Origin of the sequence: Streptomyces sp. Edi2 (assembly GCF_040253635.1) — a bacterium.
Lineage (GTDB): Bacteria > Actinomycetota > Actinomycetes > Streptomycetales > Streptomycetaceae > Streptomyces.
Window position 1 is genome coordinate 7,446,704 of the sequence record NZ_JBEJGX010000003.1, and the last position, 56,639, is coordinate 7,503,342.

General features: G+C 70.8%; 54 protein-coding genes and 2 pseudogenes (2 of these 56 running past the window's edge). 33 read left to right on the plus strand and 23 right to left on the minus strand.

The window, feature by feature from the left end:
• A protein-coding gene (locus ABR737_RS35955; protein WP_350255295.1) for an XdhC family protein crosses the window boundary here: on the plus strand, positions 1-269 show its 3' end. It extends 1,072 nt beyond the left edge of the window; only the last 269 of its 1,341 coding nucleotides appear in the window; the start codon falls outside the window, past its left edge; the stop codon is at positions 267-269.
• Positions 270-480: 211 nt separating this feature from the next.
• Complete coding sequence (locus ABR737_RS35960) at positions 481-1,743, plus strand: GNAT family N-acetyltransferase (protein WP_350255296.1); 1,263 nt, start codon at positions 481-483, stop codon at positions 1,741-1,743.
• A 98-nt stretch (positions 1,744-1,841) separates the two neighbouring features.
• Here the strand turns inward: ABR737_RS35960 and ABR737_RS35965 are convergent, their stop codons facing one another.
• Positions 1,842-2,444, minus strand: coding sequence for a GNAT family N-acetyltransferase (locus ABR737_RS35965; protein WP_350255298.1), 603 nt, complete (start codon positions 2,442-2,444; stop codon positions 1,842-1,844).
• Positions 2,445-2,657: 213 nt separating this feature from the next.
• On the opposite strand from ABR737_RS35965, the gene ABR737_RS35970 reads away from it, so the two are divergent.
• Together ABR737_RS35970 and dmpI are read left to right on the plus strand one after the other, a co-directional pair.
• Positions 2,658-3,587, plus strand: a complete 930-nt coding sequence (locus ABR737_RS35970) for a LysR family transcriptional regulator (protein ID WP_350255299.1) — start codon at positions 2,658-2,660, stop codon at positions 3,585-3,587.
• 151 nt (positions 3,588-3,738) lie between these two features.
• Entirely contained in the window at positions 3,739-3,942 is a 204-nt protein-coding gene (gene dmpI, locus ABR737_RS35975; RefSeq protein ID WP_350257056.1) for a 4-oxalocrotonate tautomerase DmpI, read from the plus strand.
• A 193-nt stretch (positions 3,943-4,135) separates the two neighbouring features.
• Here the strand turns inward: dmpI and ABR737_RS35980 are convergent, their stop codons facing one another.
• Positions 4,136-4,984 (minus strand): helix-turn-helix transcriptional regulator, encoded by an 849-nt coding sequence (locus ABR737_RS35980; RefSeq protein ID WP_350255301.1) that lies wholly within the window; start codon positions 4,982-4,984, stop codon positions 4,136-4,138.
• A gap of 267 nt (positions 4,985-5,251) precedes the next feature.
• On the opposite strand from ABR737_RS35980, the gene ABR737_RS35985 reads away from it, so the two are divergent.
• Both ABR737_RS35985 and ABR737_RS35990 read left to right on the plus strand, forming a co-directional pair.
• Positions 5,252-6,793 (plus strand): AMP-binding protein, encoded by a 1,542-nt coding sequence (locus ABR737_RS35985; protein WP_350255302.1) that lies wholly within the window; start codon positions 5,252-5,254, stop codon positions 6,791-6,793.
• Between the two features lie 188 nt (positions 6,794-6,981).
• Positions 6,982-8,622: an AMP-binding protein gene (locus ABR737_RS35990; protein ID WP_350255304.1), complete on the plus strand. Its 1,641-nt coding sequence runs from the start codon at positions 6,982-6,984 to the stop codon at positions 8,620-8,622.
• A gap of 330 nt (positions 8,623-8,952) precedes the next feature.
• Here ABR737_RS35990 and ABR737_RS35995 read toward each other — a convergent pair whose 3' ends face one another.
• The 6 genes from ABR737_RS35995 to ABR737_RS36020 form a co-directional block, all read right to left on the minus strand.
• Positions 8,953-9,333: an MmcQ/YjbR family DNA-binding protein gene (locus ABR737_RS35995; RefSeq protein ID WP_350255306.1), complete on the minus strand. Its 381-nt coding sequence runs from the start codon at positions 9,331-9,333 to the stop codon at positions 8,953-8,955.
• A gap of 35 nt (positions 9,334-9,368) precedes the next feature.
• Positions 9,369-9,914 (minus strand): GNAT family N-acetyltransferase, encoded by a 546-nt coding sequence (locus ABR737_RS36000; RefSeq protein WP_350255308.1) that lies wholly within the window; start codon positions 9,912-9,914, stop codon positions 9,369-9,371.
• Positions 9,915-9,980: 66 nt separating this feature from the next.
• Complete coding sequence (locus ABR737_RS36005) at positions 9,981-10,730, minus strand: hypothetical protein (protein ID WP_350255309.1); 750 nt, start codon at positions 10,728-10,730, stop codon at positions 9,981-9,983.
• Between the two features lie 500 nt (positions 10,731-11,230).
• Positions 11,231-12,688 (minus strand): catalase, encoded by a 1,458-nt coding sequence (locus ABR737_RS36010; protein WP_350257057.1) that lies wholly within the window; start codon positions 12,686-12,688, stop codon positions 11,231-11,233.
• 287 nt (positions 12,689-12,975) lie between these two features.
• Positions 12,976-13,872, minus strand: coding sequence for a 2-hydroxy-3-oxopropionate reductase (locus ABR737_RS36015; protein WP_350255310.1), 897 nt, complete (start codon positions 13,870-13,872; stop codon positions 12,976-12,978).
• A gap of 40 nt (positions 13,873-13,912) precedes the next feature.
• A complete protein-coding gene (locus ABR737_RS36020; RefSeq protein ID WP_350255312.1) occupies positions 13,913-14,755 on the minus strand; it encodes a TIM barrel protein in 843 nt (280 codons plus the stop codon).
• 137 nt (positions 14,756-14,892) lie between these two features.
• Between ABR737_RS36020 and ABR737_RS36025 the strand changes: the two genes are divergently transcribed.
• From ABR737_RS36025 to ABR737_RS36060, 8 genes and pseudogenes are all read left to right on the plus strand, one after another.
• A complete protein-coding gene (locus ABR737_RS36025; RefSeq protein ID WP_350255313.1) occupies positions 14,893-15,162 on the plus strand; it encodes a YkoF family thiamine-binding protein in 270 nt (89 codons plus the stop codon).
• Positions 15,159-15,557: a helix-turn-helix domain-containing protein gene (locus tag ABR737_RS36030; RefSeq protein WP_350255315.1), complete on the plus strand. Its 399-nt coding sequence runs from the start codon at positions 15,159-15,161 to the stop codon at positions 15,555-15,557. Before ABR737_RS36025 ends, ABR737_RS36030 begins: the two co-directional genes overlap by 4 nt.
• 200 nt (positions 15,558-15,757) lie before the next feature.
• Complete coding sequence (gene uraD, locus ABR737_RS36035) at positions 15,758-16,309, plus strand: 2-oxo-4-hydroxy-4-carboxy-5-ureidoimidazoline decarboxylase (RefSeq protein WP_350255316.1); 552 nt, start codon at positions 15,758-15,760, stop codon at positions 16,307-16,309.
• Positions 16,306-16,731 (plus strand): hydroxyisourate hydrolase, encoded by a 426-nt coding sequence (gene uraH, locus ABR737_RS36040; protein ID WP_350255317.1) that lies wholly within the window; start codon positions 16,306-16,308, stop codon positions 16,729-16,731. The genes uraD and uraH overlap by 4 nt, the downstream gene beginning before the upstream one ends.
• 7 nt (positions 16,732-16,738) lie before the next feature.
• Positions 16,739-17,710: a factor-independent urate hydroxylase gene (gene pucL / locus ABR737_RS36045; RefSeq protein WP_350255319.1), complete on the plus strand. Its 972-nt coding sequence runs from the start codon at positions 16,739-16,741 to the stop codon at positions 17,708-17,710.
• Between the two features lie 191 nt (positions 17,711-17,901).
• Positions 17,902-18,234: pseudogene (locus ABR737_RS36050) on the plus strand (solute carrier family 23 protein); the annotation flags it as partial.
• Between the two features lie 42 nt (positions 18,235-18,276).
• Positions 18,277-19,677, plus strand: a complete 1,401-nt coding sequence (locus ABR737_RS36055) for an 8-oxoguanine deaminase (protein ID WP_350255320.1) — start codon at positions 18,277-18,279, stop codon at positions 19,675-19,677.
• Between the two features lie 321 nt (positions 19,678-19,998).
• A complete protein-coding gene (locus ABR737_RS36060; protein WP_350257058.1) occupies positions 19,999-21,423 on the plus strand; it encodes a nucleobase:cation symporter-2 family protein in 1,425 nt (474 codons plus the stop codon).
• A gap of 188 nt (positions 21,424-21,611) precedes the next feature.
• Here ABR737_RS36060 and ABR737_RS36065 read toward each other — a convergent pair whose 3' ends face one another.
• The 4 genes from ABR737_RS36065 to ABR737_RS36080 form a co-directional block, all read right to left on the minus strand.
• Positions 21,612-22,166, minus strand: coding sequence for a TetR/AcrR family transcriptional regulator (locus ABR737_RS36065; protein WP_350255321.1), 555 nt, complete (start codon positions 22,164-22,166; stop codon positions 21,612-21,614).
• 257 nt (positions 22,167-22,423) lie between these two features.
• Positions 22,424-24,052 carry a malate synthase A gene (gene aceB / locus ABR737_RS36070; RefSeq protein WP_350255322.1) on the minus strand — a complete coding sequence of 543 codons (1,629 nt, stop codon included), beginning with the start codon at positions 24,050-24,052 and terminating at the stop codon, positions 22,424-22,426.
• Between the two features lie 309 nt (positions 24,053-24,361).
• Positions 24,362-24,940, minus strand: a complete 579-nt coding sequence (locus ABR737_RS36075) for a nucleotidyltransferase family protein (protein WP_350257059.1) — start codon at positions 24,938-24,940, stop codon at positions 24,362-24,364.
• 184 nt (positions 24,941-25,124) lie between these two features.
• On the minus strand, positions 25,125-25,352 hold the full coding sequence (locus tag ABR737_RS36080; protein ID WP_350255324.1) for a hypothetical protein: 228 nt from the start codon (positions 25,350-25,352) through the stop codon (positions 25,125-25,127).
• 298 nt (positions 25,353-25,650) lie between these two features.
• Here ABR737_RS36080 and ABR737_RS36085 point away from each other — a divergent pair, with 298 nt between their 5' ends.
• Positions 25,651-26,007 carry a DUF5955 family protein gene (locus tag ABR737_RS36085; protein WP_350255325.1) on the plus strand — a complete coding sequence of 119 codons (357 nt, stop codon included), beginning with the start codon at positions 25,651-25,653 and terminating at the stop codon, positions 26,005-26,007.
• 125 nt (positions 26,008-26,132) lie between these two features.
• Here the strand turns inward: ABR737_RS36085 and ABR737_RS36090 are convergent, their stop codons facing one another.
• On the minus strand, positions 26,133-26,936 hold the full coding sequence (locus ABR737_RS36090; protein ID WP_350255327.1) for an IclR family transcriptional regulator: 804 nt from the start codon (positions 26,934-26,936) through the stop codon (positions 26,133-26,135).
• A gap of 278 nt (positions 26,937-27,214) precedes the next feature.
• Here ABR737_RS36090 and ABR737_RS36095 point away from each other — a divergent pair, with 278 nt between their 5' ends.
• From ABR737_RS36095 to allB, 3 genes are all read left to right on the plus strand, one after another.
• Complete coding sequence (locus tag ABR737_RS36095) at positions 27,215-28,009, plus strand: aspartate/glutamate racemase family protein (RefSeq protein ID WP_350255329.1); 795 nt, start codon at positions 27,215-27,217, stop codon at positions 28,007-28,009.
• A 57-nt stretch (positions 28,010-28,066) separates the two neighbouring features.
• Positions 28,067-29,530 (plus strand): NCS1 family nucleobase:cation symporter-1, encoded by a 1,464-nt coding sequence (locus tag ABR737_RS36100; protein ID WP_350255330.1) that lies wholly within the window; start codon positions 28,067-28,069, stop codon positions 29,528-29,530.
• A gap of 254 nt (positions 29,531-29,784) precedes the next feature.
• Positions 29,785-31,128: an allantoinase AllB gene (allB, locus tag ABR737_RS36105; protein WP_350255331.1), complete on the plus strand. Its 1,344-nt coding sequence runs from the start codon at positions 29,785-29,787 to the stop codon at positions 31,126-31,128.
• A gap of 113 nt (positions 31,129-31,241) precedes the next feature.
• Here the strand turns inward: allB and ABR737_RS36110 are convergent, their stop codons facing one another.
• From ABR737_RS36110 to ABR737_RS36135, 6 genes and pseudogenes are all read right to left on the minus strand, one after another.
• The gene (locus tag ABR737_RS36110) at positions 31,242-31,922 is read right to left on the minus strand and encodes a thiaminase II/PqqC family protein (RefSeq protein ID WP_350255333.1); all 681 of its coding nucleotides are present in this window, start codon (positions 31,920-31,922) and stop codon (positions 31,242-31,244) included.
• 125 nt (positions 31,923-32,047) lie between these two features.
• A complete protein-coding gene (locus ABR737_RS36115) occupies positions 32,048-34,735 on the minus strand; it encodes a glycoside hydrolase family 84 protein (RefSeq protein WP_350255335.1) in 2,688 nt (895 codons plus the stop codon).
• A gap of 318 nt (positions 34,736-35,053) precedes the next feature.
• Positions 35,054-35,581, minus strand: a complete 528-nt coding sequence (locus ABR737_RS36120; RefSeq protein WP_350255337.1) for an MmyB family transcriptional regulator — start codon at positions 35,579-35,581, stop codon at positions 35,054-35,056.
• A 122-nt stretch (positions 35,582-35,703) separates the two neighbouring features.
• A pseudogene (locus tag ABR737_RS36125) lies at positions 35,704-35,760 on the minus strand (hypothetical protein); the annotation flags it as partial.
• Positions 35,761-36,147: 387 nt separating this feature from the next.
• A complete protein-coding gene (locus ABR737_RS36130) occupies positions 36,148-36,891 on the minus strand; it encodes a hypothetical protein (RefSeq protein ID WP_350255338.1) in 744 nt (247 codons plus the stop codon).
• A 361-nt stretch (positions 36,892-37,252) separates the two neighbouring features.
• A complete protein-coding gene (locus ABR737_RS36135; RefSeq protein ID WP_350255340.1) occupies positions 37,253-37,969 on the minus strand; it encodes an SDR family oxidoreductase in 717 nt (238 codons plus the stop codon).
• Positions 37,970-38,100: 131 nt separating this feature from the next.
• Between ABR737_RS36135 and ABR737_RS36140 the strand changes: the two genes are divergently transcribed.
• Positions 38,101-38,916 carry a helix-turn-helix transcriptional regulator gene (locus ABR737_RS36140; protein WP_350255342.1) on the plus strand — a complete coding sequence of 272 codons (816 nt, stop codon included), beginning with the start codon at positions 38,101-38,103 and terminating at the stop codon, positions 38,914-38,916.
• A gap of 162 nt (positions 38,917-39,078) precedes the next feature.
• On the opposite strand, the gene ABR737_RS36145 is transcribed toward ABR737_RS36140, so the two are convergent.
• Together ABR737_RS36145 and ABR737_RS36150 are read right to left on the minus strand one after the other, a co-directional pair.
• Positions 39,079-39,306, minus strand: coding sequence for a DUF6126 family protein (locus tag ABR737_RS36145; RefSeq protein WP_350255343.1), 228 nt, complete (start codon positions 39,304-39,306; stop codon positions 39,079-39,081).
• 37 nt (positions 39,307-39,343) lie between these two features.
• The gene (locus ABR737_RS36150) at positions 39,344-39,970 is read right to left on the minus strand and encodes a helix-turn-helix domain-containing protein (protein WP_350255344.1); all 627 of its coding nucleotides are present in this window, start codon (positions 39,968-39,970) and stop codon (positions 39,344-39,346) included.
• A 335-nt stretch (positions 39,971-40,305) separates the two neighbouring features.
• Between ABR737_RS36150 and ABR737_RS36155 the strand changes: the two genes are divergently transcribed.
• The 5 genes from ABR737_RS36155 (at position 40,306) to ABR737_RS36175 (ending at position 45,617) form a co-directional block, all read left to right on the plus strand.
• Positions 40,306-41,721: an amino acid permease gene (locus tag ABR737_RS36155; protein WP_350255346.1), complete on the plus strand. Its 1,416-nt coding sequence runs from the start codon at positions 40,306-40,308 to the stop codon at positions 41,719-41,721.
• Positions 41,722-42,137: 416 nt separating this feature from the next.
• A complete protein-coding gene (locus ABR737_RS36160) occupies positions 42,138-42,587 on the plus strand; it encodes a ribonuclease domain-containing protein (RefSeq protein WP_350255347.1) in 450 nt (149 codons plus the stop codon).
• Between the two features lie 597 nt (positions 42,588-43,184).
• Entirely contained in the window at positions 43,185-43,853 is a 669-nt protein-coding gene (locus ABR737_RS36165; protein ID WP_350255349.1) for a bifunctional 4-hydroxy-2-oxoglutarate aldolase/2-dehydro-3-deoxy-phosphogluconate aldolase, read from the plus strand.
• A gap of 369 nt (positions 43,854-44,222) precedes the next feature.
• Positions 44,223-45,050, plus strand: coding sequence for a transporter substrate-binding domain-containing protein (locus tag ABR737_RS36170; RefSeq protein ID WP_350255351.1), 828 nt, complete (start codon positions 44,223-44,225; stop codon positions 45,048-45,050).
• 111 nt (positions 45,051-45,161) lie between these two features.
• Complete coding sequence (locus tag ABR737_RS36175; protein ID WP_350255352.1) at positions 45,162-45,617, plus strand: PaaI family thioesterase; 456 nt, start codon at positions 45,162-45,164, stop codon at positions 45,615-45,617.
• A 12-nt stretch (positions 45,618-45,629) separates the two neighbouring features.
• Here ABR737_RS36175 and ABR737_RS36180 read toward each other — a convergent pair whose 3' ends face one another.
• Positions 45,630-46,040 (minus strand): VOC family protein, encoded by a 411-nt coding sequence (locus ABR737_RS36180; RefSeq protein WP_350255353.1) that lies wholly within the window; start codon positions 46,038-46,040, stop codon positions 45,630-45,632.
• Positions 46,041-46,220: 180 nt separating this feature from the next.
• Here ABR737_RS36180 and ABR737_RS36185 point away from each other — a divergent pair, with 180 nt between their 5' ends.
• From ABR737_RS36185 to argS, 8 genes are all read left to right on the plus strand, one after another.
• Complete coding sequence (locus ABR737_RS36185; RefSeq protein ID WP_350255355.1) at positions 46,221-46,994, plus strand: GntR family transcriptional regulator; 774 nt, start codon at positions 46,221-46,223, stop codon at positions 46,992-46,994.
• A 421-nt stretch (positions 46,995-47,415) separates the two neighbouring features.
• Positions 47,416-48,438 (plus strand): sugar ABC transporter substrate-binding protein, encoded by a 1,023-nt coding sequence (locus tag ABR737_RS36190; protein ID WP_350255357.1) that lies wholly within the window; start codon positions 47,416-47,418, stop codon positions 48,436-48,438.
• 209 nt (positions 48,439-48,647) lie between these two features.
• The gene (locus ABR737_RS36195; protein ID WP_502964433.1) at positions 48,648-49,661 is read left to right on the plus strand and encodes a sugar ABC transporter substrate-binding protein; all 1,014 of its coding nucleotides are present in this window, start codon (positions 48,648-48,650) and stop codon (positions 49,659-49,661) included.
• Entirely contained in the window at positions 49,658-50,731 is a 1,074-nt protein-coding gene (locus ABR737_RS36200) for an ABC transporter permease (RefSeq protein ID WP_350255359.1), read from the plus strand. Before ABR737_RS36195 ends, ABR737_RS36200 begins: the two co-directional genes overlap by 4 nt.
• Entirely contained in the window at positions 50,728-51,537 is an 810-nt protein-coding gene (locus tag ABR737_RS36205; protein ID WP_350255360.1) for an ATP-binding cassette domain-containing protein, read from the plus strand. The genes ABR737_RS36200 and ABR737_RS36205 overlap by 4 nt, the downstream gene beginning before the upstream one ends.
• Before the next feature lie 228 nt (positions 51,538-51,765).
• Positions 51,766-52,887: an ROK family glucokinase gene (locus ABR737_RS36210; protein WP_350255362.1), complete on the plus strand. Its 1,122-nt coding sequence runs from the start codon at positions 51,766-51,768 to the stop codon at positions 52,885-52,887.
• Positions 52,884-53,456 carry a hypothetical protein gene (locus tag ABR737_RS36215; RefSeq protein WP_350255364.1) on the plus strand — a complete coding sequence of 191 codons (573 nt, stop codon included), beginning with the start codon at positions 52,884-52,886 and terminating at the stop codon, positions 53,454-53,456. The genes ABR737_RS36210 and ABR737_RS36215 overlap by 4 nt, the downstream gene beginning before the upstream one ends.
• 96 nt (positions 53,457-53,552) lie before the next feature.
• Positions 53,553-55,214: an arginine--tRNA ligase gene (argS, locus tag ABR737_RS36220; protein WP_350255365.1), complete on the plus strand. Its 1,662-nt coding sequence runs from the start codon at positions 53,553-53,555 to the stop codon at positions 55,212-55,214.
• 93 nt (positions 55,215-55,307) lie between these two features.
• On the opposite strand, the gene ABR737_RS36225 is transcribed toward argS, so the two are convergent.
• Entirely contained in the window at positions 55,308-56,210 is a 903-nt protein-coding gene (locus ABR737_RS36225; RefSeq protein WP_350255367.1) for a GNAT family N-acetyltransferase, read from the minus strand.
• A 394-nt stretch (positions 56,211-56,604) separates the two neighbouring features.
• Between ABR737_RS36225 and ABR737_RS36230 the strand changes: the two genes are divergently transcribed.
• Positions 56,605-56,639, plus strand: partial view of a D-alanyl-D-alanine carboxypeptidase family protein gene (locus ABR737_RS36230; RefSeq protein WP_350255369.1) — the 5' portion only. 1,021 nt of this gene lie beyond the right edge of the window; 35 of the gene's 1,056 nt are visible here — the first part of the coding sequence; its start codon is at positions 56,605-56,607; its stop codon lies off the right edge, out of view.

Sequence of the window (56,639 nt, forward strand, 5' to 3'; positions counted from 1 at the left end):
ACGTCGGCGCGATGGGCTCCCGCCGCACCCACCTGGACCGCCTGCAGCGGCTGCGCGACACCGGCCTGACCGAACTCGAACTCAACCGGCTGCGCTCGCCCATAGGCCTCGACCTCGGCGCCCGCACCCCCGAGGAGACCGCGCTGTCCATCGCCGCCGAGATCGTCGCCAACCGCCGCGGCGGCACCGGCGCACCGCTGACCGGCGCGCACACCCCCATCCACCACGACACGGCCCGTCCGGTGGGGCGGATCGGGTCGGTGGCCTGAGGGCGTGGGGCCCGACGGCCGGCGGAGGGCGCCGTCACGGGTGGCGCCCTCCGGTGGTGAGGTGGGGCCGTGAAGGGCCCGCTGCCTCAGCCGCTGGACGTGACGTGCTGTCGCCGCTGGACGTGACGCGCTGCCGCCGCAAGACGTGACGCGTGCCGCCGCGGCACATAACCGGATGACGCTCCCGGCGCACCGCGTTAGCGTCCCCCGGGTGACCACCGACGCCGCCGCCCACGCCACCACGGACATCCGGGACCTCGCCGAAGCCGATCTCGACCCGGCCCTGGACCTGTGCTACTCCGTCTTCCACCTGAAGCCCGGTGACCGGACCCGGAACTTCCACCGGGATCTGCTGCGGGACGGCCTCCGGTTCGGCGCGTACGACGGCGGACAACTGGCCGGTCTGGCCGGGGCCCATCGCCGCACCCTCTCCGTTCCGGGCGGTCAACTCCCCTGTGCGGCAGTGGACTTCGTCTCCGTACTCCCTACGCACCGGCGCCGCGGCATCCTCACCTCGATGATGGACGCGCTCTGGAGCCGCTGCGCCGCCGACGGGCGGCCGGTGGCCTGCCTGTGGCCGTCCGAGAGTGCCATCTACGGCCGCTACGGCTTCGGCGCCGCCACCGAGGTGTACGGCATCGAGATCGACACGTCCCGCCCGCTGGCGCTGCGCCTCGCCCCGGACAGCCGCCCGCTGCGGCTGATCGACCCCGCCGAGGCGCCCGCGCTGCTCGCCCCGCGCTACGACGCGACCCTGCCGCAGCGGGCCGGCCGCTTCACCCGCGACCGGAGCTGGTGGCGCAACGGAGCGCTGGACCTCGACGGCGCCGGTATGGACGCCGGTCAGGAAGGGTTCGGAGCGGCGCGCGTCGTGGTGCTCGGCGCCCCCGGCGAGGAGCCCGGCGGCTATGCGGTCTACCGCACCCGCGCCTCGGGCGAGGGCCGCTCCGGCGCGGTCCGTGTCGGCGAACTCGAAGCGGAATCCGGACCGGCCGCCGCCGCCCTGTGGTCCTACCTCGTCTCGATCGACCTCACCACGACCATGGAGGTCCAGGGACGTCCCGCCGACGACCCGCTCCTGTACCTGGCAGCCGACCGCGACCAGGTCCGCGTCACCGGTCAGGAAAGCAGCCTGTGGCTCCGGCTGGTGGACGTCCGCGCCGCGCTGACCGCCCGCTCCTGGGCGGCCCCCGTCGACCTCGTCGTCGACCTGCGGGACACCGCCCTGCCGGCCAACGCGGGCCGCTTCCGGCTGACCGCCGGGCCCGGCGGCGGCGCCACCTGGGAACCCGCCACGGAGGCGCCCGATATCTCCCTGGACGTACGGGAGTTGGGGTCCTGCTACCTCGGGGGCACCCCGCTGCGGCACTTCGTTCACGCCGGACTGGCCACCGAGCACACCCCGGGTGCGGTCCGCCGCCTGGACGCCGCCCTGGAGACCGAGTGGCTGCCCTTCACCGGCGAGAATCACTGAGCGACGGGCACACGGGCGGGGGCCGGGCACGCCGACCGCGCCCGGCCCGGGGCTGCCCGCGCGCCCGCCCTCAGCTGGTACCCCTCAGCCGATACCCCTCAGTACGCGCACTCGCTCCGTGCCCTCAGTCCGTGCCCTGAGCCCGTGCCTTCGGCCCGCCGCGTCCGCAGCGCGGCCATCACGAACACGTCGTGCCACGCGCCGTCCCAGAACAGCGCCTCCCGCATCCGGCCCTCCACCTCGAAGCCGCACTTCTCGTACGCCCGCCGGGCCCGTGGGTTGTAGTCGTAGACCTCCAGCTGGACGCGGTGCAGGCCCACCCGGTCGAAGGCGTAGTCCAGCAGCAGCCGGATCGCCTCGCTGCCGATGCCGCGGCCGGTGGCGCCCGCGACCAGGGCGATCCGGAAGCTGCCCCGGGCGTTCGGCGCATCGATGTCGTTCAGCGCGAGTTCGCCCAGGAAGGCGCCCGATTCCCGGTCCTCCACGGCGAGGTCCAGCCGGTCCGTACAGCCGGCCCGGCCGGCGCACCACGCCTCCATCTCCTTCAGCGTGAAGTCGTGGTGGGTGCCGGTCAGCCGACGGGTCTCCGGGTCGACGGCGGAGGCGTGAAAGCCGGCCGCATGGCGCATCGACAGCGGCGTGAGACGGATCCGGTCGCCCGTGAGCACCGGTTTCTCGGAGAGTGCGGTGGCGTCGATCATGGAGGGATGATGTCCGGGACGCGGGCCGGCCGGCAACGGAAAATTGATCGGCAACGGAACGGACCGGCAACGGAGCGGACCGGCAGTGGAACGGGGGGCGGCAGTGGAACGGTCGGCACTGGAATGGGCCGGTAACGGAACTGATCCCCGGGGGAGTGCCGGAACGGGGCGGATGCGGCCGGGCTTGGGGAGCGGGCCGGAAAGGGGGGAGGCGTGGAGCTGCGGCAGGTGCGGTACTTCGTCATGGTCGCGCAGGAGCTGCATTTCGGGCGGGCAGCGGAGAAGCTGCACATCGTGCAGTCGGCGGTGAGCCAGCAGATCAGGAGGCTGGAGCGGGAGTTGCAGACCGAGCTGTTCGACCGGTCGGCGCGCCAGGTGCGGCTGACCGCCGTCGGCGAGCGGTTCCTTCCGGAGGCGCGGGCCCTGCTCGCCGCCGAGCAGCGCGCCCGTGCCGTCGTCGCCGAGCTGACCGCCGGTCGCGCCGCCACCCTGCGGGTGGGAACGAGTACCGGCCTGGGCGCCCATCTGGACCGCGTACTGGAGACGCTGGCAGGGCTGGCCCCGGAGATCCGGGTGGAGCTGGTGGCCGCGCCGGCCCGGGAACGGCTCGGCCGGGTGGCGTCCGGCGCACTGGACGCCGCTTTCCTCCGCGGTGAGCCGGAGGAGCACGGGCGGGACGGCCTGCGCTTCGTGCCGCTGTGGCAGGACCCGCTGGTGGCGGTCGTCCCGGCCCGTCACCCGCTGGCCGCCTCACCGGGCACCGTCGCGCTCGCCGCGCTCGCGTCCGTCCCGCTGGTGCTGACCGCGCGCCGCAACAACCGAGCCCTGGTCGATCTGGTCGTCGACGTCTGCCACGGCGCCGGCTTCACCCCGGCCCCGGGGCCCGTCTACGGCTCGCTGGACGACACCCTGACCGCGATCGGCGCCGCCGGTGCGAGCGACGGGCTGTGGACCGTCGTCTACGCCTCGCACGCCGCCCGGCTGAGCACCCCCAGGGTCGCCTTCCTGCCGTTCCGCACCCCGGGCATGGAGCTCACCACCTCGCTCGCGGTGCGCCGTACCGACCCGCCCGCCGGGCTGGCGCAGCTGCTGCGGGCCTGCGCGGTGACGGACGGCGGCGCGGGGTCCGATCGCGATCGGTGATCGCTGGGTGCGCGGTCCGCTTCTTGGTCGCACGGCCCGTTCGCGATGGACTGAGGGCACGCCGGTCAACCACCGCAAACCCGCGGAGAACCCGGGAGCCCGGCCGCGGGACACGGGGGAGTCCCCTGCGTTTCTGCCTCTCAACAGCCTCATCCGACACAGGAGTTCCGTCATGCCGATCGTCACCGTCCAGCAGGGTCCGCGCAGCGTCGAGCTGAAGCGGGAGCTGGTCCGCCAGATCACCGACGCGTTCGTGGACGCGTACCGGATCCCCGCCGAGACCGTGCAGGTCTGGATCCAGGAAGTCCCCACCGACAGCTGGGGCGCGGCGGGGACGCTGACCGCCGACAAGTAGCCGCGGAGTTCCCGACGAGCACCTGACGTGCAGCGGGCAGGCCTTCACGGGGGAGGGCCGGCCTGTGCCCCGTACGGAGCCGCCCCACGCCTCGTACGGGAGCGCCCGGCCCCTTAGGGGAGTGCCCGGCCCTTACGGGAGGTACCCCGCCCCTTACGGCCCCTACGGGAGCGCCTGCCCCCCTACGGGCCCCCTACGGAAGCGCCCCCGCCCGCCGCGCCGCGATCACCGCCTGCAGCCGGGTGTGCGCGCCCAACTTCCGCATACCGGACCGGAGATAGCTCTTGACCGTCTCCGGGCGCAGCCCCAGCCGCTCCGCCACCACCACATTCGTCGCCCCCGACGCCACGCAGGCCAGCACGTCCACCTCGCGCGGCGAGAGCGCCGGGCCCGCACCCTCGTCCGCCTCGGGCCGCTGTGACGAGGCCTTCGCGAGCCGGCCGCACGCCGCCAGCATCTCCTGCCGCAGCAGCGGATCGGCGATGCGCTGCGCCAGCGCCCGCAGCTCACCGTGCGCCTCCCGTACCTCCTCCCGCATCGCCGGATCGGCGGCGGTCGGCTGCCGGGCCAGCGACAGCAGCCGCGCCGCCTCGTCCTGCAGCACCAGCGCCTGCTCCAGCTCCCGCGCCGCCTCCACGGCCGCCGACAGCGGCCGGTCGCCCAGCCGGACCGGGCGGCGCAGTGCCCCGTACAGCACCCCGCGCACCCGGCGCCGGACGATCACCGGCACCGCGAGCACCGACCGCAGCCCCTCCGCGGCCACCGCCGCGTCGTACTCATGGCTGATCACCGCCGAGACGCTGTAATCGGTCACCGCGAACGGCCGGGACAGCGCCACGGCCTTCCCGCCCAGCCCGTTGCCCTGCAGGATGTCCAGGCCGCGCAGCACCGAGGTCTCCGTACCGGCCAGCTCATTGATGCGATAGCGCCCCGTGCCGGCCAGCAGTCCGCCGAACGCCACCGGCAGCCCGCTCGCCCGCCGCAGCCGCGACAGCGCCGCCCGTACGTCCACCGCATCGCCCGCCACCGACTCGAGCTGCACGCCGATACCTCCGCTTCCCCCCGTTCGGGGGTGGTGAGACCTGCGCCACTGATTACACGATGGCAGGGAGCCGTGCGGCAATGAGGAGGCGTCCGAATCAGGAGGCATTACCTTTCCCTTGCAGCTGACTGCTTGACATCGCCGTCGCGGAGTCTGCTGCTCAGCGTGCCGTTGCCGCGGCACAACGACTGTCGCCGGGCGACAGCCGACCCCGCTTTCCCCTTCCAGGCGTGTTTGTACCGGATCCCTCCGAACACAGGAGAAAACATGCGGACACCGATGACGATCGCGGATTTCCTTGACCGCGCGGACCTGGGCTTCCGCGAGAGCCCGGGCGTGGTCGACGAACCGCAGCAGCCCGCCCCGCCGGTACCCGTATCGACGTACGGGCGGTTCGCCGAACGGGTCCGTGCCTGGCAGGCGGGCCTGGATGCCCTCGGGATCGGTGAGGGCGAGCGGGTGGCGGTGGTCAGCCACAACTCCACCCGCCTGCTGGAGCTGCTGTTCGCGGTGCCGATGAGCGGCCGCATCTGTGTCCCGGTGAACTTCCGCCTCACGCGTGAAGAGGTCGACTACGTCGTCCGGCAGAGCGGGGCCTCGGTCGTGCTCATCGACCCGGAGCTGGAGGAGGCACTGGCCGGCCTCGACGCTCCGCACCGCTTCGTGCTGGGCGAGCAGACCGAGTCCGAACTGATGCGGTTCGGCGTGGACCCGCGCCCGTGGTCGCACCCGGACGAGGACGCCACCGCGACGATCAACTACACGTCGGGCACCACCGCCCGCCCCAAGGGCGTGCAGCTCACCCACCGCAATATCTGGGTCAACGGCCTGACCTTCGCCCTGCACACCCGCGTGTGGGAGCGCGACGTCTATATGCACACGCTGCCGATGTTCCACTGCAACGGCTGGGGGATGCCGTATGTGATGGCCGGACTCGGCGTCAAACAAGTGGTGCTGCGCAAGGTCGACGGCACGGAGATCCTGCGGCGGGTCGAGGAGCACGGCGTCACCCTCATGTGCGGTGCGCCCGCTGTGTGGAATGCCGTCCTCAACGCTGCCGCAACCTGGCCCGGCGAGATCCCGGGGCGCGACCGCGTACGCGTGGTCTGCGCGGGGGCGCCGCCGCCGAGCGCGACGATCGCGCGCATGGGCGAGGAACTGGGCTGGGAGTTCACCCAGATCTACGGCCTCACCGAGACGTCGCCACTCCTGACCTTCAACCGGACCCGGCCCGGCGACGCGGACCTTCCCGCCGCGGAGCGGGCCCGCAAGCTGTCCCGTGCGGGTCTGCCCGCGCTCGGGGTCAAGCTGAAGATCTCCGACTCCGGCGAGGTCCTGGCCCGCTCGAATACCGTGCTCGACGGGTACTGGGACAAGCCGGAGGAGACGTCGGCGGCGCTTGCGGACGACTGGTTCCGCACCGGCGACGGCGGCACCCTGGACCCCGCCGACGGCCACCTCACCATCTCCGACCGGAAGAAGGACGTCATCATCACCGGCGGCGAGAACGTGTCGTCGATCGAGGTGGAGGACACGATCTTCAGCCACCCGGCGGTCGCCGAGGTCGCCGTGATCGGCGTGCCGCACGAGAAGTGGGGCGAGACGATCAAGGCCCTGGTGGTCCTCGCCGAAGGCGCGACGGCCGACGAGTCCGACATCATCGCCCACTGCAAGCGCCACTTGGCCGGCTACAAGGCCCCGACCTCCGTCGAATTCCGCGACGCGATCCCCCGCACGGCCACCGGCAAAATCCAGAAGTTCAAGCTCCGCCGCCCGTACTGGTCAGGTCTCGACCGGGGGGTCAACTGACAACCGTCCCCGGACACGGAGCCGGACGCGAGACCGGCCACGAGACCGGACACGACGCTTCCGCCCCATGTGGCCCGGGGACGGGCCGCGGGAGCCCACCGCGCAGAGCGACGGAAGTGCCTCGTGCCGCGAGGAGAACCACCGATGAGCCGGCCGCACCGTGCCGACGACCGCAAGGAGAACCACCGATGAGTGAGCCGCACCAGGAACTGTCGTATGCCAGCGGGGTCGCCGAGCAGCCGCTGCTCGGGCACACCATCGGGGCCGATCTGGCCCGCACCATCGCCCGGTTCGGCGGCCGTGAGGCGCTGGTCGAGGTGGCGAGCGGCCGCCGGTGGTCCTACACCGAACTGGGCCGCGCGGTTGACGAGGTGGCGCTCGGCCTGCTGGCCAAAGGCGTCGGCAAGGGCGACCGGGTCGGTATCTGGGCGCCGAACTGCGCCGAATGGGTCCTCGTCCAGTACGCCACCGCGCGGATCGGCGCCGTCCTCGTCAACGTCAACCCCGCCTACCGGGTCCACGAGTTGGCGTATGTGCTGCGACAGGCCGGCATCTCGCTCCTGGTCTCGGCGACCCACCACAAGACCAGCGACTACCGCGGGATGATCGAGGAGGTGCGCGCCGGGAGCCCGGCGCTGCGCGAGGTGGTCTACATCGGCGACCCCACCTGGGACGGGCTGCTGGCCGCAGGCGCCACCGTCGGCCGCACCCGGCTCACCGAGTGCGAGAAGACCCTCGCCGCCGACGACCCGGTCAACATCCAGTACACCTCGGGCACCACCGGCTTCCCCAAGGGCGCCACCCTGTCCCACCACAACATCCTCAACAACGGTTACTGGGTCGGCGAGACCGTCGCCTACACCGAACAGGACCGGGTGTGTCTGCCGGTCCCCTTCTACCACTGCTTCGGCATGGTCATGGGCAACCTCGGTGCCACCTCGCACGGCGCCTGCATCGTCATCCCGGGCCCCGCCTTCGACGCCGCCACCACCCTCCAGGCCGTCCAGGACGAGCGCTGCACCTCCCTCTACGGCGTCCCCACCATGTTCATCGCCGAGCTCAACCACCCCGACTTCGCCGGCTACGACCTCACCTCGCTCCGTACGGGCATCATGGCGGGCTCGCCGTGCCCCGAGGAGGTGATGAAGCGGGTGGTCGCCGAGATGCACATGACCGAGGTCTCCATCTGCTACGGCATGACCGAGACCTCCCCGGTCTCCACCCAGACCCGCCGCGACGACGACCTCGCACACCGCACCGCGACCGTCGGCCGGGTGCTGCCGCACATCGAGGTGAAGGTCGTCGACCCGGCGAGCGGCGTGACCGTGCCCCGCGGCGCCCCCGGCGAACTGTGCACCCGCGGCTACAGCGTGATGCTCGGCTACTGGGAGGAGCCCGAGCGGACCGCCGAGGTCATCGACGCCGCCCGGTGGATGCACACCGGCGACCTCGCGGTAATGAACGACGACGGTTACGTCCGGATCGTCGGCCGCATCAAGGACATGATCATCCGAGGCGGTGAGAACGTCTACCCGCGCGAGATCGAGGAGTTCCTTTACACCCACCCCAAGATCGCCGATGTCCAGGTCGTCGGCGTCCCCGACGCGAAGTACGGCGAGGAGATCGCCGCCTGCGTCATCCTCCGCGACCCCGAAGACCCGCTCACCCGGGACGAGTTGGCCCACTACTGCCACTCCCGCCTCGCCCACTACAAGGTGCCGCGCCACCTCCACATCCTCGACGCCTTCCCGATGACCGTCAGCGGCAAGGTCCGCAAGATCGAACTGCGCGAGCGGCTGGCGGAGGAGCTGGGGCGCGTCTCGCCATGACCCGCGCGCCGGGCGGCCGGCGGGGCACGGCGACGCGCGTCGTGCCCCGCCGGGCAGGCGGGTGAGGTGCGGATACCGGCAGGTTCGGATATTCCTCTGTGCGGAATAGCGACTCAGGGCGGCGCCTCGTGCGTAGGCCGCAGGTCCCGGCACCGGGGTCGGTGACCAGCTGCTTGGCCGTGGCCGCGTGCGGGCCTCGGGGGTGACCGCAGTGCTTGCAGGGCTTGGCAGTTGAGCGGTTGCAGCAGCTGCCGCAGGCGCTGCCCGCCTGGGGCGTTGAGGACCGGCCCAGCCGTGCCGCCATACGCGGCGACGCAGCCGGGCGGCCGTTCAGGCCCGCCGCTCACCCGGCCAGTCGAGCAGCAGGCGCTGAGCGCGGGGGAGCGAAGCGACCACGAGGTCGTAGGAGTCCTCGATCATGTCGAGGACCAGCCGGTCGGGCAGGGCGCCGTTCAGGGAAACGGTGTTCCAGTGCCGCTTGTTGAGGTGATAGCCGGGCACCACCTCGGGATGCGCCGCACGCAACCGCTCCGCCAGCTCGGGCTCGCACTTGACGCTCACCGTGAGCGGCGCATCCGTCAGCGTCGTGAGCGCGAAGATCTTTCCGCCGACCTTGAAGGTGGACACGTCCGGGTGCCGCGGAAAGGGGAACTCCTCCACCGCGCCATTGAAGTCCAGACAGACGGCCCGCAGAGTATTCGCGTCGATCATTCCGTCATTGTGCAGGCGAGCCGCGGCATACCGGTTCACGCCCCGCTGCCCGCCCCGCCGGCCTCCCGCCTCATGCACACCCGCGGCCAGCGGTCGAGTCCCAGTGTGGCCTCGTGGGCGCGGATTGCCCGCAGTCCCGGGGTGAGTTCGGCATCGGTGAGGGTCCGGAATCCGAGGCGGGAGTAGTACGGCGCGTTCCAGGGCACCTCGGCGAAGGTGGTCAGGGTGAGCGGGGCCGAGCTGCCCTCGCGCTCCGCCCGGTCGATCAGTGCCCGGCCGATGCGGCGGTGGGCGTGCTGCGGGTGGACCGATACCTGCTCGATGTGGGTGCAGCCATCGACCGGTTTCCAGAGCAGAAAGCCGAGTGCCTGTCCGGCGCCGCCGGTGGCCGCCGCCCCGTCCGGTTCCTCGTACGCCGCCAGTACCAGGCCCGCGCGCAGCAACTCCGTCAGCTGGGCGAGGGAGGGTGGCTCTGCGTCCGCGACCGTCGCCATGCCGAGTCCGCGGAATGGCGTGCCGGCCGCGCTCTCGATGCTGCGCAGGGTGGGTAGCTCGGCGAGGGAGGGGGCTTGGATGCGCACGGTGTCAGTGTCGCCGGTCCGGGCGGGGGTGGCGAACGGATTTCGGTGGCCCGTCCGCCGTGGGCATCACCGGCCCGTCGCGCCGTACTTGATCAGTTCGTCGGCGGGGTCGTTGACCGGCTGCGGGGTGCCGGTGAGGTCCATGACGAACAGCGGGATGTGCAGGCCGTCGGCGCGGGAGCGGGCGTCGCGGGCGTAGCCGGCGAGGGAGAAGAAGACCGCGATGGCCGAGGCGTTGAGGCCGTTGAGCCAGACGCACTCGATCTCGCGCAGCTGGGTGGCGCGGGTGGTCGGGTCGACCTGGGCGACCACACCCGTACCGCGGAGGTCCACACCGGAGGCGGTGCGCTCCTGGGTCCGGGCGACATCGGCGTAGCCCAGCCACTTCAGATACTGCTCGGCGGCGGTGACACAGTCGCGGGCCGTACGGATCGTGACCGGGCGGAACGCGGGCCGCAGGGCGGGGCGCGGCGTCCCGGGAGCGGGGGCGGGAGCCGGTGCGCGCCTGGGGACGGGCGGGCCGAACGAGGGGAAGTTGGGCGGTGGTTGGACCGGAGCGGGGGCGACCGGGACCCGTACGACCGTGCCGCAGGCGCAGCCGGACTCCGGCGCCGGCCACTCGTCCTGCCGTCCGCAGACCTCGCAGCGCACCTCCACCCAGGAGGCCTGCCACGTGCGGTGCAGTATCTCGACGGGCACCCCGCCGCGCAGCACGGGCAGGGTCAGCGGGGCACCGCACGCGCACGGGAAGGTGGGCGGGGTGAAGGCGTTCTCGCGGCGGCACGTGGGGCACGGCACCGGCACGCTGTCGGCCATGGTCGGCTCCTGGCAGGTCGGGCGGCAGACAGGTCGGATCTGCTGCTGCTCCCATGGTCTCTCCAAAACCCGGCGCAGGGGGGCGATTTGCGAGGAGAGCCGCAGGTGGGGGTGAGCCACGGGGGAGCCACGGGCGCACGGGGGGAGCGCATCGCGGCGCGCAGGGGCCGTCCGGCAGGGCGGGCGCCACGCAGACAGGGCCCGGAATCCGTGACGTACGGATTCCGGGCCCGCTGTGGTTCCCGTCCGACGGCGCGAGGATCGGGCGCGACAGGACATCGTGCCGCCGGACGGAGTCTGTGGGGTGGCGGAGGAGTGAAGAGGCGAGGTGGAGCAGGCGGGCTCCGCGGTGGGGGAGAGGTCCGCCCCTTCTGCCGGGCGGGCGCGGCCACCGCACTGGTTCTCCCCGTGTACCGCGGAGCTCGCGCTGCCGTTCCGTACCGGCCGGCCACCCCTCAAACGGGCCGGCCGGGACGGATGCGCGAGGAGACGGCCTCCCGTCAGTCCTCGCGCAGCTCGCGGACCCTGGCCTCGACGCGCGCGCCGTAATCCGGGTCGGCGGCGTGGAAGTGAGCGAGGTTCTTCTCGATCACGTCGTCGCGGCTGACCTGGGAGAGGCCGCCGGCGATGTTGTCGATCAGACGGGTCTTCTCGTCCTTCGACATGAGGCGGTAGAGCTCACCGGCCTGGAAGAAGTCGTCGTCCTTGGTGTGCGCCGGGGCCTCGTGGGTGCCGGTGTGGCCGGAGACGGCGAGCGGGGCGGAGAGTGCCTGGTCCGTCTGGACGGGGCCGCCGTAGGAGTTCGGCTCGTAGTTCTTGGCGTGCCGGTCGTAGCGGTGGGTGGCCATCAGGCCGTCCCGGCCGTAGTTGTGGGCCTCGGTCGCCTTGGGGGCGTTCACCGGCAGCTGGGTGTGGTTGACGCCCAGACGGTAGCGGTGCGCGTCGGCGTAGGCGAAGAGCCGCCCCTGGAGCATCTTGTCCGGGGACGGGCCGATGCCGGGCACGAAGTTGTTCGGGGAGAAGGCCGACTGCTCGACCTCGGCGAAGACGTTGTCGGGGTTGCGGTCCAGGACCAGGCGGCCCACCCGCTGCAGTGGGTAGTCGCGGTGCGGCCACACCTTCGTCAGGTCGAACGGGTTGAAGCGGTAGTCCGCCGCCTCGGCCGCCGGCATGATCTGCACGTACAGCGTCCAGGAGGGGTAGACGCCCCGCTCGATGGACTGCAGCAGATCGGTCTGGTGGCTGTTCGGGTCCTTGCCGGACAGCTCGGCGCCCTGCTCGGCGTCCAGGCAGCGGATGCCCTGGTTGGTCTTGAAGTGGTACTTGACGAAGAAGGCCTCGCCCTCGGTGTTCGTCCACTGGTAGGTGTGCGAGCCGTAGCCGTTCATATGGCGGTAGGAGGCCGGGATGCCGCGGTCGCCCATCAGCCAGGTGACCTGGTGGGTCGCCTCGGGGGAGTGCGCCCAGAAGTCCCAGACGTTGTCCGGCTCCTGCTTGCCCGTGAAGGGGTCGCGCTTCTGGGAGTGGATGAAGTCGGGGAACTTGATCGGGTCCTTGATGAAGAACACCGGGGTGTTGTTGCCGACGAGGTCGTAATTGCCCTCTTCGGTATAGAACTTCAGGGCGAAGCCACGCGGGTCACGGGCCGCGTCCGGGCCGCCGAGGCTGTCGGCGACGGTCGAGAAGCGGATGAAGGTCTCGGTGCGCTTGCCGACGGCGTTGAGGAAGTCCGCGCGGGTGAAGCCCGTGACGTCGTCGGTCACCTCGAAGTAGCCGTACGCGCCGGAGCCACGGGCATGCACGACGCGCTCCGGGATGCGCTCGCGGTTGAAGCGGGCGAGCTTCTCCAGCAGGTGCTGGTCCTGGAGGACGATCGGGCCGCCGGCGCCTGCGGTGGCGGAGTTCTGGTTGTCGGCGACGGGGGCGCCAGCCTCCGTAGTGAGAAAGCGCGCCGTCAGCGTGGGCTTCGACATGGTGACCTTCCGTACGAGAGCGCGGAAGTTGGCTTCCGCGTGTCGGAGCGTAAGAAGCGCTACGACCAAACGTCAACAGTTTGTTGAAACAAGCTGAGAGGTGTCCGGGGGTGTTCCGGGCGGCGGTCACGCCTGGGCGCGACAGGACAAGTGTCGGCGCGGCCGCCGCCCGGAAGCCGGAGGGGACTTGCTGAAGGTCCCGTGGGAGGGGGCCGGAACGAGGCCCCCTGGGCGCACTCGTGCACGGGGCCCGGGTCCGTGCCGCCAAGGGCTCAGTGCGTGGTGGCGTGCCCGGAGAGCCGTTCGACGCCGCGGAGGAGGGCGGAGTGGTCGAGGCCGCCGTCGCCCTGGGCGCGCAGCGAGGCGACGAGGGAGGCGACGAGGGTGCCGACGGGCAGGGCGGCGCCGACCGTGCGGGCGGCGTCGGTGACGATGCCCATGTCCTTGTGGTGGAGGTCGATGCGGAAGCCGGGGCGGAAGTCGCGGTCCTTGAAGTTGTCCTTCTTGCGGGCCAGGACGGTGGAGCCGGCCAGGCCGCCGCCCAGGACGTCGAGGGCCGCGGTGAGGTCGACGCCGGACTTCTCGAGGAAGACGACGGCTTCGGCGCAGGCCTGGATGTTGATGGCGACGATCAGCTGGTTGGCGGCCTTGACGGTCTGGCCGGCGCCGTGGGGTCCGCAGTGGACGATGGTCTTGCCGAGGGCTTCGAACAGGGGACGGGCGGCGTCGAAGTCGGCCCGGTCGCCGCCGGTCATGATGGACAGGACGGCTTCGACGGCGCCCGCCTCGCCGCCCGAGACGGGGGCGTCCAGCACGCGGATGCCCTTGTCGGCGGCGGCGTGTGCCAGGTCGATGGAGGTCTGCGGGGTGATCGAGGACATGTCGATCAGCAGGGCGCCGCGCCGGGCGTTTTCCAGGATGCCGTCGGGGCCGTAGGCGATGGCTTCGACCTGGGGGGAGGCCGGGACCATGGTGATGATGACGTCGGCGTCGGTGACGGCTTCGGCCAGGGAGGCGGCGGCGGTGCCGCCGGCCGCCGCGAGGCGCTGGAGCTTGTCGGCTTCAAGCGTGTAGCCGGTGACCTGGTAGCCGGCCTTGATCAGGTTTTCGGCCATGGGGGAGCCCATGATGCCGAGACCGATCCACGCGATCTTGGGCAGGTTGCTCATCGGGGTGCCTCTTTCACGGTTTTCGCAGTGCGGGAAGTCGTCAGGGGCGGGCCGCGCGCAGCGGGGCGGGGAGCCAGGCGAAGGCGCTCGCGCTCGGTCCGTCGCCGGGCTTGTACTCCAGGCCGGTCCAGCCCTGGTAGCCGGCCTTCTCGAGGCGGCCGAGCAGGGCGGTGAAGTCGAGGTCGCCGGTGCCGGGGGCACCGCGGCCGGGGTTGTCGGCGATCTGTACGTGGGCGGTCCTGTCGGTGTAGCGGTCGATGACCTCGTCCAGGTCCTCGCCGTTCATCGACAGGTGGTAGAGGTCCATCAGGAAGCGGGTGTTGTCCAGCCCGGTGGCCGCGTTCACCGCGTCCACCACCTCGATGGCCTTCGGTGCGCTGACGATCGGGCAGTTCGGCGACTCCGGTGCGTTCAGGGCCTCGATCAGCACCGTCCCGCCCACCTCCGCGACCGCCCGCGCGGTGAACGCCAGGTTCTCCAGCGCCAGCGCGTCCTGTTCCGCCGCGGAGACCCCCGGGACCCGGTTGCCGTACAGGGCGTTGAAGGCCGTGCAGCCCAGCGAGCGGCCGAACTCCACCGCCACCGGCACGTTCGCCCGGAACTTCTCCGACTCCTCGCCCGGGACCGACAGGGCTCCGCGGTCCGGGCCCGGCAGCTGCCCGGCGTAGAAGTTCAGCCCCACCAGCCGCGTCCCCGCATCCGTCAGCGCGGTGCGCAGCGCCGCCAGCTCCGCCTGCTCGGGCACCGGGGCGTCCACCCACGGCCACCACAGCTCCACCGCCGTGAAGCCCGCTGCCCGCGCGGCCGCCGGCCGCTCCAGCAAGGGAAGCTCGGTGAACAGGATCGACAGATTGACGTTGAAGCGCGTGTCCGTGAAACCCATCAGGCCCGGCGCTCCCTTCCGGATAGTGGAACTGTTTTTCTGCTTATTGGAAGACTGCCTGGCGGGTTCAAAGGCTGTCAAGGGGGCTCCGGGGCAATTTCTGGTGGCCGGGCGCCACCGCGCGTAGGTTGAGCGGCGTGCGATTGAGAGTGGAGTTCACGACGGAACCGTTCGACCTGGACGAGGCGCCGGCGCATGCGGTGGTGGCGCGGGACGTCGTCACGGGCGCCGAGCTGGACGCCGTCGATGTCGGCCCCTTCGGCAATACGGCGGAGGGCGACGCCGACCAGGTGCTCGGCGCCGTGGCCGATCTGCTGCGGGAGTCGCTGCAGGCGGGCGCCACCCGGGTCTCCCTGCAGGTCAATGTGATCCGGGACGCCGGGCAGGGTGCGGGGGAGGCGACGTGACGGAGCCCGCCGACCACCCGTTCGTCCAGGCGGTCAAGCCGCTGGTTGACGCGATGGGCGGACAGATGATCGCGCCGGACCAGGCGCAGGGTGACGATGTCGTGCTGACCTGGGAGGGGCGGGAACGGGTGGCCGTACGGCTCCCGCATCTGTCGGACTCGCTCGACCACATCCTCGCCGAGCTCCAGCGCCGGCACGGCATGCCGCTCGCGGAGCTGGACCGTAAGACCAAGCAGTCGGTGGTGCGGATCCTGGAGTCCCGCGGGGCCTTCTCGGTCCGGCACGGCGTCGAGACGGTCGCCGGCGCCCTCGGGGTCAGTCGGTTCACCGTGTACAACTACCTCAATCGCGAGAATGCGGCGAAGGACGGGAGCGCGCAGGTGGAAGGCTCGTAGGCGGCCCGGGGCGGCCCGGGGCGGCCCGCGGTGGCCCGGGGCGGCGCCGGACGGCTCCCCGGGGAAGCGGCTGCCCCCGTCACCCGGCCGGTGGCTCGGCGTCGCCGACTTTTCAACAAAGTGTTGACGTGTCGTTGCCGGGGGTCTTAGCTGTTTCCAGCCAAGCAGAGCTGTCCAGCACCAGGCCACGGAGGCTTCCCGTGTCTTCGCGTTCACCACGCTCGACGGGGGACACCCGCGAGCCCACGCCGGGGCTCACCCGGTTCAACACCGCCGACGACGGTACGGCCCTGGCCGCACTGCACGAGGTATGTGCCAGCCGGGCATGGGGGAGCAAGCTCCTTGCGCAGCGTCCCTACGCCACCGCCGATGCCCTGTACGCCGCGAGCGACGCCGCCATGGCCGAGCTGAGCGACGGGGACCTGGCCGAGGCGATGGCCGGGCACCCGCCGATCGGCCGGCCGAAGCCGGGCGACCCCACCTCGCGCCGCGAGCAGAGCGGGATGGCCGGCGCCTCCGACGCGCTCAAGGCCGACATGCTCGAACTCAACCTGGCCTACCAGGAGAAGTTCGGGCACGTCTTCCTGATCTGCGCCTCCGGCCGGACCGGGGAGCAGATGCGGGACGCCGTTCGTCACCGGATCGACAACACGCCGGAACAGGAACGCGAGATCGTTCGTGCGGAACTCGGCAAGATCAACCGCATCCGCCTGACCCGTATCGCCGAGCACGCAGAAGGAGACGCAGCATGAGCAGCGAGACGGCTGCCCGGACGTCGGTGTCCACGCACATCCTGGACACCAGCGTGGGCCGCCCCGCGGAGGGCGTCGCCCTCACGCTCGCGGTGCGCTCCGGCCGCGACGGCGCCTGGACCGCCCACGGCGCGTCCACGACCGATGCGGACGGACGCTGCAAGGACCTGCCGGCCCTGCCGGAAGGCACCACCCATGTGCGCCTCGACTTCGCCGTCGAGGAGTACTTCGTCTCTCCCCAGCACCGCGCACACCACAAGGCAACCCAGCAAGCCGAGGAACAGCAGGACGCCCCCCGCGTAAGGGACAGCGGAGCTTTCTTCCCGGAGGTGGCGATCACCTTTGCCGTCACGCCGGGCGAGCACTATCACGTACCGCTGCTGCTCAACCCGTTCGGCTACTCCGTATACCGAGGGAGCTAGCACCGACATGACTGCCCAATCCCGCCCGGCCCGCGCTGCCGATTCCCGCCCGGCCCGCCCGGTGATTCTCGGCCAGAACCAGTACGGCAAAGCGGAGAACCGCGTCGTCAAGATCACCCGCGACGGCGACACGCACCACATCAAGGACCTGAACGTCTCGGTCGCGCTCTCCGGCGACCTGGAAGAGGTCCACCTCTCCGGCTCCAACGCCCACTGCCTGCCCACCGACACGACCAGGAACACCGTGTACGCCTTCGCCAAGGAGCACGGGATCGAGTCGGCCGAGCAGTTCGGCATCCACCTGGCCCGGCACTTCGTCACCAGCCAGGAGCCGATCCACCGGGCCCGCATCCGGATCGAGGAGTACGCCTGGGAGCGGATCGCCCCCTCCGACGCCAACTCCCGCTTCATCGGCGCCGACGAGGTCCAGCACTCCTTCGTCCGCAAGGGCCAGGAGACCCGCCTGACCGAGATCACCTACGACGGTGAGCGGTGGCAGGTCATCTCCGGCCTGAAGGACCTGGTCGTGATGAACTCCACCAACTCGGAGTTCTGGGGCTACATCAAGGACAAGTACACGACCCTCAAGGAGGCCTACGACCGCATCCTGGCCACCGAGGTGTCCGGCCGCTGGCGGTTCAACTGGACCGACGACGAGCAGCGGATGCCGAACTGGGAGCGTTCGTACGAGCAGGTCAAGAAGCACATGCTGCAGGCGTTCGCGGAGACCTACAGCCTCTCGCTCCAGCAGACGCTGTACCAAATGGGAGCGCGTGTGATCAACAACCGTTCGGAGGTCGACGAGATCCGCTTCTCGCTCCCGAACAAGCACCACTTCCTGGTGGATCTCGAGCCGTTCGGGCTCAAGAACGACAACGAGGTGTACTACGCGGCCGACCGCCCGTACGGCCTGATCGAAGCCACAGTTCTGCGCGACGGTGTCGAGCCCGAGATCCCGGTGGATCTGACGAACCTCTGAGCTGCTCCGACGCAACGCCGTGCCGCGCGTGCCCCTCCCCGCCCCGCAGCGGGGAGGGGCACGCGGAACCCGAGGGGAACGACCCATGGCACAGCACACGCACACCCCGCACCACCTGGCGCCACCGGTCCACCCGGTGGACGAGAAGCCGGCTGCCAAGCGGCTCGTCCCGGCCGCGCTCCAGCACATGGCCGATGCCGGTCCTCGGCGGCGCGGGCATCGTGCTGTTCGGGTCGATCGCGGTCAGCGGCATCCGTACGCTCGCCGAGGCCGGTCTCGACGAGAGCTCGCACATCGTCCTGGTGGCCGTCTCGCTCGGCTCCGGCCTCGTCCCGCTCGCCGCACCGGCCTTCTACGACGACTTTCCGGCCTGGGCACAGACCGTGCTCGGCTCGGGGATCAGCGCCGGCGCCCTGGTCGCGGTGCTGCTCAACCTGTTCTTCCCTCACCTCGGCACCCGGAGCACCCCACGGGCAGCGGCACTGTCAGCCGCCTCGCCCGGCTCCGGCACTCAAATCCCGTAGGGCCATGCCGTGCCCACCGCCGGAATCGAAAGTAGGAGCACCATGGCTGCCTCGGCATCCCCTGACGGCGCGATCGAGCGTCTCGTCATCGAGAACTGCGCCATCGCGACGGTCGACGCCCACGACACCGAGTACGCCACCGGTCATGTCGTCGTCGCCGGGAACACCATCGAGTCGGTCGGCGCGGGCAAGGCCCCCGAGGACCTGGCACATGTCGTCCGCCGGATCGACGGCACCGGGCACCTGGTCACCCCCGGCCTGATCAACACTCACCACCACTTCTACCAGTGGATCACCCGGGGCCTGGCCACCGACCACAACCTGTTCAACTGGCTGGTCGCGCTCTACCCGACCTGGGCCCGCATCGACGCCCCGATGCTCGCCGCGGCCACTCAGGGCTCCCTGGGCATGATGGTCAAGGGCGGCGTCACCACCGCCTCCGACCACCACTACGTCTTCCCGCAGGGATCCGGCGACCTCGTCGCCGCGGAACTCGCGGCCGCCGCCGAGATCGGCGCCCGGATCACCCTCGCCCGCGGCTCCATGGACCGCAGCGAGAAGGACGGCGGGCTGCCCCCGGACTTCGCCGTCGAGACCACCGAGGGCGCCCTGCTGGCGACCGAGGAGGCCATCGACACCCACCACGACGCCTCCTTCGGCTCGATGGTGCAGATCGCCGCCGCGCCCTGCTCGCCGTTCTCCGTCTCCACCGAACTCATGCGACAGGGCGCCGAGTTGGCCCGCCGTAAGGGCGTACGCATGCACACCCACGGCTCGGAGACCGTGGAGGAGGAGAAGTTCTGCCACGAGCTGTTCGGCATGGGCCCGACCGACTACTTCGAGTCGACCGGCTGGCTCGGCGACGACGTGTGGATGGCGCACTGCGTCCACATGAACGACTCCGACATCGCCGCCTTCGCCCGCACCGGCACCGGCGTGGCCCACTGCCCCTCCTCCAACGCCCGTCTCGCGGCCGGGATCGCGCGCGTCCCCGACATGCTCGCGGCCGGCGTCCCGGTCGGCCTCGGCGTCGACGGCACCGCCTCCAACGAGTCCGGCGAGCTCCACACCGAGCTGCGCAACGCCCTGCTGATCAACCGCCTCGGCGCCCACCGGGAGGCCGCGCTGAACGCCCGCAAGGCGCTGCGGCTGGGCACCTACGGCGGCGCCCAGGTCCTCGGCCGGACCGCCGAAATCGGTTCGCTGGAGGCCGGCAAGCTCGCCGACCTGGTGCTGTGGAAGCTGGACGGCCTCGGCCACTCCTCCATCGCCGACCCGGTCACCGCTCTGGTCTTCGGCCCGGCCGCACCGGTCACCCTCTCCCTCGTCGGCGGCCGGCCGGTCGTCGAGGAAAACCACCTCAGCAACGTCGACGAGGACGCCATCGCCCGCACCGCGCGGGCCGAGGCACAGCGTCTGGCCCGGATCGCCGCCGAGGGCTGACCCCTCGGCGCGGCCGCGGCCGACGCCACCTCTGAACTCGGCCGGGAGGGACGGCTCCCGGCCGGGCTTGTGGATCCGAGCGGGGTCCACAAGCGCCGGACCCGGGGGTACGGGAACTTCTCGTACCCCCGGGCCGGTCGGCTCCCACCCCCGGGCCGGCCGGCCCCACCGCCTTCCGTGCGCGCCACGAGCGCGGAGTCTCGCAGCACCGCCCACCAGGCAACTGCTTGCACCACGCACCACATGGCAAGCCCTCCGTGACAGCCTCGCCTCGCCGGGCCCCGGCGACGCAGAAAACGAAGGAGGCCCGCAGTGGCCGCAATGACCGAGCAGAAGCCGGAGGAGGACCGGAAGCATCCGGTCGACCGGACCCTCCCGCCCTTCAAGATGTTCACCAGCGGCCTCCAGCACGTGGCCGCGATGTACGCGGGAGTGGTGGCCCCGCCGATGATCGTGGGGCCGGCCTGCGGGCTGAGCGCCACCGAGACCGCGTTCCTGATGGGTGCCAGCCTCTTCACCGCGGGCATCGCGACGCTGCTGCAGACGCTCGGCTTCTGGAAGGTCGGCGCCAAGCTGCCCTTCGTCAACGGCGTCTCGTTCGCCGGCGTCACCCCGATGGTCGCCATCGGCAAGGCGCACAGCCCCGGCGACGCACTGCCGATCATCTTCGGCGCGGTGATCGTCGCCGGTGTGCTGGGATTCGTCCTCGCCCCCTACTTCTCCAAGCTCGTACGGTTCTTCCCGCCGGTGGTCACCGGCACCGTCATCACCCTGATCGGTGTCTCACTGCTGCCGGTGGCCTTCAACTGGTCCCAGGGCGGCAACGACCGGGCCCCGGACTACGGTTCACTGAAGAACATCGGCATGGCCGCGCTGACCTTCCTGATCGTGCTGGTGCTGCGCCGGGTGCTGCGCGGCTTCCTCCAGCAGATCGCGATCCTGCTCGGCCTGATCGCCGGCACCCTGATCGCGATACCCGTCGGCATCACCCACTTCTCCGCGCTCTCCCAGGCGTCCCTGATCGGCTTCCCGACGCCCTTCCACTTCGGCGCCCCGCAGTTCGACCTCGCCGCGATCGTCTCCATGTGCATCGTGATGCTGGTCTGTATGACCGAGTCGACGGCCGACATGCTCGCCCTCGGCAGGATCGTCGACCGCCCGGCGGACGAGCGCACCATCGAGGGCGGACTGCGCGCCGACACCCTCGGCACGGCCCTCAGCCCGCTGTTCAACGGCTTCGCCAACAGCGCCTTCGCACAGAACATCGGCCTGGTCGCGATGACCAAGGTGCGCAGCCGCTTCGTCGTGGCCACCAGCGGTCTGATCCTGATCGTGCTGGGTCTGTGCCCGGTGGCCGCCTCGGTGATCTCGCTGGTCCCGCCGCCGGTCCTCGGCGGCGCCGGCATCGTGCTCTTCGGCTCGGTGGCCGCCAGCGGCATCCAGACCCTGGCCTCCGCCGCCATGGAGAAGGGCGACAACGCCCTGATCGTCGCCGCGGCCGTCGGCATCGGCCTGATCCCGATCGCCGCCCCGGACTTCTACCACAGCCTCCCCAAGGACCTGCTGGTCATCCTGGACTCCGGCATCAGCACCGGCTGCCTGGTCGCCATCGTCCTCAACCTCGCCTTCAACCACTTCGGGCGGAAGACGGCGGACGGGGATGGGGATGCCGAGGGGGAGGCTCCGGGGGACACCGAGGCGGCTGCGGCGGCCGCCGGAGAGCCGGTGGCGGCGACCGCCCACTGACGCCGGGACAGCGCAACGGCCCGCAGGGAGCGGCAACGCCGACTCTCCTTGGGGGCCGTTGGACGTTCCGGGGACGGCGGCTGCGGTGGCCGTTCCAGTGGCGAGCGGGGCGCGGCACCGCGAGGTGACGCGGACGGCGGTCCGCTGCCCGTTCTGTCCCCTCTGACTCCTCCGGCTCCTCTGGCTCCTCAGTCCAGCAGTCCGCCCAGCAGCTCGCGGATGCCCGGACCCGGGTCGAAGTCCCCGTCCGGGAAGGAGAGTTGGCGGAAGGCGACGCCGTCCATGTAGTCGCAGAGGATCGCGCAGTGGCGCCGCGGCGCCGGCGAGCCGATGCGCCGCAGCCACTCCGCTCCCCAGCCGACGACGGTCTCACGGCTGCGGGTGAGTGCCGGGCGGATCTCGGGGCGGGTCCAGGATTCCAGGTAGAGCGCGAAGCGGGCGGCGGTCCTGGTCCGCTCGGGGCCGGTCGCGTACCGCAGGAACCGGGTGACGGTGTCCGCGAGTTCACCGGCGTCGGCCGGGTCGGCCGCCGTGGTGAAGGCCTCCCAGTCGCGGTGCTCCAGGGCCTGGACGTGGTCGACGATGCCGTCGATCAGGGCCGTCCGGTTGCGGAAGTAGTTGGAGGTGGTGCCCGACGGGACCCCTGCCGCGGCATCCACGGCCTGGTAGGTCAGCCCCCGCGCTCCCGCGCTGCCCAGGACCTGGATGCCCGCGTCCAGCACCTGCTCCCGCCGTCGTGCCACCCTGAGCGCCTTCCGTGCCGCATTGCTTCCTACTACGTGTGTAGCTACTACGTTTGTAGTGCCGATCCACTATAAGCGCAGTTCCGCCGGCCCCCGGCGCACTCGCCGCGCCACCCGATCGCCGAGGCGGCCTTCCTGGCCGGGTACGCCGCGATCTACCGGGCCGGGGGCGCCCCGGAACGGCGCGGGGCCGGTACATACCGCGGTGCGGTACGTACCGGCCCCTCGGGCGCTGGGAACCCCCTACGGCGAAGGCCTCAGCCCAGCAGTTCGTACGCGGGCAGCGTCAGGAACTCCGTGTAGTTCTCGTCCAGGGCGACCCGGAGCAGCAGGTCGTGGGCCTGCTGCCACCTGCCGGAGGTGAAGGCGTCCTCGCCGACCTCGGCGCGGATGGCGGCCAGTTGCTCCGCGGCGACCGTGCGCACCAGCTCCGCGGTGGCCTTCTCGCCGTTCTCGAAGACGACCCCCGCGTTGACCCACTGCCAGATCTGGGAGCGGGAGATCTCGGCGGTGGCGGCGTCCTCCATCAGGCCGAAGATCGCGACGGCGCCCAGACCGCCCAGCCAGGCCTCGATGTAGCGGGTGCCGACCTGGACCGCGTCGATCAGGCCCTGGTAGGTGGGCTTGGCGTCCAGGGAGTCGATCGCGATCAGATCGGCGGCCTTGACGTCGACGTCCTCGCGCAGGCGGTCCTTCTGGTGCGGCTTGTCGCCGAGGACCGCGTCGAAGGAGGCGCGGGCGACCGGGACCAGGTCGGGGTGGGCGACCCAGGAGCCGTCGAAGCCGTCGCCGGCCTCCCGGTCCTTGTCGTTCTTGACCTTGGCGAGGGCCTTCTCGTTGGCCTCGGGGTCGCGGCGGTTGGGGATGAAGGCCGCCATGCCGCCGATCGCGTGCGCCCCGCGCTTGTGGCAGGTGCGGACGAGGAGTTCGGTGTAGGCCCGCATGAACGGGGCGGTCATCGTGACCGCGTTGCGGTCCGGGAGGACGAACTTGGCACCGCCGTCACGGAAGTTCTTGACGATGGAGAAGAGGTAGTCCCAGCGGCCGGCGTTCAGCCCGGAGGCGTGGTCGCGCAGCTCGTAAAGGATCTCCTCCATCTCGTACGCGGCCGTGATGGTCTCGATCAGGACCGTGGCGCGCACGGTGCCCTGGGGGATGCCGACATAGTCCTGCGCGAAGACGAAGATCTCGTTCCAGAGGCGGGCCTCCAGGTGCGACTCGGTCTTCGGCAGGTAGAAGTACGGGCCCTTGCCCAGGTCCAGCAGGCGCTGGGCGTTGTGGAAGAAGTAGAGGCCGAAGTCGACCAGCGCACCGGGGACCGGCCGGCCCTCGAACTGGAGGTGGCGCTCGTCCAGGTGCCACCCGCGCGGGCGCATCACGACGGTGGCCAGCTCCTCGGCCGGACCCAGGGCGTACGACTTTCCGGAGGTGGCGTCGGTGAAGTCGATCCGGCGCTCGTAGGCGTCGATCAGGTTGAGCTGACCGGAGATGACGTTTTCCCAGGTCGGTGCGGAGGCGTCCTCGAAGTCGGCGAGCCAGACCCTGGCACCCGAGTTGAGCGCGTTGATCGTCATCTTGCGGTCGGTGGGGCCGGTGATCTCCACCCGGCGGTCGTTGAGCGCGGCGGGCGCCCCGGCCACCTTCCAGCTGTCGTCCGCGCGGATCTCCGCGGTCTGGGGGAGGAAGTCCAGCGTGCTGGTCCGGGCGATCTCCGCACGGCGCTCGGCCCGGCGGGCGAGCAGTTCGTCGCGGCGCGGGGTGAACCGGCGGTGCAGCTCGGCGACGAAGGTGAGCGCGGCGTCGGAAAGGACCTCGCCCTGCCGTTCGGGGGCGTGAGCGGGGTCGACGTCGACGATGGCCAGCGGGGACGGCGCTGGTGCGGACATGAGTGTCACTCCATTCAGCGGCGGTGCCTGGCGGCCTCCCGGAACACCGGGCGGCACGGGGTGCCGCGGGCTCCGGGATACGGTCGCGGGCGCCGTCAGGGTTCAGGGCGCTTCTGACCAGTGGAGACTAGTTTCCTTATCGCGGAACTTCAATGGTTTGTTGATGTCGAGATTCTCCGAGTCGACACAAGCGGTGATCGAATGACCCCCGGTGCCATGCCGATCACTCTCCATGACTCCCGCCCGTGCCTCTACTCCCTTGCGCGGCAGGGGAGTTGGCGAGGGGTGTGTGCGGCCGCCGTGGGCCGGTCACCGCAGGCGGTGGAGATCGTCCGGCGTGTCGATGTCGTACGGCTCGGCGATGTCGGAGCACTCGACAAGGGTGAGCGCGTCCGCATGCTCCTGGAGGTAGGCGCGCGCACCGCGGTCGCCCGTCGCGGTGGCGGCGATGTCCGGCCAGCGGTCGGCGCCGAAGAGGACTGGATGCCCCCGGCGGCCGTCGTACGCCGCGGAGGCGAGCGAGGTGCCGCCCTCGTACGCCGCTATCACCCGCGCCACCGCGGCGGCGCCGATGCCCGGCTGGTCCACCAGTGACACCACCACCGCATCCGCTCCCGAACCGGCCAGCGCGGCGAGGCCCACCCGGAGCGAGGAGCCCATACCCTGGGCCCAGTCCGGGTTCTCCGAGATGCCGTACGCCGAGAGATCGGCCCGTTCGCGCACGGAACCGGCGGCCGCCCCCAGCACGATGTGCACGGGGTCGCAGCCGCCGTCCCGCAGCGCCCGTGCGGCGTGCTCGACCAGGGGTCGTCCCCGGTGATCGAGCAGCGCCTTGGGTCGTCCTCCCAGGCGCCGCCCGCCGCCCGCGGCGAGCAGCAGGCCGGCCACCGTCCCCTCGGGCCGCCCGGTGTTCCGCGGCCGCTCATCGGCGTCGGGCCGGGCGTGTGGTGACTGGCCTTGCGGTTCTCCCGGCTGTCCGGGTGTCGTCGGCGTCATGGGGACTGCTTACCTCATGGAGGGCGCTTGCCTCATGGTGTCCGGCCTCCCGGCCCGGCAGGGCGGTGCAACGGATTCAGGCCGCGTCACCGGAGGCTCGCGGACGGGGGATGCCCGGCCGCAACCGGTCGCGCAGGTGGGGCATGCGTTCCTCCGCGCGCCGGCGCTCGACGACGTAACGGTGTATGTGTTCCAGCGTGATCTCCGATGCATCGGAGAGGCCGTACGCGCGGCAGATGAGTTGCACGACGCTGACGCCGCGGTGGTGGTTCGAGCCGGTGTCGGGGCCGGAATTGGACTCCATGGCGTTCTCCGATCCAGTGATATGCCGGATATTTCCTTGAAAGGGAGAATGCTCCATCTCGCTGCGGCATACGCTTCAGACCGTGCGCACCCACACCAAAGGGTGGCAAGGTGAACAAATGCGCTGATGCGTCATCAGGTCGATGCGGGGTAAGGCATGGCGCGGCCGTACCGGACCGTCTCCGGCCGTACCGGACCGTCCGCCGGCGCCTCCCGGCCGTTCCGGTCCGCCGCCGGTGATCCGGTTTTTTCGCTCTCCGTATGGCGCGATGAGCGCAGAGTGGCGTTAACTGTCCGGCATGACGGAACGGGCAACGGCCTTGGAGGGCCCCGTCGTTGTGGAGCAGCTGCAGAGGGACGGGCGGGCGGCCGGGGTCGAGAGCGACCCGAGGGTCCAGGAACTACGCGGGGCGGTGGCCCGGCTGCGTCGGCAACTGGCAGTACTTCCGGGCGAGTTACCGGATCGGGTGGCAGCCGATGACGAGCTTGCCGCGCTGGACGCGATGGTGAGTCATGGGCTGCCGGAGGTGCCCCGGCTGCGCCGTTCGCTCCTGCTGATCGCCGGGGCTGTCGGCTCGGTGAGTGCGCTGTCACCCGCGCTCACGGAGGTGCGTGCGGGGATCGACCGCTTCGGCGATCTGCCGCGCACCCGGTAGCCGCATACCCGGCGACCGTGTACCCGGTGGCGGCGCGCCCGGTGGCCTGCGAAGGGCCGTCCTGCGAAGGGCCGTCCTGCGAAGGCCCGCCCCTGCGAGGCTCGCCCTGCGAGGGTCCGCCGCGCCTACGCCGGCGTCTGATTCGCCAGCGCCACCGACAGCTGTGCCGCGACGTCCTGCAGCACCGGGACGATCTTGTCCGTCGAGGCCTCGGTCACCCGTCCGGTCGGGCCGGAGATGGAGATCGCCGCCGAGGTGGGGGAGTCGGGCACCGGTACCGCGAGGCAGCGGACGCCGATCTCCTGCTCGTTGTCGTCGACCGCATAGCCCAGGCGGCGGACGTCGGCGAGTGCTTCCAGGAAGCGTTCCGGGTCGGTGATGGTCTTCTCGGTGGCGGCCGGCATGCCCGTACGGCCGAGCAGGGCGCGGACCTCCTCCGGGGAGTGGTGGGCCAGCAGGGCCTTGCCGACGCCGGTGGAGTGCGGCAGCACCCGCCGGCCGACCTCGGTGAACATCCGTACCGCGTGCCGCGAGGGCACCTGGGCGACATAGACGATCTCGTCGCCGTCGAGCAGCGCCATGTTGGCGGTCTCGCCGGTCTCCTCGACCAGGCGGGCCAGGAACGGGCGGGCCCAGGTGCCCAGCAGCCGCGAGGAGCTTTCGCCGAGCCGGATCAGGCGCGGGCCGAGTGCGTAGCGGCGGTTGGGCTGCTGCCGGACGTAGCCGCAGGAGACGAGCGTGCGCATCAGGCGGTGGATGGTGGGCAGCGGCAGTCCGCTGCTGCCGGAGAGCTCGCTCAGGCCGACCTCGCCGCCGGCGTCGGCCATCCGCTCCAGCAGGTCGAAGGCGCGCTCGAGGGACTGGACGCCGCCGCTGGCGCCCGCGGGCTTGGCTTCGGCGGCGGAGGTGCTGGCGCTGGACGACGGCACGTCGCGTTCCTTTCGGGGCGGGTCGGATCGGTCTCGGCCGGTGCCGGCGGGCGCCGGGCCCGACCGGAGAAGCCTACCGGTCCCGTTACGCGGGCACACGGTCTCTCGCACACTCGTTCCCGCCGGTCAGGCCCTCTTTGTCGCAGGTTGTCTCACGGTACGAGCCGACCGGCAAGCTCCTGGCCGCGAACCCTTGACGGTGCCAGAGGCGGTAGCTACGTTCTGCTGCGCGAAATCTACTGTCCATTCTGTGGAATCCTCCAAATCGTTGGAGAGTCATGCGTCTTCTCGTCATGAACCCGAACACCACGGCTTCCATGACCGCCGCCATCCGCGTCACCGCCACCGCGGCCGCTGCCCCGGGCACCGAGATCATCGCGACCCAGCCCCGGTGGGGGCCGGAGTCGATCGAGGGCCACTTCGAGGGATATCTCAGCGCCGCGGCCGTGCTGGACCGGCTCGCCACCTTCGATACGCCCTTCGACGCGCTGGTCATGGCCGGATTCGGTGAGCCGGGCCGGGAGGGCGCGCAGGAGCTGCTGGACGTCCCCGTCCTGGACATCACCGAGAGCGCCGCCCAGATGGCGATGATGCTCGGCCACGCCTACGGCATCGTCACCACCCTCGATCGTGCCGTCCCGCAGATCCGGGACCGGCTGCTGACCGCCGGGCTGCTGCAGCGCTGCGCCGCGGTGCGCGGCACCGGACTCGGCGTCCTGGAGCTGGAGGAGGACCCGGAGCGGACCGTCGAAGTGATCATCGAGACCGCCCGCGAGGTGGTCCGGGCCGGCGCCGAGGTGATCTGCCTGGGCTGCGGGGGGATGGCCGGACTCCAGGAGAGGGTCGCCGCAGAGCTCGGAATTCCCGTGGTCGACGGGGTTGCCGCCGCGGTGAAGTTCGCGGAGGCTGTCGTCGGTCTCGGGCTGACCACCAGCGCGGGACGCAGCTTCGCGCCGCCCCGCCCCAAGGCCATCGGCTCCTGGCCGCTGAGCACGCATCTGCGCCCGTCCCCGGGGCGTGCTCAGGACTCACCACGGCGCACCGCATTTTCCGCGCAGACATCAGGCATCTGACGACTGACATTTACCGACCAACCCCCTAAGCTCCATCCCACCCGCCCGGGAGGACACGTGACCACACCCCCGAAGCCCCCGCAGCCGGATCCGCGCCTCTTCAACGGGGACCTCGCACCGGCCCCCGAGCGCACCTGGGGCACGTACAGCATCTTCGCGCTGTGGATGTCCGACACCCACGCGATCAGCAACTACGCCTTCGCCTCCAGCCTGTTCGTGCTGGGCCTGCCCGCCTGGGAGGTGTTCGTGGCGCTGCTGGCCGGCATCACGATCGTCCACTGGCTGATGAACCGGATGGGGCACGCCGGGCACCGTACCGGCGTCCCCTACCCGGTGCTCGCCCGCGCCAGCTGGGGCGTCTACGGCGCCAACATCCCCGCCCTGCTGCGCGCGATCATGGCCGTGGCCTGGTACGGCATCCAGACCTGGCTGGCCTCCACCGCCGTGGTCCTGCTGACGCTGCAGCTCGCGCCGGGGCTGGACGCCTACGACCACAACTCCGTGCTGGGGCTGTCCACGCTGGGCTGGATCGCGTTCCTGGTGATGTGGGGGCTGCAGGCCGTCCTGCTGACCCGGGGGATGGAGTTCATCCGCAAGGTCCAGGACTTCGCGACCGGGCCGGTGGTCTGGCTGGTCGTCCTCGCGCTCGCGGTGTATCTGGTCGTCAGGGCCGGCGGTGACATCTCGCTGACCCGCAGCCTCACCGGCCTCAGCGGCTCCGCGCAGGCCGAGCAGAGCCTGATCGCGGTCAGCCTGACCGTCGCCACCTTCCTGACGCTGGTCCTCAACTACGCCGACTTCGCCCGCTTCACCCCCGACCACCGCTCCTACCGGCGCGGCAATCTGATCGGGCTACCGGTGAACTTCACCGCCTTCGCCGTGGTCGCCGTCCTCGTCACCGCGGGCACGATCTCGGTCTTCGGCGAGGCGATCTACGACCCGGTGAAGGTGATCCAGAAGATCGACAATCCGGTGGTCACGGTCATCGGCGCGCTGGCCTTCATCGTCGCCACCATCGGCATCAATGTCGTCGCCAACTTCGTCTCGCCCGCCTACGACTTCGCCAACCTCGCGCCGAAGTACCTGAACTTCAAGCGCGGCGGCATGATCACCGCGGTGCTGGCGATCGTCGTCATGCCCTGGAAGCTGTACTCGTCCGCGCTGGTGATCCAGTACTTCCTCGGAGCGCTCGGCGCCTTCCTCGGGCCCCTGGTGGCGATCCTGCTCGTCGACTACCACCTGGTGCGCCGCGGCCGGATCGACGTCGATGCGCTGTTCTCGGCCGACGCCCGGGGCGCGTACTTCTACCGCAGGGGCTACAACCCGAAGGCGGTGGCCGCCTTCCTGCCGGCCGCCGCGGTCTGTGCCGTGCTCGCCCTGGTCCCCGCGTTCGCCGTGGTCGCGCCGTTCTCCTGGATCTTCGGAATGGGGCTCGCCGGGGCGCTCTACGCCCTGCTCTCCCGCGGTGAGCGCGCCGCGGCCGGTACCGGCCCGGTGCCGGAGGAGATCATCCCGTCGTAGGTCGGGGCCGTTGCGGCGGAGGAGCCCGCGGCACCGGACGGGGCCGGGCCGCTCGCTGGGCCGGTGCCGGTCGAGGGGTCTTGACGGGCCGCGGTCCGGAGTGAAGACTCGTTCAACAGATTGTTGAATTTGTTGTCTTCCTGCATGTCGTTCCCGCGTGGCCGCGTGCCCCGGACGCCACGGCCCCTTCGCGGCGGCCGTGCGCCCCGCACGCCCGCACGCAACGATGAAGTCAGAAACGAGGAGGGGACCGGGTGTCCGAAACAGAGCTGGTGCTGCGCTCCACACGCGTCGTCACCCCGCAGGGGACGCGCGCCGCGTCCGTCACCGTCGCGGGCGGCACGATCACCGCGGTGCTGCCGCACGACGCCGAGGCTCCGGCCGGGGCGCAGGTCCGGGACTTCGGCGACGACGTCCTGCTGCCCGGCCTCGTCGACACCCACGTCCACGTCAACGACCCCGGCCGCACCGAGTGGGAGGGCTTTTGGACCGCCACCCGCGCGGCCGCTGCCGGCGGTATCACCACCCTCCTGGACATGCCGCTCAACAGCCTCCCGCCCACCACCACCACAGACCACCTCGACACCAAGCGCGCGGTCGCCCGCAGCAAGGCCCATGTCGACGTCGGCTTCTGGGGCGGTGCCGTCCCCGGCAACGTCAAGGATCTGCGTCCGCTGCACGACGCCGGTGTCTTCGGCTTCAAATGTTTCCTCTCCCCCTCCGGCGTCGACGAGTTCCCCGAACTCGACCAAGGCCAACTGGCCGCCGCCCTCGGTGAGATCGCGGGGTTCGGCGGCCTGCTGATCGTGCACGCCGAGGACCCGGGCCATCTGGGCGCGGCCCCCCAGCCGCACGGCCCGAAGTACGCCGACTTCCTCGCCTCCCGCCCCCGCGCCTGCGAGAACGACGCCATCGCCGGGCTGATCACGCTCGCCCGGCGGCTCGACGCGCGGGTACACGTCCTGCACCTGTCCTCCAGCGACGCGCTGCCGCTGATCGCCGCCGCCAAGCGCGAGGGCGTCAAGATCACCGTCGAGTCCTGCCCGCACTTCCTCACCCTGACCGCCGAGGAAATCCCGGACGGCGCAACGGAGTTCAAGTGCTGCCCGCCGATCCGCGAGGCCGCCAACCGGGACGCGCTGTGGGAGGGGCTGGCCGACGGCACCCTCGACTGCATCGTCTCCGACCACTCGCCCTCCACCGCCGATCTCAAGACCGCCGACTTCGGCGCGGCCTGGGGCGGCATCTCCTCACTCCAGCTCGGCCTGCCCGCCATCTGGACCGAGGCCCGCGAGCGCGGTCACACCCTCGACGACGTCGTGCGCTGGATGGCCGCCGCGCCCGCGGCACTGGCCGGCCTCGGCCACAAGGGCGCCATCGAGCCAGGGCGGGACGCGGACTTCGCGGTCCTCGCCCCCGAGGAGGCCTTCACCGTCGACCCGCGGGCCCTCCAGCACCGCAACAAGATCACCGCATACGCCGGAAAGACCCTGCACGGTGTCGTACGGTCCACCTGGCTGCGCGGCCGGGAGATCCACGACGGCACCACCCTCGCCGCACCCGCCGGCCGACTGCTCGAACGGCCGCAGCGCGCCTGACTGCCGCCGGCCCGCCAGGCCCCTGCCGGCGCAGGAGTGCCGCCGAGGCCCGGCGACTGCCGCGCGGGCGGGGCGGGCCTGCACACCGGCGGTACCGAGGCCCGCAGCCCCGATCACTCGGCGACGCAGTTCCAGAACATGAGTTCATACGCCTGGAGGAGGCGGCCGTAGCGGTGCGCCGTGGCCGGCCGCGCCTGGCCGGTGTCGAGGCCGTGCTGCACCGCCTCGCGCGCCTTCTCGTCGACGGCCGGTGCCGGCCCGGCGAAGAAGCCGAAGAACTGACAAGCCTCCTCGGGGAAGGCGTAGTGGTCCCGCATCGCGGCCTCGACGATCGCGCAATAGCCGCCCCACGCCGCGAAGTTGGCGGTCAGCGCGATCGCCACGTCGGCCGGCTCACCGCCGAGGGCGAGCCGCGCCGCATAGGACGGGTAGGCCTGGCAGCCGGGACGCGGCTGGTACTCCGCGATCTGCCGCTCGCTCAGCTCACAGGCGTCCGCCAGCCCGGCCAGCTGCTTCATGGCCAGCGCCTCGCCCTGGGCGAGCAGGTCGAAGAAGTCGGCCACGGGCGGATCGCCGTCCGCCCGCCGCGCCAGATGCTGGAAGCTGAGCCGGTCGGCGCTGATCACATGATGCTGTTCGAGGGCGAAGGTGGCGAACACGGAGCGTGGCGCCGCCCCCGCCCCGATCCGCGAGACCAGCCGGTTGGCATCGGTGTCCGGGGCGAGGGAACGGACCGCGTCATCGAGCACGGCGGCCGCGGTCGGACGAGGGGCATCGGGCGCGGGTCGGGCCATGGGTCGGTCTCCTCCGGGGCGAGGGCGGCGGCCAGAGCCTCAGAGTAGGGCGCACGGCGCGGACCGACGGCCCGATGACGCGGCCCGTCAGGAAAAGGTGGTTCCCGTCAGCCCCTCGGTTCCCCTCAGTGCAGTATCACCTCATTGACCGCGGGTGCCGCCGCCCCGGCCCGCCAGGCCAGGCGCACGCCGCCGATCGCGCCGTCACCGGCAGGCAGCCGCGTATAGGCCCCGGACAGCGTGCCGAGCGTGCGCCAGGCACCGCCCGTACGGACCTCGACCCTCGCCGCCCCGGCGGGTGCGCCCTGCGGCCGCAGGACGGTGACGGACCGTGCGGTGCGGGGCACGTCGGGGGTGAACTCCAGGGCCTCATCTTGCTGCGCCGCCCGCGCCGCGTGATAGGCGGTCGCCGGGTCACCGTCCCCCGCCGACCGCAGCGCACTGCCGGCCGCCGCGGGCGGGCCGCCGGCCACCGTCGCCGCCTCCGCCCCGGCCACCGCGAACTCCCGGACCACCAGCCAGTTGTCCTGCGCCGCAGTGGCCCGTGCGCGGACGTACCGGGCCGTGGCCCCGGCCGGCGGCTCGGCGCTGACCTCGGCCTTCCCGTCGAACGAGGCCAGCGGATGCCAGTTCTTGCGGTCCGACGAGTACTCCAGGGTGCCGTGCCGCAGATAGTCGTCCGGGCTCCCGCTCTTGCCCATCGCCAGCCGTACGGTGCCCAGCGGACGCTCCGCATGCAGATCCAGCTCCACGAAGGAGCCGGCCTTGGGCGCCGCGCCGCTCCAGAAGTAGGTGGCGTCATCACCATCGGTCATCCGGGACACCGCGTGGTCCTGGTAGACGTCCAGATCCGTCGCCCCCTTCGGACGGCCGACGATGCCCAGCGACGCATCGTGCGCCGCCACCGCCTCCTCGGCGAAGGTGTCCAGCACCCCGTCCGCCACCAGCACCGGAACCCTCTTCCCCGACATGTCCACATACACGAACGAGGTGGCGGTCTTCACCAACTCCGGTATCCGCTGCCGCAGTTGCCAGGCCTTGGCACCGTCCCCCGCCCTGGTGGCCTCGATCAGCTGAAGGGCACTGCGCGCAGCGATGCCCCAGGCCCGGGTGGCATCCAGCCAGGGCCCGCTGTCCTTGACGAACCCCTGGTCGGCGAGCCGGTCCCGCAGTACCCCCGGTGCGTCCTGCAGGTTCCGCAGCGCTCCGTCCAGCCGTCGCGCATCGCCGTCCCCGCCGAACTGCTCGATGGCGGCGGACAGTTCGGGTGCCTGCCGCGGATTGAGCGACGAGGCGTAGTGGGCATCGGCGAAGACGCGCAGCGCCCGTGCCGTACGGGCGTCGCCGCCGGCCAGCTCCGCGATCGCCGCACCCCAGGAGGTACGGGCGTCATACGCCGTGTCGTTCCACGCGTAGTCCGCCACCGTGTACAGCGCGAGCTTGGACGCGGCGGGCTGGATCATCGGATTCGCGGTGATCCCCGCCAGCTGCTCCGGCAGCCCCTTCTCCCGGCCGTTGAACGGCCCGAGCAGCAACCTGTTGGTCACATAGTCATTGACCGGGTAGTTGTCCCAGGTCAGGATCCGGTGCCCGAACACCTCCCGGGCCTGCCGCGCCTGGGCGACGGTCATCGTGGGCGCGATCACCCCCACGCCCGTCCACTCGACCAGCACGTCCTTGTCCAGCCGGGCGGCCAGCGCCTTCTTGTACGGCGAGGGCTTCACGTCGTAGTACTCGGTGGGCACCATCTGCAGCGGCTCGGCCCCCGGGTGCTTCGCGATGAACTCCTGCTGGACGCGGTTGAGCAGATGGGCCTGCGCCGCCCCCGCCGCCCCGCCACCGGTCCCGAACGCGTCCTTGTCCGCGGCGCAGTTCCAGTCCGTGTAACTGATGTCGTCCAGCGGCACCGCGAAGGTCCGTACGCCGATGTCCCACAGCGTCTGGAACTTGGCGGTCAGCGCCCGCAGATCCGCGTCGGAGCTGTAGCAGACGGACAGCCCCGGGGAGAGCGCATAGGTGAACTCCACATGCCGCGCGTGCGCCCGGTCCACCAGCTCCTTGAGCTGCGCGAGCCGGTCCGCGGGGTAGGGGTCGCGCCACTTCGCCCGCAGATAGGGGTCGTCCTTGGGCGAGTACACATAGATGTTCATCTTGTGCTCGCCGTAGAAGTCGAGCTGGTCGAGCCGGGCCTCGTGCGACCAGGGGGTTCCGTAGAAGCCCTCGATGACACCGCGCAGCGGGGTGGCCGGCCAGTCCCGTACGGCGGTGCCCTGCACCCGCGCGCCCGGCCGCTCCCGGTGCGGCAGCAGCTGCCGCAGTGACTGCGCGGCGTAGTACGTACCGGCGGCGTCCTTGCCGGACAACGCGATCCGGCCTCCGCCGACGGCCAGCGCATAGCCCTCGGCGGGCAGCCCGTCCGGCCCCCGGGCCCCCAGCGCCCGCAAAGCCCGCGACGCGCCCGCCCCGTCCACATACACCGCCAACTGCCCGTCGTCCGGGGTCCTTTCGGCCCTTACGACCCGCTCCGCACCGGCGTCCTTGAGCGATTTCTCGACGACGGCCAGTGCCGGGGCATCGGCGTCCGGCCCGGCGACGACGGTCACGGAGCGGGTGATGGTGACCCGGTCGGACCGGTCCCGGACGGACCGGGGCGTGGGGGAGAGGAGACGGGAACCGGCAACTCCGGGGGTGTCCCGGGGGCCGTCCTGCCCCGCTTTCCCGCCGCCGCCCGGCGGCCCGGCCATACCCGTCAGAGGGATCACGGCCAGGGCCACGGCCAACGCGGTGGCCGCCGCGGTGCGCGTACGGTGCATCCTTCGGTCCTCCTCGGTGCGGCGAGGTGCAGGGACGAGTCATGCGAGCCTTCGCGCCAGCAGGCTTCCCCTGCCCACCGCACCGGGGCAATGGACTTTCGGACCGAAGAGATGGACGTTGCCGCGCCTGTGCCGGCCATTTGCGGCGCATCGCAACCAATTGGGGCTTTGTGTAGGGCCGTAAGGTCGTAGGGCCGTATGGCCCTTGGCAATTGAGGCGGTGAACACAGGGGGCAGACAGGGGTCCGGTTGGAGAGCCTTGAGCGGGCAGCGGGCAGCGGGCAGCGGGAGCGGGCAGCGGGCAGCGGGCAGCGGGTGCTACGGCCGTCCCTCGTCCTCCTCCGTCGCACGCTCCTCTGCCGCAAGGAGCCGCAGTGCCGTGTCGTCCTTGCTGCCGGGCCGTGGGAAGTACACATACAGCACATACCCCTCGGGGCCGGCGAGTGCGAACGTCTCGAAGTCGAGGGAGAAGACGCCGGCATCTTCGACCGCGAGCCGTTTCCGGCCGGCCACGCGGTCGTAGACGTCGTGCGAGTCCCACAGGGCGCGGAACGTCTCGCTGCGTTCCCGCATGCGCGCCACGAATCCGTCGAGTTCTGCGGGATGGCCCGCTGCGGTGGCGCGCAGACCGGCGACGGCCTGAAGGGCGATGTCGTCCCAGTCGGGGTACACGACGCGGGCGCGCGGGTCGAGGAAGGTGAACTCGATCAGGTTGTGCCCCGGGCTCCAAGCCGGGTTGACCCGGGCCGCGAGGGCGGTGCCGGCCAGTACGTCGCGACGCGGACCGACGACGAAGGCGGGCAGGTCAACCCACCGCTCCAGCAACACCAGCACTCCCGGCCGCACGGTGTCGACCGGGCCGGGCCACTGCCACCCGCCGGGGCGAGTGACGGCGACACCAGGGACCAGAGGTAGCTCCGCTCGGTGTCGTCCAGGCGCAGCACGCGGGCCGGCGCCTCGACGATCTCGCGGGAGGGGTGCCGGTCGCGGCCCTGCTCGATGCGCGTGTAATAGGAGGGGCTCACGCCCGCGAGGAATGTGGACCTGAAGCCTTTTCAAGCAGGTCACGTTGCAAATGAGTTGGCACAGGCCGAAGACGAAGGTTGCGCGCATCTGGCGGCGAGTTCGTCGTCGTGGCGAGCCATCGGGTGCAAGATCACCTGACACCTGCAAGACCGTGCCGCCATGCGCCCAACTGCCGAGCCAGAGAGGGGATCTCGTTCCGGGGTGATCAGTTGACGAAGCCACCCATCACCTACGAGATCCGCGTCGGCCTCGAGCTTGGTCGACCTCAACTCGCCTGCAGAAATATGCGCTTGAGGTGACTCCGGCTCCGATCTTGTTCTGAAGTACTCAGTGACTGACGGCTGCGACGCCGTCAGCTTGCGTGCGAGCACGTGCGCCACACCTCGTCAGTTCCGGCGTGGGCGCGTGGTCAGGACCTGTGCCGGTACGGCTGCGCGTCCCTCGATCACGTCGTCGAGCCCGCGACGGATCCGACCTCGGGTCGCGATCAGCTCGAACAGGCTCGCTCCCGTCACGAGCACACCGACCGCACCGACCACCACGCCCAATACCTCACGGCCGTCGGAGAGCCGGGCATAGGTGACGTGGGTGTCGACCTGGCTGACGAGGATGCGGACCGTACTGCCGGGCTGGGCGCTGACGGGCAGCTTCTGACCGTTCTCGTGGATGCCGTTGACGGTCCAGTCGCCGAAACAGTCGGTACCCTCGCCGCCGGCGTCGGCGTGGCACTTGGTGACCTTGGCGTTCACCGGGATCGCCGGAACCAGCGCCGGGGCGAGGACGTTCGCTGCCCCGGAGAGCGCGAAGACCCCGCAGAAGACGCCGAATCCGACGAGGTAGCCGGGCCTGCGACTGAAGCGGGGGCTCCGGTAGTGGGAGAGGCCGACGACGCGCGTGGTGGGCATCGCGCGTATCAGGGTGATCGGGACCAGCAGTGTCGGCGCGAGGAACCGGGCCACGTTCCACCCAGTAGTCGGATGGAGCTCCCCGACCGGCCAGGAGACGATGGAGAGCGCCAGCAGCGCCCAGAATGGTACGGAGAGGATGCGCCGCAGCATGCGTGCGACGCGCGCCTTGCGTGCCGCCTCCTCCGTCGGCAGCGTCCGGCCGCCCTGTTGATACATGGACATGGGTACTCCTGGGCGCACCGGCAAGGGGGTCCTGCTGCCGATGGACAGTCACTCGCCCGCCTCGCCATCTCGTCGCCTCGTCTGGTCTCGTCATGTGGGCAAGTTTTCAGCGTAACTGAGGCCCTTTCATCTTCCGCTGAAGGCTGGAATGGGCCGGTATGTGCTGGTCAGCGGGCTGGTGGCGCGGCAGGGCGGGCCCCTCCTTGCCGGCGTGGTGACGCCACTCAACACACCGGCGGACAGAGGGGCCCTGTTGATTCCGTATCCGGGTTGGTTCCGTATCCGGCCGCGCCGGTGTGCGCTCGCGTCGCGCCGGCATGCCGAGCGCACCCATGCGTGGCGGAACGCCTGGCATGACCGATCACCAGGGCACGGGCATTCCGTCCCAGGAGAAGAAGCCGCCGGTGGGGCCGTCGTCCGGCAGCAGGGCCAGGTGGAGGGCGCCCTGCGCGGCCTCGGCGGGGTCGCCTCCGGCAGCGGCGGCCCGGGGGTTGAGATCGGTGGCCCGGATGCCGGGGGCGAGCGCGTTGACCTTGAAGCCGTCCTCGGTCAGCGTCTGGGCGTAGAGGACGGTGAGGGCGTTGAGGGCGGCCTTGGACGACCGGTAGGCGGCGGCGCCGCCGCTTCCCGGGGGGAATTGAGGGTTGGGGGTGGTGCTCCAGTTCAGCGAAGCGGTGCCACTGGAGATGTTGACGATGCGCGGCCGCGGGGACCGGCGCAGGGCGGGCAGGAAGGCATTGGTCACCGTCACCACGCCGAACACGTTGGTCTCGTAGGTCCGCCGGTACTCCTCGACGCCGGTGTCGGCCGGCGTCGCGAGTGACGGTGAGATGCCGGCGTTGTTGACCAGCACGTCCAGGCGGTTCACCTGAGCCGCGGCCTGTGCGATGCCGTCGGGATCTGTTACGTCGAGGACCAGCAGGCGGGCCCCGGCGCCGATCTCCTCGACGGCCCGCTGCCCGCGATCGGGGTCGCGGGAGCCCACGTACACGGTGATGCCCTCTGCGGCGAGAAGCCGGGCGATATGCTTTCCGATGCCCTTGTTGGCACCGGTGACCAGAGCTGAGCGTTCGTTCATGGCCACCAGGTTTCCCTGGTCGTGGGAGCCCTGCCAGGGACAGCCTGTACCAGGCAGGGAGGACCTGTACCAGGCAGGTGGGGGACCTGCACCGGGCAGGGAGGCCTGTACCAGCGGCGGGAGGAAGGGACATGGCGCGGCAGGAGTTGGCCCACTACCTGCGGGACCGCCGGGCGGCCCTGCGCCCGCACGAGTTCGGCCTGGCGGAGACCGGCACCGCCCGCCGTACACCGGGTCTGCGCCGCGAAGAGGTGGCGGAGCTCGCGCACATGTCGGTCGACTACTACACGCGGCTGGAGCAGGCCCGGGGGCCGCGGCCCTCGGCCCGGATCCTGGACGCGCTGGCCCGCGCACTGCGGCTCACGCCGGCCGAGCGCAGCCACCTGTTCCGCCTGGCGGGATCGAGCGCGCCGCCCGGCGTCAGCGCCGTACGGCGGGTGCGCCCGCACGTGGCCCGGATGCTGGAGCGGCTGCCGGAGACCGGCGCCGTCGTCACTGACGCGGCGTACGACGTCATCGCCTGGAACCCCCTGGCCCGGGCACTGCTCCGCGCCGGCCCCGGAGGCGGGACGACGAACCTGGCCCGACGCCGCTTCCTGGGCCAGGAGCGGATGCCCGAGAGCGCCGGCACCGAGGAATTCGGGCACATCGTGGTGGCGCGGCTGCGCCGGGCCACGGACCGCTACCCGCATGACCCGCAGCTGGCCGCCCTGCTGGCCGAACTGCACGCCGGCAGTGAGGAGTTCCGGCAGATCTGGCAGGAGCGCCCGGTCCACGCTCCCGGGCACCGCACCAAGACCCTGGACCATCCGGAGGCCGGTGCGCTGCGGTTGAACTGCGACGTCCTGCTCGTGCCGGAGGACGACCAGGAGGTCGTCCTGATGACGGCCGACCCCGGATCACCTGCCGCGCGGACCCTGCGCAGGATGGCCGGGCAGGCGACCTGAAGCGATGGCCACGCAGGCGACCTGAAGCGAAGGATGCGCACAGGTCTCGCCGGCTGTCGCAGAGCGCCGCAGCACCTACCTGTTCGCCGGGGTGTGTGCCCCTCTCGACGCCGAGGCTTTCCACGCCGCCTGTCCGCGCGGGCTCCAAGGCCCGGCGCAGCGTCACCGTGACTTGGCGACGATCACCAAGAAGCTCATGAACGCCAACAGCACATGCGTCGCCACGACGTAGAGGAACACCCGCACATACACCCCGCGCGGTGGTTTGCCCTCCTTGTACGTCCGAGCGGCGGGTGCCGTCCCGGGCAGCGGATCCGACGGCGGCGGCTCTGACGGCAGCGGCTCCGACGGCGGCGGCACGGGTACGGCAGGAATGGTCTGATCGGGCACGATGCACGGTCCTTCCGTCAAGAACGGCGCCCAGGGCTCACAGCCCGCGGCGCCTCGCGTCGTCGCCGAGGCACCACTCGGCGGCCCCGCTCTGCAACAGCGTGTGGACGAACAACAGCTCGGTCCCGCCCGGGGAGGCGGCCGAAATGCGGTGTGGCGTGAGCGAGTCGAAGTGTGCGGAGTCACCCGGGTCCAGCACGTGCACCGCCGCGCCGAGCGTCAGCCGCAGCTGCCCTTCCAGGACGTACAGCCACTCCTCGCCCGGATGCACCCGCACCAGATCACCCTGCGTCCGCTGCGGCACACGGACCCGCAGCGCCTGCATCGCCCGCCCGGCTCCGCCCACGGTCCAATACGTCCAGCCGCCGACCTCCGACGGCTCCGTACGGTCCGCGCGCAGGACCGGGTCCCGCTCCGGCGCGGTCTCGCCGAGCAGGTCGGATACCGTGGTCCCGTAGGTGCGGGCCAGCGCCAGCAGCACCGGCAGCGACGGCTGCCGCTGACGCGTCTCCAGCCGCGACAGGTGCGCGGGCGAGAGTCCCACCAGCCGGGCCGCGGTCTCCAGCGTGAGACCACTGCGTCTACGCAGGTCACGAAGGCGCGGCGCAACGGTGGACAAGTCCCCCGGCGGAGCGCCGACGGGCTCGTCGGGAAGGTCGGTCATACCCCCTGGTATAGCGATCCTTCGCCCACTGGGCAAAAGATTTGCCTCTCAGGCAAAAGCGCCGGCTCTGCTTCCGACCTGCTCCGACCTGCTCCGACCTGCTTTCGGCCTCCTGGCCGCCTCCCGTGCCCAACATCCGCACTCCCATGAGGTCCTGGGCGGATGTTGCCGTCCCCGGACCGGAATCACGGCCACCGGCCACTGTCTTTGCGTGATGACATCTTCACCACAAGTGAAGGAACCGTCCGGATAGCGGGCGTTCACCTCATACGTGCACGCGCGTCTTCAAACTCGTCTGGCTCACCGCACGTCTCAACCAATGAACAGGCAAGACCATGAGCCGGACCATCACCCCGCCGCCCCAGGGCTCCCCGCAGCCCGTACAGAACGGCGAGGCCGTACTGTCGCACGGCCTCAAGCAGCGCCATCTGTCGATGATCGCGCTCGGCGGTGTCATCGGCGCGGGGCTCTTCGTCGGCTCCGGGGTCGGCATCGCCGCGGCCGGACCGGCCATCGTCCTCCTCTTCGCGGGGACCGGCGCGCTGGTCATGCTGATCATGCGGATGCTCGGCGAGATGTCCGCGGCCCGGCCCTCCACCGGCTCGTTCTCGGTGCATGCCGAGGCGGAACTCGGCTCCTGGGCAGGGGCTACCTCGGGCTGGATGTACTGGCTGATGCTCTGCGCCGGCGTGGCCGCCGAGGCCACCGCGGCGGGCACGATCATGCACACCTGGGTGTCGTTCATCCCCGCCTGGGGCTGGGTGGCGATCTTCATGGTGTTCTTCTGCGCCAGCAACCTCACGGCGGTCAAGAACTTCGGCGAGTTCGAGTTCTGGTTCTCCGCCGTCAAGGTCACCGCGATCGTCGCCTTCCTGGTCCTGGGGGTGCTCGGCATTCTCGGGGTGTTCGGCAGTGCGCCCGGTACCAGCCATCTCACCGGCCACGGCGGCTTCTTCCCGACCGGTGCGGCCGGGCTCGCCGCCGGCCTGCTGACCACCATCTCCGGGTTCGCGGGTCTGGAGACCGTCACCATCGCGGCGGCGGAGTCCGATGACCCGAGCCGGAACGTGGCCCGTGCCGTCCGCACCGCCGTCTGGCGCATCGCCGTGTTCTACATCGGCTCGATGGCCGTGGTGGTCACCCTGGTGCCGTGGAACAACCCGAAGGTCGCCACGGACGGCCCGTACGTCACCGTGCTCGACCGGCTCGGTATCCCGGCGGCCGGCACGATCATGCAGATCGTGGTGCTGGTGGCGCTGCTCTCCGCGATGAACGCCAACATCTACGGCTCGTCGCGCATGGCGTACTCCCTCGTCCACCGGGGCCAGGGGCCGCGTTTCCTGGCCAAGGTCACCAGGGGTGTGCCGGCCGCGGCGGTGCTGGCGTCCTGTGTGTTCGGCTTCGTGGCCGTGATCGCCGGGATCGTCTGGCCGACCACGGTGTTCGCCTGGCTGCTGAATATCGCCGGCTGCTCGGTGCTGGTCGTCTGGTCCATCGTCGGCCTCACCCAGCTGAAGATGCGCCGCCGCCTGGAGCGCGAGGCACCCGAACTGCTCTCGGTGCGGATGTGGGCCTTCCCCTACCTGACCTGGCTGGCTTTGGCCGCCATCCTGGGTGTCTTCGCCGTCATGGCCGCCAGTGCGGACGGGCGCCAGCAGCTCGCCGGCACGGCCGTCGTGGCCGCTGCGCTGGCGGGTGCGGGCCACTTCAAGCAGCGCCACGACGACCGGCAGGCCGCCCTCGGCGCCTGAACCGGGCACCCGGCGGGGGAGTTCGGGGCGTCCCTTAGGGGCGCCTCGGAAGCCGGGGCGGGGAGTTCGGAGCGTCGCCGAGGGGGCCTCCGGGTCCTGATGGGGCACCCCGGAGGGTCCTCATGGGGCACCCCGGAGGGTCCCCATGGGGCACCCATGGGGCCCCGAGTAGGGTGCCTCGGGCCCGGGTGGGGCGGCACCTCGGGGCGGCCCCGGATGGGGCACTGTCGAGTCCTCAGGTCCTCCTGCCCTCCGGTCCTCCTCCGAGTAGCGGAGGCGCCCCGCGCCAGAGGTGGGACGTGGGCGCAGTATGGGGAGAATTGGGGCAGTTGGTGGGCCTGGTGTTGTGAACTCCCGGAAAACTTCCGCCCGTTGGCATTGACAGGATCATGTCTACGCGCGTCATTCTGGATGGCATGAGAATCCCCCCACGGATTACCAAGTTCGGCGCCGTCGGCGCCCTCGCTTCGGCCCTTCTCATCGGCGGGACCGCGGTCGCCGCCACACCTGCCGTCGCCACGACCCACCCGGCCACCTCGTACGCCGCCACGGCGCATGTCGCGTCCGTCCACGTCAAGGACGTCGGCAAGACCTGCTACTCGAAGCTGCCCTCGCAGGCCCACGACACCCTCGATCTGATCGCCAAGGGCGGGCCCTACCCGTATCCCAAGGACGGGACGGTCTTCGACAACCGGGAGGGCATCCTGCCGTCCCAGAGCTCGGACTACTACCACGAGTTCACCGTTGTCACTCCCGGCTCGCCCGACCGCGGTGCGCGACGCATCGTGGCCGGCGAGAAGAAGGACGAGGACTACTACACCGCCGACCACTACAAGACGTTCGACCTCGTCGATCGCGGCTGCTGACGGCCCGCGGCGGGTTGCTGTGCGGCCGGCTCGAGATGCCGTCGGGCTGAGCGGCTGCCCACACGAGGTGCCGCAGCGCAGCACGCCACAGCGGAGCTGACGAACAGCGAAGCAGCAGATCGCACGAAAAGCGAGACAGCGAAATAGCGACACAGCAGCACAGTGATACAGCGAAACAGTGGAAGAGCGAAGAGTGAGTGGCGGGCCCGGTCAGGGTCCGCCGCCTCCAACGCAACGGCGGCCGGGGTGTGTATGCACCTCGGCCGCCGTCGTGCTGTCCGCCGGTGCCGCGCGTCCATTCTGTGCGCCCCACGCCCAACGTCCCACGCCTCACGCCCTGCGCCCACGTCGTGCGCCCCCTCCCACCTCCCTCTTCTCCTCATTCTTGGCAGAAGGGGCGCACGGGGCGCACCCCCGAGAGAGGATTGTCAGTGGTTCCCGGTAGCGTTTCGGCAGAAACGAGGAGTGGGCGGGCATCAGCGGAAAAAGACCATGTGGGGTCGGCTGCTGGGACGCGCCCCGGAAAGTGCCGTATCCACCGTGGGCCATGGTGAGCCGGCACCAGGCGTTGGAGACAAGGAAGGACGGCGAACTGCCGTGTATCGCTGGGAGATCACCCGGGCCGCTCTGGCGCAGCGGGTTTTCGCCATCGTCCGGAGCAGAACGTACGACGAGGCGAGCGCCACGGCCGACACCCTGCTGTCGGCGGGCATCACCAGCCTGGAGATATCCCTCACCACGCCCTTCGCCCTGGAGGCGGTCACGACGCTCACCCGCGAGCTGGGCGACGACGCCATCATCGGCGCGGGCACGGTCCTTGACGCGGTATCGGCCCGGATGGCGGTCGACGCGGGCGCCCGCTATCTCGTCTCGCCGAGCCTCGACGCCGAGGTCATCCGTACGGGCCACCGCTACGGCATCCCGGTCTTCCCCGGGGTGTCGACGCCGACTGAGATGGTCCGCGCGCTCGAACTCGGCGCGGACGCGGTCAAGCTGTTCCCCGCCTCGGGGTATGACCCGGCCTGGCTGGCGGAGGTCCGCTCCTCACTGCCGCAGGTGCCGGTGCTGCCGACGGGTGGGGTGACGGTCGACAACGCGCCGGAGTGGATCGCGGCGGGTGCGGTCGCCGTCGGCATGGGAACGGCACTCTCCGAGGGTGACCGTGAGACCGTCGCCAAGCGCGCCGCCGACCTTCTCAACCGCCTGGACGAAGCCGCCCCCGACCGCCCGGCCACCAGCGGCGCGGCGAACCTCTACGAGGACTGACGGCCCCTCGGCCCCGCTCTCGGACCGGCTTCTCGGGGCACCCGCACCGGTTGGCCGGTCCTCGGACCGGCCCCTACAGGTGCCCGCACCGCCCGTCCGGCCGCACAGCCCCTAAAGGCACCCGCGCTGGCCCCTACGGGCACGCGCACCAGCCGTCCGGCCCTCGCACCGGCCGGTCCGGCCCTCGCACCAACCTCTCCGGTCATCGCACCAGCCCGTCCGCCGTCCCGTCGGCAGCCCGGCCGGCCCGTCGGCCACCCGGCCATCCCGCCGACCGGTCAAGGGGTTCACCTGCACCGCGGGCTCTGCCACCCTGAGCGCTTCGATCACGCGATCACGCCGCCGTGTCCAGGAGTCCCAGGAGCCCTTATGAAGCGCGCCGCCACCCTCTCCGCCCTGGCTTGTCTGCTCGCCGTCACCACCGCCGCCCCGGCGGTCTCGGATGCCCCGGCCGGCGGAGGGGGTGCCCCACTCGCCGCCGGCGCGAAGGCCTCGGCCCTCGACGCCATCCCCCGGCGCGGTGTGCTGCGGGTCTGCACCACCGGCGACTACCGGCCCTTCAGCCACCTCGACCCCAAGACCGGCACCTACAGCGGTGTGGACATCAAAATGGCCGGAGACCTCGCCAAGAGCCTTGACGCCACGCCTCGTTACGTGGCCACGACCTGGGCCAAGCTCGTCGGCGACCTGTCGGCCGGCCGCTGTGACATCGCCATGGGCGGCGTCTCGGTCACCCTCCCGCGCGCTCGCTCCGTCTACTTCAGCGAGCCCACCCGCACCGATGGCAAGACGCCCCTCGTGCGCTGTGCGGACAAGGACAAGTACCAGACCCTGCAACAGATCGACCGGCCCGGAACCAAGGTCATCGTCAACCCCGGTGGCACCAACGAGGAATTCGCCCGCGCCCATCTCCGGCGGGCCACCCTCACGGTCCACCCGGACAACACCACGATCTTCGACGAGATCATCGCGGGCCGTGCGGACGTGATGATGACCGACGCGAGTGAGACTCGCTACCAGGCCAGGATCCACCCCGAACTCTGCTCGCTCCACCCGGACAAGCCCTTCTCCTTCTCCGAAAAGGCCTACGCCCTGCCCCGCGGCGACAACGAGTTCAAGGCGTACGTGGACCAGTGGGTACACCTGGCCACCCATGACGGGACCTACCGCAAGTACGAGGACGCCTGGATGAAGTGAGGCAGTGTGAAGCGATGACGTAGCGCGTCCGTGGGTGCGTGCCGTTTTGGAGAGCTGGCTCTAATATCGACCCGGTCTTCTTCGGAGGTTCGGCGAGAGGCGGTTGGCGAGATGACCGGTGCAGTACAGGAGAGTGCGGTGTTCGATCTTGTGGCGGCGCAGCAGGGGCTGGACGCTCAGCCGTTCAGCAAGCTGATGCAGGCGCGGATCACCGAATTCGGGGACGGCGCGGCGACGCTGGAGATCGATATCCGCGACGAACTCCTGCAACAGCACGGGTTTGTGCACGGCGGAGTGCTGTCGTACGCCGCCGACAACACCCTCACCTTCGCCGCGGCCACGGCCCTGGGCCCGGCCATCGTCACCGGCGGCTTCTCCATCCAGTATCTGCGCCCGGCGCGTGGCCGTACGCTGCGGGCCCGCGCCGAGGTCGTTCAGGCCGGACGCCGGCAGGCGGTGTGCCGCTGCGATCTGACGGTGATCGACGAGGCGGGGGAGGAGAGCGTGTGCGCGGTGGCGCAGGGGACGGCGCTGCCGCTCAACGCTCCGGCGGGCGGTGGCGAGTGAGAGGCGGCCGCCCTAGCCTTCGTCGCCCTCGTTCCTGGCCTCGTTCGTGGCTTCGCTCTCGGCCTCGCCGGGCGACGCCTGGTGTGAAAGGACATTGACGATCCGGCCGTTCGGGTCCTTGACGAAGAACCGGCGGACGCCCCACTCCTCGTCCCGGAGCGGCCGGACGATGTCGGCGCCGGCGGCCAGCAGGGCGGCGTGGACCGCGTCCACGTCATCGACCTCGATGCTCATGTCGGGGGTGACCGGGGCGGTCTTGTCCTGGGTCATGAAGGTGAGCTGCGCGGTGGGGTTGGCAGGGGACGCCAGGGTCATGACCCAGCCCAGGTTCATGACCTCCTCGAACCCCATCAGGCCGTAGAACGTGCGGTTCTCCTCCAGGGCGTCGGACTGGATGTCGGGGACGACGCGACGTACGGACATGGCCGGCTGACTCCTGGGGGAGGGGGGTGGGCATCAAGCCTGCCCAAGCCGGCCCCCTCCCAAGCCCGCCCCGGCCCGGCTCGCCCCCTCCCTCCCCTCCGGTAGGCAAGCCCTCCCCTTGTCCGGACAATGTGACCTCCGGACTTCCCGTCATCTGTCCGGACGGATACGCTCGCCAGCGTGGGGAAACGCGAAACAGAAGCCCGGGGCGCCGAGAGCCCCCTCCAGTTCAGCGTGGACCGGAGCAGTCCGGTCCCGTTGTATTTCCAGCTGTCCCAGCAGCTGGAGGCCGCGATCGAGCACGGCAAGCTGGCTCCCGGCAGCCTGCTCGGCAATGAGATCGAGCTGGCCGGCCGGCTCGGCCTGTCCCGGCCGACGGTGCGGCAGGCGATCCAGTCGCTGGTCGACAAGGGGCTCCTGGTGCGCCGCAGGGGGATCGGCACCCAGGTCGTCCACAGCCAGGTCAAGCGCCCACTGGAGCTGAGCAGCCTCTACGACGACCTGGAGGCGGCCGGACAGAAGCCGGCCACCCGTGTGCTGCTCAACACCACCACCGAGGCCGATGCCGAGGTCGCCGCCGCGCTGGGGATCGCGGAGGGGGCCGAGGTCGCGCTGGTCGAGCGGTTGCGGCTGACGCACGGCGAGCCCGTCGCGCATCTGCGCAATCACCTTCCCGCGGGACTGCTCACGCTGGAGACGGCCGAGCTGGAGGAGACTGGTCTGTACCGCTTGATGCGGTCGGCCGGCATCACCCTGCACAGCGCCCGTCAGGCCGTCGGCGCGCGCGCCGCGACCGTCGAGGAGGGGGAACGGCTCGACGAACCCGAGGGCGCCCCGCTGCTCACGATGCAGCGCACCACGTTCGACGACACCGGGCGGGCGGTCGAATTCGGCTCGCATGTCTACCGCGCTTCCCGGTACGCCTTCGAGTTCCAGCTGCTGGTTCGGCCCTGAGGGTGGAACCCTGCGGGCGGGCCCTGGCAGCGGCGCCCCCTGAGGGCGGCCCTGAGGGCAGCACGCCCGGGCGCCCCTGAGAGCGGCGCCGAGCCGCCCCTGAGCCGCCCCTCAGTGCCCCCTGAGCGCCCCTGAGTGCCCCTGAGGGGCCCAAGGTCCGGCCACCGGCCGGCCGCTCGCGACGCCCGGGTCTGCCTGCTCGCGACGCCCCCGAGGGCACCCCGCCCCCCCCGAGACGGTCCCAGCGGCACCACCCCTAGCGGCACCCGCTAGCGTTTCCACCGGCAATGTCCCCGTATGGGATGCCTCTACGGAGCCCCCTCGTCAGAATGTTCTGACAAACCATTGACGTGGCTCTGCGCGCGCCGTTACAAACTCCTCCAGCCGCAGTCCGGCGGCCGGGAGAAAAGGCGGTCCCACGATGATGGGCGTGCGTACGGCTGGTCCCCTCACTGTCCGCGGCGTCGCGGTGCGCGGCGCCGCCGCCTTACTGACGACCCTCGCGCTGGCCACCGGGTGCAGCGCCTCCGGCGGGCAGGGCGCCGAGGGGGCGGCGTCCGGGTCCGGCAAGGGCGCCGCCACCCCGCGCATGACGATCGGGATGGTCAGCCACTCCGGCGACGGCGACACCTTCTGGGACATCGTGCAGAACGGTGCCGAGCAGGCCGCCGCCAAGGACAACGTGAAGTTCCTGTATGCCCATGACAAGGAGGGTGCCCAGCAGGCCGCGCTGATCCAGTCGTACATCGATCAGAAGGTCGACGGGCTGATCGTCACCCTCGCCAAGCCGCAGGCCGTCAAGGCGGCCGTCCGCAAGGCCGAGGCGCAGGGCATACCCGTCATCACCATCAACTCCGGCGGTGAGCTCTCCCGGGCGTACGGGGCGCTGACGCACATCGGGCAGGACGAGTCCGTGGCGGGGCGCGCGGTCGGCGAGGAGCTGAACCGCCGGCACCGGAAGAAGGCCCTCTGCGTCGTCCACGAGCAGGGCAATGTGTCGCTGGAGGACCGCTGTGCCGGGGTCCGCAAGGCCTTCCACGGGACGGTCGAGAACCTGGATGTCGACGGCACCAACGCGCCCGCCTCACAGTCCTCCGTCGAGGCCAAGCTCCAGTCCGACAAGGACATCGACGCGATCGTCACGCTCGGTGCGCCGATGGCGGCGATCTCCGTCAAGGCCAAGGAGGAGGCGGGCAGCTCCGCGCAGCTGGCGACCTTCGACCTGAACTCCGCCGTCGTCAAGCTGCTCAAGGCCAAGGACGTCACCTTCGCCGTCGACCAGCAGCCCTACCTCCAGGGTTACGAGGCGGTGGATCTGCTCTGGCTCCACAAGGCCAATGCCGATGTGCTCGGCGGCGGCAGGCCGGTGCTCACCGGGCCGGCCCTGGTCACCGAGAAGGACGTACCGAAGCTGACCGCATACACCGGGCGAGGCACCCGGTGAAGCCCCAGGGAAGACGGGACCCGATGAACCGGGACAGATCACCGGTAACGGATACTTGGCCGGTTCGGCCCGGCCGACCGGTGCCGGAGCCGGTGCATGACACCGCGCGCACCGGGACCGGCCGGTCCGGACAGCGCAGACAATCAACGCAGTCGAGCAGTCAACCAACGCAGCCGATACGGCAGCATCAGCGGGAAGGGCGAGTCCTCGTGGCACGGGTTCGAAGAAGGGGACGCGTCGCAGGCGCCGTGCTGGCGGCGGTGCTCGGCGTGGCTCTGGCGGGGTGCAGCAGCACCGGAGGCCTGCGCGCCGAACAGGAGCGCGCCGACAGGTCCGCGGGCGGCAAGGCCGCGGTGAACACCCCCAGGTGGACGTTCGCGATGGTCACCCACTCGGGAGACGGCGACACCTTCTGGGACATCGTCCAGAACGGCGCCCAGCAGGCCGCGGTCAAGGACAACATCAAGTTCGTCTACGGGCACGACAAGGAGGCCCAGCGGCAGAGCCAGCTGGTGCAGTCCTACATCGACCAGAAGGTCGACGGGCTGATCGTCTCGCTCGCCAAGCCCAACGCCATGAAGGACGTGATCGCCAAGGCCGAGAAGGCCGGCATCCCGGTGATCACGGTGAACTCCGGCGCGGAGGCGTCGAAGGCCTTCGGTGCGCTCAGTCACATCGGGCAGGACGAGACGGTGGCCGGTGAGGCGGTCGGCGAGGAGCTGAACAAGCGCGGCCGGAAGAAGGCCCTGTGCGTCCTGCACGAGCAGGGCAACGTCGGCCACGAGCAGCGCTGCGACGGCGCCAAGAAGACCTTCAAGGGCGATCTGCAGAAGCTGTACGTCGAGGGCACCAACATGCCCGATGTGCAGTCCTCCATCGAGTCCAAGCTCCAGGCGGACAGCTCCATCGACGCCGTCGTCACACTCGGCGCCCCGTTCGCCCCCACCGCCGTCAAGGCCAAGGAGCAGGCCGGCAGCAAGGCCGAGATCGACACCTTCGACCTCAACGCCCAGGTCGCAACGGGCCTCAAGGACGGCTCCCTCGGCTTCGCCGTCGACCAGCAGCCCTACCTCCAGGGCTACGAGGCCGTCGACCTGCTGTGGCTCTACAAGTACAACTCCGACGTCCTCGGCGGCGGCAAGCCGGTGCTCACCGGACCCCAGGTGATCACCAAGAAGGACGCCGCCGCGCTGCAGGACTACACGAAGCGGGGGACGCGATGAGTCATACCGACGCACCGCCGCTGCAGCCCGCGGGGCCGCCCGCCAAGAGCGGCGGCGACGAACGGCTGCTGCACCGCTCCCTGGCGCGCCGGCTGATGGGCCGCCCCGAACTGGGCTCGGTCGTCGGCGCCGCCGCGGTCTTCGTGTTCTTCTCGATCGTCGCCGAACCGTTCCTGCGGGCCTCCAGCCTCTCCACGGTGCTCTATGCGTCCTCGACGATCGGCATCATGGCCGTGCCGGTGGCGCTGCTGATGATCGGCGGGGAATTCGATCTCTCGGCCGGCGTCATGGTCGTCAGCTCGGCACTGATCTCCTCGATGTTCAGCTACCAGATGACGGCGAACACGTGGGTGGGCGTCGGGGTTTCCCTGCTGGTCACCCTGGCCATCGGGGCCTTCAACGGCCTGCTGCTGACCCGCACGAAACTGCCCAGCTTCATCATCACGCTGGGCACCTTCTTCATGCTGACCGGCCTCAACCTCGGCTTCACCAAGCTGATCGACGGCACGGTTTCGACGAAGTCCATCGCCGACATGGAGGGCTTCGAGTCGGCCCGCAAGGTCTTCGCCTCGCATCTGACCCTCGGAACTGTCGACATCCAGATCACCATCCTGTGGTGGATCGTGCTGGTCGCCCTCGCCACCTGGATCCTGCTGCGCACCCGCGTCGGCAACTGGATCTTCGCGGTCGGCGGCAACGCCGACGCCGCCCGGGCGGTGGGTGTCCCGGTCACCAAGACCAAGATCGGCCTTTACATGGGCGTCGCGTTCGCCGCCTGGGTCTCCGGCCAGCACCTGCTGTTCTCGTACGACGCGATCCAGTCCGGTGACGGGGTGGGCAACGAATTCCTCTACATCATCGCCGCGGCGGTCGGCGGCTGTCTGATGACCGGCGGCTTCGGCTCGGCGATCGGCGCGGCCGTCGGCGCCTTCATCTTCGGCATGGCCAGCAAGGGCATCGTCTACGCGCAGTGGAATCCGGACTGGTACAAGTTCTTCCTCGGCGCGATGCTGCTGCTCGCCACACTCCTGAACGCATGGGTCCGCAAGCGGGCGGAGGAAAAGGCATGACCGCGCTGGTCGAGCTGAGTGACGTCAGCAAGTTCTACGGCAATGTCCGGGCGCTGGAAGGGGTGTCCCTGGAGGTGCACGCGGGCGAGATCTCCTGTGTGCTCGGGGACAACGGCGCCGGCAAATCCACCCTCATCAAGATCATCGCGGGGCTGCACCGGCACGACGCAGGATCCTTCACCATCGACGGCGAGGAGACCGGCCTCTCCTCCCCGCGCGAGGCCCTGGACCGCGGGATCGCCACCGTCTACCAGGACCTGGCCGTCGTTCCCCTCATGCCGGTGTGGCGGAACTTCTTCCTCGGCTCCGAGCCCACCACCGGCGTCGGCCCCTTCAAGCGGCTCGACGTCAAGACGATGCGCGAGACCACCCGCAGTGAGCTGCTGCGGATGGGCATCGACCTGCGCGATGTCGACCAGCCCATCGGCACCCTCTCGGGCGGCGAACGCCAGTGCGTGGCCATCGCCCGCGCCGTCTACTTCGGTGCCAAGGTCCTGGTCCTGGACGAGCCGACGGCGGCCCTCGGCGTCAAGCAGTCCGGCGTCGTCCTCAAGTACGTCGCGGCCGCGCGGGACGCCGGGCTCGGCGTGGTGTTGATCACCCACAACCCGCACCATGCGTATCTCGTCGGTGACCGCTTCGTCCTGCTCAAACGCGGCGCCATGGCCGGCAGCCACGCCAAATCGGAGATCACCCTGGAAGAGCTGACCCGCCAAATGGCAGGCGGCAGCGAGCTGGAACAGCTCAGTCATGAGCTGGCCAGGACCGCGACTCCGGAATTCCCCGGCGGCCATCGCCCCGAGTGATCACCACCGCGCCCCGCACGGCACCGGAGCTGTGCGGGGCGCGTTACTCCCCGTCGCGATGCGCCGGACGCCGCCGGTGATGCACAATCGCACCGAACCAGCACATCGAGGCCCCGGCCTCCCGAGACCCGCAGGGACGAGACGACTCTTGCGCGCACGCAGCAGCCGCATGGGGGCACCACCCACGCCCTTCGGGCAGTGGGAGAGCACCGGCGAAGAGGTGGGTCGATGAGCATGTACCGGGACCGGGTGCACCGAGGATCGGCCAGTGCCACCGTGCTGCGCACGGTCGGCGCCCGCGAGCGGCGCTCGCATCTGACCGCCCCCCGGGTGCCCACCGTCGGCATCGACATCGGCGGCACCAAGGTCATGGCGGGCGTCGTCGACGCCGACGGCACCATCCTGGAGAAGGTCCGCACCGAGACGCCGGACAAGTCCAAGAGCCCCCGGGTCGTCGAGGACACCATCACCGAGCTGGTGCTCGACCTCTCCGACCGCCACGACGTCCATGCGGTCGGCATCGGCGCCGCCGGCTGGGTCGACGCGGACCGCAGCAAGGTGCTGTTCGCACCCCATCTGAACTGGCGGAACGAACCGCTGCGCGACCGTCTCGCCGGCCGCCTCGCGGTCCCCGTCATGGTCGACAACGACGCCAACACCGCCGCCTGGGCGGAGTGGCGCTTCGGCGCCGGCCGCGGCGAGGACCACCTCGTCATGATCACGCTCGGTACCGGCATCGGCGGCGCGATCCTGGAGGACGGCGCCGTCAAGCGCGGCAAGTACGGCGTGGCCGGTGAATTCGGTCATATGCAGGTCGTGCCGGGCGGCCACCGCTGCCCGTGCGGCAACCGCGGCTGCTGGGAGCAGTACAGCTCCGGCAACGCCCTGGTGCGCGAGGCCCGGGAGCTGGCCGCCGCCGACTCCCCGGTCGCGTACAACATCATCGAGCGGGTCGGCGGCCGCATCGGCGACATCACCGGACCGCTGATCACCGAGCTGGCGCGGGAGGGCGACGCGATGTGCGTCGAACTCCTCCAGGAGATCGGCCAGTGGCTCGGCGTCGGCATCGCCAACCTCGCCGCCGCCCTCGACCCGTCGTGCTTCGTCATCGGCGGTGGCGTCAGCGCTGCCGACGACCTGCTGATCGGCCCGGCCAGGGAGGCGTTCCGGCGTCAGCTCACCGGCCGCGGCTACCGTCCCGAAGCCACTCTTGCGAAGGCCCAGCTCGGCCCCGAGGCCGGTATGGTCGGCGCCGCCGACCTGGCCCGCCTGGTGGCCCGCCGCTTCCGGCGCGCCAACCGGCGCCGGGTCGAGCGCTACGAACGATACGAACGGGCGGGCCGCCGATGACCGACACCGACCTGCACACCGTGCACGACGACGCCCAGCCCGTCCCGCCGCCCCGCGTCAAGCGCCGGCGTCCGGTGCTGATGGCGCTGATCGTCTTCCTGCTGATCGCGATCCCGGCCGGCTACATCGTCATCTCCGCCGAGCAGAGCCGGAACAGCGGCGAGGGCAAGGAGGCCGAGGCCGCCGCCACCGGCCTGACCAACGCCTTCCCCTCCAAGGTCCAGCAGCGGATCTACAACGTCCCGGTGCCGATCGGCTCCACCCCGGTCTACTACTACGAGACCAACTCCTGGCAGACGAGTTCGCTGTTCGTGCAGTTCAGGACCAACAAATGGGGACTTGAGCACTACCTCAACGCCGTCGGCACCAGCACCGCCACCCTCAAGAAGAACCAGCAGACCATCCCGTCCGAGCAGGCGTCGAAGGTCGGCTGGGACTTCAGCATCGACGCGCCCTGGGCCGGCACGACCACCACGGGCCGGTCACCGCACCCGTACCAGCGGATCATGGTCAACTACGACGAGCCGGGCCACCCGGTCGTCCACACGGTCTCGAGCGTGAGGTTCTGACGGCGAGGCCGGGGCGGCGAGGGGTAGTTGCGGGGCTGTGAACAGACCCGGTAATTCGGTGTCTTCGGCTGCGCCGGCCCCGGTAGCGTCGCCGCCGTGACTCCAGAAGATCTTGCAGTCGTCATCTCCGACGGCATACACACGGCTATCCGGTCCGGACGTATCTCCGCAGAGGTGCCCCGGGAGATCCGTGTGGAGCGCCCCCGGCACCGCAGCCATGGCGACTACTCGACCAACGTCGCCCTGCAGCTCGCCAAGTCCGCCGGGCTGCCTGCCCGCACTGTCGCCGAGGTGCTGGCGCCGCTGGTGGGCGCGGCCGCCGCAGTCGCGAAGGCCGAGGTGGCGGGACCCGGGTTCTTGAACATCACTCTGGAGCGCGCGGCGATCGGCGCCTTGGCGCGCGACATCGTCCTGGCCGGTGACGCCTACGGCCGTTCGGACCGGCTCGGCGGCCTCCGGCTCAATCTGGAGTTCGTCTCGGCGAACCCCACCGGACCGGTGCACATCGGCGGGGCCCGGTGGGCAGTCGTGGGTGACGTGCTTGCCCGGCTGCTCGAGGCAGCGGGTGCAGACGTGTCACGGGAGTACTACTTCAACGACGCCGGCGGGCAGATCGACCGCTTCGTCCGCTCGCTGCTCGCCGCGGCGCAGGGCTCACCGGCGCCCGGGGACGGCTACAGCGGCGCGTACATCGAGGAGATCGCCGCCACGGTACTGAGCCGGCGGCCCGGGACCCTGGAACTGGCGGAGACCGAGGCCGCCGCCGTCTTCCGGGCGGAGGGCACGGCGCTGATGTTCGACGAGATCAAGACGTCGCTCACCGCGTTCGGTACCCGCTTCGACGTCTACTTCAACGAGAAGGACCTGCACGACAAGGGCGACCTGGACGCTGCCGTCGCCCGTCTGCGGGAGGGCGGTCACGTCTACGAGGACGAGGGAGCGGTCTGGCTGCGCACCACGGACTTCGGTGACGACAAGGACCGCGTCCTGGTGAAGAGCGACGGTTCCTGGACGTACTTCACCGCGGACTGCGCGTACTACCTCAACAAGCGGTCCCGGGGCTTCGAGCGGGCCGTCATCATGCTCGGTGCCGACCACGCGGGCTATGTGGGCCGGATGCGGGCCATGGCGGCCTGCTTCGGTGACGACCCGGACACGCATCTGGAGATCCTGATCGGCCAACTGGTCAATCTGGTCAAGGACGGTGCGCCGGTCCGGATGAGCAAGCGGGCGGGCACGGTCGTCACCTTGGACGACCTGGTCGAGGCGGTGGGCGTGGACGCCGCGCGGTACGCGCTGGCGCGGGCCGCCGTGGACACGATGATCGATCTCGATATCGACCTGCTCACCCGGCAGTCGAACGACAACCCCGTCTACTACGTCCAGTACGCGCACACCCGGCCGTGCGCCGTACAGCGCAGGGCGGAGGAAGCCGGGATCGTCAAGGGCACACCGGAGGACTTCGACCCCTCGTTGCTCACCCATGAGCGGGAGGCCGACCTGCTGGGCATGCTGGCCGAATTCCCGCAGGTCGTGGCCACCGCCGCCACGCTGCGCGAGCCACACCGGGTCGCGCACTACCTGGAGCAGCTGGCCGGCACCTACCACCGCTTCTACGACGCCTGCCGGGTCCTGCCGCGGGCCGGCGAGAGCCCGGACGACCGCACCCGGGCCAGGTTGTGGCTCACGGAGGCCAGCAGGCTGGTACTGCGCAACGGGCTGCAACTGCTCGGAGTCTCCGCACCGGAACGGATGTGAGCGCGAGCGCTGCGCACCACAACAACCGGCAATCACATCGCGCTCGCCCGCGGACCCGGCGCGGGCGAGCGCCGGGTCCTTCCCGGTCCTGTGTCAGACGAAGTCGACGCGCTCTTCGCTGACGGGGTATCCCGCCGTCGCGAAATGTGCGGCCATCGGGAAGTTCCCCTGGTCGGTCGCGGCCACGATGCGCGTTGCGCCTCGCGCCACCAGGTCCTGGGTGCACTCGATCAGCAGGTCGTAGGCGTAGCCGTGCCCGCGCTGCTCGGGGAGGACGCCGATGAAGCCGATGCAGGAGCCTGCTGAGTTATGGGCGGGAACGTGGAGGCCTGCCGGCTCGCCGGCTCGGGTGTAGGCCACCCGCCACCAGTCCCGTGGGGACGTCGCACTGGTGAGGAGGCCGAGGAGTTCTTCGACGGCGCCGTCCCTGCCGTACTGCGCGATGTCGTGCAGGTCATGGGCGTCCAAGGAGCCTTCCTGGATACGGCGCACCACGCCCCGGATGGCGTTGTCGTCCGGCTCCGGCCGGTACTCCAGGCGCCCGGTGCGCTCCGGGAGCGGGCAGTCGGAGGTCCAGGTGTAGCGGTAGCGTTCGACCAGCTTCCGGAGGCCGGCCGCCTCGGCTGCGGCCATCCGGGCCTCGGCTGCGGCCCGCACGTCCGGCTTGTCGCGCCGGCCGGGCGGCAGTAGCAGGCTGTACTCGGCGTGGAAAGGCGCGGCGCGCAGCAGTTGGACAGCGGCCTCGCCGTCGGTGAAGTCGAACCAGTCGAGGGCGAGGGGCTGGTCGTCCTCGGGCCTGGCCCACCAGGCCGCGCGGGCGACGACGATGCCATTGCGCAGGGCGACCCAGGTCCAATCGGGCCGGTACTGGCCGCCGTCGGCAATCATGCCGTAGGCGTCGCCGAGCAGGGCGCGGCCGATGATGCCCGGGTCGGGCAGGGAGGCGAAGAGGGGGGTCTCGCCCGCGGTGAGCGGACGGATGACCAGTTCAGTCATGGTGAAGCGATCCTTCGGGAGAGTGACGCGCTCCCGGATCAGACCGGAGACGCCCGGTGGACGGGGCGGGAGCGCAAAGCTGTCGTGGTGGGCATCGCTCTCGCCTCCTTATCCGTGATCACGGGCGTGCGCTCACCCTAGGCGCGGTCGCTCGCAGAGGTCCAGGAATTATCCGCAGCGAAGCGGTAACCCGGGGGAGTCGACGGGGAGCTGAGCGCGAGCGAAGGCCCCACGAGACGCGCCAAGTCTCGCCTGCACAACACACCACAGAGGCGAACCCCGTTACATGGCTATGACATAGCCGACTTGAGTAGCTGTCACCACCCAAGTAGGTTCACTATGAACCGAGTTCTACTACATGCCGGCGTCCCCTCGCCGGAAGGATGGACGCCCCATGGGTTCCCACGCCCGCCCCAACCGCATACACCG

Coding starts and splice junctions, on each gene's coding strand:
- ABR737_RS35995 (WP_350255306.1), bottom strand. CDS start 9,333: ATGATCGACGCGAATACTCTGCGGGCCGTCTGTCTGGACTTCAATGGC.
- ABR737_RS36170 (WP_350255351.1), top strand. CDS start 44,223: ATGAAGCGCGCCGCCACCCTCTCCGCCCTGGCTTGTCTGCTCGCCGTC.
- ABR737_RS36210 (WP_350255362.1), top strand. CDS start 51,766: ATGAGCATGTACCGGGACCGGGTGCACCGAGGATCGGCCAGTGCCACC.
- ABR737_RS36135 (WP_350255340.1), bottom strand. CDS start 37,969: ATGAACGAACGCTCAGCTCTGGTCACCGGTGCCAACAAGGGCATCGGA.
- ABR737_RS36215 (WP_350255364.1), top strand. CDS start 52,884: ATGACCGACACCGACCTGCACACCGTGCACGACGACGCCCAGCCCGTC.
- ABR737_RS36080 (WP_350255324.1), bottom strand. CDS start 25,352: ATGGAGTCCAATTCCGGCCCCGACACCGGCTCGAACCACCACCGCGGC.
- ABR737_RS36020 (WP_350255312.1), bottom strand. CDS start 14,755: ATGGGTTTCACGGACACGCGCTTCAACGTCAATCTGTCGATCCTGTTC.
- ABR737_RS36130 (WP_350255338.1), bottom strand. CDS start 36,891: ATGTCCATGTATCAACAGGGCGGCCGGACGCTGCCGACGGAGGAGGCG.
- ABR737_RS35990 (WP_350255304.1), top strand. CDS start 6,982: ATGAGTGAGCCGCACCAGGAACTGTCGTATGCCAGCGGGGTCGCCGAG.
- ABR737_RS36015 (WP_350255310.1), bottom strand. CDS start 13,872: ATGAGCAACCTGCCCAAGATCGCGTGGATCGGTCTCGGCATCATGGGC.
- ABR737_RS36175 (WP_350255352.1), top strand. CDS start 45,162: ATGACCGGTGCAGTACAGGAGAGTGCGGTGTTCGATCTTGTGGCGGCG.
- ABR737_RS36005 (WP_350255309.1), bottom strand. CDS start 10,730: ATGGCCGACAGCGTGCCGGTGCCGTGCCCCACGTGCCGCCGCGAGAAC.
- ABR737_RS36140 (WP_350255342.1), top strand. CDS start 38,101: ATGGCGCGGCAGGAGTTGGCCCACTACCTGCGGGACCGCCGGGCGGCC.
- ABR737_RS36095 (WP_350255329.1), top strand. CDS start 27,215: ATGCGTCTTCTCGTCATGAACCCGAACACCACGGCTTCCATGACCGCC.
- ABR737_RS36115 (WP_350255335.1), bottom strand. CDS start 34,735: ATGCACCGTACGCGCACCGCGGCGGCCACCGCGTTGGCCGTGGCCCTG.
- pucL (WP_350255319.1), top strand. CDS start 16,739: ATGACTGCCCAATCCCGCCCGGCCCGCGCTGCCGATTCCCGCCCGGCC.
- ABR737_RS36180 (WP_350255353.1), bottom strand. CDS start 46,040: ATGTCCGTACGTCGCGTCGTCCCCGACATCCAGTCCGACGCCCTGGAG.
- aceB (WP_350255322.1), bottom strand. CDS start 24,052: ATGTCCGCACCAGCGCCGTCCCCGCTGGCCATCGTCGACGTCGACCCC.
- ABR737_RS36085 (WP_350255325.1), top strand. CDS start 25,651: ATGACGGAACGGGCAACGGCCTTGGAGGGCCCCGTCGTTGTGGAGCAG.
- ABR737_RS36200 (WP_350255359.1), top strand. CDS start 49,658: ATGAGTCATACCGACGCACCGCCGCTGCAGCCCGCGGGGCCGCCCGCC.
- ABR737_RS36110 (WP_350255333.1), bottom strand. CDS start 31,922: ATGGCCCGACCCGCGCCCGATGCCCCTCGTCCGACCGCGGCCGCCGTG.
- ABR737_RS36160 (WP_350255347.1), top strand. CDS start 42,138: ATGAGAATCCCCCCACGGATTACCAAGTTCGGCGCCGTCGGCGCCCTC.
- ABR737_RS35985 (WP_350255302.1), top strand. CDS start 5,252: ATGCGGACACCGATGACGATCGCGGATTTCCTTGACCGCGCGGACCTG.
- ABR737_RS36205 (WP_350255360.1), top strand. CDS start 50,728: ATGACCGCGCTGGTCGAGCTGAGTGACGTCAGCAAGTTCTACGGCAAT.
- uraH (WP_350255317.1), top strand. CDS start 16,306: ATGAGCAGCGAGACGGCTGCCCGGACGTCGGTGTCCACGCACATCCTG.
- ABR737_RS35965 (WP_350255298.1), bottom strand. CDS start 2,444: ATGATCGACGCCACCGCACTCTCCGAGAAACCGGTGCTCACGGGCGAC.
- ABR737_RS36225 (WP_350255367.1), bottom strand. CDS start 56,210: ATGACTGAACTGGTCATCCGTCCGCTCACCGCGGGCGAGACCCCCCTC.
- ABR737_RS36155 (WP_350255346.1), top strand. CDS start 40,306: ATGAGCCGGACCATCACCCCGCCGCCCCAGGGCTCCCCGCAGCCCGTA.
- ABR737_RS36055 (WP_350255320.1), top strand. CDS start 18,277: ATGGCTGCCTCGGCATCCCCTGACGGCGCGATCGAGCGTCTCGTCATC.
- ABR737_RS36150 (WP_350255344.1), bottom strand. CDS start 39,970: ATGACCGACCTTCCCGACGAGCCCGTCGGCGCTCCGCCGGGGGACTTG.
- ABR737_RS36190 (WP_350255357.1), top strand. CDS start 47,416: ATGATGGGCGTGCGTACGGCTGGTCCCCTCACTGTCCGCGGCGTCGCG.
- ABR737_RS36060 (WP_350257058.1), top strand. CDS start 19,999: ATGACCGAGCAGAAGCCGGAGGAGGACCGGAAGCATCCGGTCGACCGG.